Genomic DNA, 42,370 nt, shown 5'->3' with positions numbered 1-42,370 from the left:
GGCCCGTGGTGCGGGCGGAGGGGGCCTGGCAGGACAGCGGGGCGGAGCGGCCGACACCGCGCGGGGCGTAGCCGACGAGGTCGTAGGCGGCGGCGATGCGCTCCCACGCGGGCAGTTCGGCGACGAGCGGGAAGGACATCCCGGAGGCTCCGGGGCCGCCGGGGTTGTGGACGAGCGCGCCCTGGCGGACCGCCCCGCGGGCGCGGGTGGCGGTGACCCGGCTGACGGTGAGGGCGATCTGCGGGCCGTCGGGGCGGGCGTAGTCGAGCGGTACGCGCAGGGTGGCGCAGCGGACCGGGCCAGGGAGCTCCTCGACGTCGGGGCAGGCGCGGAAGTCGAGGCCGGTGGCCGCGGCGCGGCGGGCGGCGAGCGCGGCGCCGGCCGACTCGGCGTCGGTGCCGACGGCGGCCCCGGCGGCGTCCGGGGCCGGTGCGGCGTGAGCGGTGGGCGTGCACAGGGCGAGGGAGAGCGCCGCCACGGCGGCGCCCTGGCGCGCGAGTCTCGTCCGCATGACCGGGCCTGCCTCTCATCGTATGAACTGATGAGAGGCCGGACCGTGTTCGTTGTAAAGGATCACCGGCGGGTGTCGGCCGCCATGGCCCCTGTCGGCGTATCAGGAACTGCTGGAGCAGCTCGAACTCGAACTGCTGGAGCAGCTGGAGCCCGAACTGCTGGAACAGCTGGAACCCGAACTGCTCGAACAACTGGAACCGGAGGAACCGCCGCAGCCCGAACCGCTGCCGCCTCCGCAGCCGCCCGAGGCCCCGCAGCTCGACCCCCCGCCCCCGTCGCTCGCGGCGCACCAGACCACCGGCAGCAGCTCGGCCGGGGAATCGGACGACGACGCGTGGGTGCGGTGGGGGCGCGCGCCCGACTGCGCCGCGGCCAGCCGGGTGCCGCGGGCGGCGGGCACCAACTGCTGCCGCAGGTACGGGTCCCGCAGACCGCGCAGCCCGAACAGGGCGGTCTGCACGTGCGGGGTCCGGTCGTTCACATAGGCGGAACGCAGCGCCCGCAGTGCCCGCAGCCCCGCCCGGGTGACCCGGCTCCTGGCCCGGACCGTGCCGATCACGCCCACGATGATGCCGATCACCAGCACGGGCAGCACCTTCACGATGAACGGCACCTGGGCGCCGCTGTCGAGGGCGAGACCGACGAAGGTCAGCACCAGCGACACCGGGATCAGGAGCGCGCACACGACGGCCTGGACCAGCCCCCAGCGGCGCCGGGTCCGCCCGGATCCGGGCGGGGACACCATCCCACGGGCGGCCAGGGCGTCCCCGAGCTCCTGGACGGCCGGGTCGCACATGGCGGCGTAACGCACCTGGTAGAGCCACCCCGAGGGAGCCCCACCGTGGGCCTGGAGGACGGCGCGCTCGGCCGGGTCGGTGGCCCGCGCCCCGGGGCGCACCTGGACGATGCCCGGACCGCCGACCACCAGGCGGCCGTCGCCGAGCATCGCGACGAGCGCGGCGTCCACGACGGTGCCGGGCCCGCCCACCACGAAGGCGGCCTCGGACAGGTCGTGGAGACGGGCCGTGGGTCCCGCCGGAGCGGGGCGGCCGCTGCGCACCCCGCGCAGCAGCAGGACGCAGGAGACGGCGACGGCGATCCAGATCGCCACGGCGAGGAGGTTCATGCCGCCCTCCCCGCGAGCGCCCGGGCCCAGCGGACGACCCGTCGGGGCGGCCGCACCCCGGCCCGTTCCCGCCACCAGGCGGTGAGCCGGCGCCGCGCGGCCGGATCGGCCGGCAGGTCCCGGATCAGCAGGTGCTCGGCGAAGTCCAGCGCGTCCCGCCGGTACCCGGCGGTCATCGGGCGGCCCTTGGCGTACGCGAGGAAGGCCTCGCGGTACGGGTCGCGGCCGCCCAGGATCCCGGGCAGCTCCGGCGCCAGCCGGGCCACCACGTCGGCCCGCTTGGCGGCCAGCGCCCGGGCCTGCACCCGGATGCGCCCGCGGTCGAAGCCCTCGGGTACGGGGGTCCCGGCCACCAGCGCCGACAGCAGCGCGGCCTGCCCGAGCGCGACCCGGGTCCGGGCGGCCTCGACGGCGACGCGGACCCCGGGTCCGTCGGTGGGGTCCGGCGAGCGCTCCGGCCCGGCGGCTTCCCGTACGGCCTCCGGGAGGGCGGCGGCTTCCGGCTCGCCCTCCGCCCCGAGCTCCGTCGCGGGGCCGGCGCTCACCACCGACCGGATCGCGGCCAGTTCGCCCGCGAGCTCCCCCTCCGGCGGGAAGTCGTCGTCCCGCTCCAGCAGCACGCCCGGGGGGTCCACCCGCGAACGGAGTGCGGCGAGCAGGTCGAGCACCACCGGCGGCACCGGATGCGCGTGCGTGTCGTGCCAGACGCCGCCCCGCTCGACCCCGCCCGCCACGTGCACGTACGCCAGCGCCTCCAGCGGGATCGCGTCCAGCACGGCTGCGGGGTCCTCGCCCCGGTTGACCCGGTTGGTGTGCAGGTTGGCCACGTCGATGAGCAGCCGGACACCGGTCCGCTCGACCAGTTCCGTGAGGAACTGCCCCTCCGTCAGCTCCTCGCCCGGCCACGAGAACAGCGCCGCGATGTTCTCCAGCGCCAGCGGCACGGGCAGCGCGTCCTGCGCGATCCGTACGTTCTCGCACAGCACGTCCAGCGCGTCGCGCGTGCGGGGCACCGGCAGCAGGTGCCCGGCCTCCAGCACGGGCGAGGACGTCCGTACGAAGGCGATGTGCTCGGTGACGAGCGGCGCCCCCAGCGCCACCGCCCGCTCGCCGAGCGCCGCCAGCTTCGCCGGGTCCGGCCGGTCGGCGCCGCCCAGGCCGAGCGAGACGCCGTGCGGCACGACGCGCGTGCCGCGCTCGCGCAGCCGCAGCAGTGCCTCGGGCAGGTGGCCCGGGCAGATGTTCTCGGCCACCACCTCGACCCAGTCGAGGCCGGGCAGCCGCTCGACGGCGTCCGCGATCTCCGGCCGCCAGCCGATGCCCACCCCCAGGTGTGTCATGGGCTTCATGTCCCCTCGCCCCCTCTCAACGCATCGTGTGCCGATGTCATGGCCCCGACGGAGTCGAGCCAACCGCAGCAGGGGACGTTCAGAGCAACATTTGAGGTTCCCGCGCACGCGGGGGGTGCCGGAGCGGCGCCGTCAGAGCCGGGCGCGCAGCGCCGGGTGGTCGGCGACCACCGTCGCACTGCCCGGCGCGATCTCGGTGAAGCCGGCGTCGCGGACCACCGGCAGCCCGCTCCCGCTCAGCTCCGCCCACCGCTCGCGCGCGGCCGTCCGTACGGCCAGCCGGAAGCCGGAGTCCCGCCAGGCGGCGCGCTCCGTGCCGGTCAGCTCCCACCACGCCAGCTGCGCCGCGTGCCCGGCCTGGGCCATCGTCTTGCCGGCCGACATGTCGAGGCCGGGGTTGAGCCACAGCACGGGCAGCTCCGGGTCCTCGACCGCGGCCACCGGCTGGGGGTCGTCCAGATCGGTTCCCGACACCTGGAGCTTCGCGAGCTCCTTGGGCCAGCCGTCCAGGGGCACCGGCGGGAAGACCCGTACCTCCGAGGTGTCACCGTGCACCGTGACACCCGGCAGGGTCTGCGCCTTGCGCCACTCCGCCCCGCGGGCCCGGCGGACCACCTTGCGGATGCGCGCGTCCTGCCAGTCGCGGACCGCCTCGGCCCACTCGCCCCCGCCCTGCGCCCGCTCGTCGGTGAGCAGGACCAGCACCGCGCGGGCCGCCGTCTCCAGGGCGTCCGTCCGGGCCGGCGGCTCGGCCTTCTCGATCCGGACCACCAGCGGCAGGACGAACTGCGGGGCCTCGTCGCGCAGGGCGTGCTCCTGCCGGAAGGGGCTGTCCGCGCCGACCGCGGGCACGTCGGAGATGTCGTTCGTGTGCTGGCTGCTCATCCCGCCAAGGATGCCAGGCTCCACCTCAAGGAGGATGCCCCGGGTGCTCGCCGCGGGTGAGGATCGGCGGCATGAAGAGTGATCTTTTCGCGTCCGAGAACCTGGCCCAGGCCGCCGTCACCCCTGGCATGAGCCTGCAGAACGCCAAGTCCGTCAAGTACAACGTCAACGGTGAAATGCTGGCCCGTCAGGGCTCGATGGTCGCCTTCCGCGGCAACCTCCAGTTCGAGCGCAAGGGCCAGGGCATAGGCGGCATGCTCAAGCGTGCCGTGACGGGCGAGGGCCTGGCGCTCATGTCCGTACGGGGCCAGGGCGAGGCCTGGTTCGCCCACCAGGCGGCCAACTGCTTCATCATCGACTTCGAGCCGGGCGACGCCCTCACCGTCAACGGCCGCAACGTGCTCTGCTTCGACCCGACCCTGTCCTACGAGATCAAGATGGTGAAGGGCGCCGGCATGACCGGCGGCGGCCTCTTCAACAGCCTCTTCACCGGCACGGGCAAGCTCGCCGTGATCTGCGACGGCAACCCGATCATCATCCCGGTCACCGCCCAGGCCCCGGTCTACGTCGACACGGACGCCGTGGTCGGCTGGAGCGCCCAGCTGGAGACCGGCCTGCACCGCTCCCAGTCGGTCGGCTCGATGATCCGCGGCGGCTCCGGCGAGGCCGTCCAGCTGATGCTGCGCGGCGAGGGCTTCGTCATCGTCCGCCCGAGCGAGGTCACCGAGACGGCGGCGGCGCACTGAACCTCACCGGCGTGGGCCGGCGTTACGGCGCACGCCGGCCCTGGGTGCTGCGCGGGGTCTCGCTGGAGCTGCCGCCCGGCACGCTGGTACGGATCGAAGGCGGCAACGGCGGCGGCAAGTCCACCCTGCTGCGGCTCGTCGCCGGCATCGACACCCCGACCGAGGGACGCGTCGACGGCCGCCCGCGCCGCACGGCCTACGTTCCCGAGCGCTTCCCGGCGGCGCTGCCGCTCACGGCCGCGTCCTACCTGACCCATCTGGGCCGGATGCACGGGCTCGGACGGGCCGCGGCGGCCCGGCGGGCGGCGCACTGGCTGGAGCGGTTCGGGGCCGCCGGGCACGCCCGCACCCCGATGGCCGAACTGTCCAAGGGGACCAGCCAGAAGGTGGCCGTCGCCCAGGCCCTGCTCGCCGAACCGGAGCTGCTCGTCCTCGACGAGGCCTGGACCGGGCTGGACGCCGCGGCCCGCGCCGAGCTGGACCTCGCCGTCGCCGAACGCACCGCCGCCGGGGCCGCAGTGGTGTTCGTCGACCACGATCCCCGGCGGCTCGCGGGCACGCCCGGCGCGCACTACCGGGTCGAGGGGGCCGCACTGGTTCCCGGGTCCGGGTCCGGGGCGGCGGGGCCCCGCGTACGGATCCGGGCCGCCGGACCGCCCGGCGGCCCGCTGCCGCCCGGTCTCGACGGCCGTCCCGGCCCCGACGGCGCCGTGGTGCTGACCGTGGACGCCGCACGCTCCGACGACGTCCTGCGCATCCTGCTCACCGCCCGGCCGCCCTGGCACGTCCGCGCCCTGGAGGAACTGCCGTGACCGCCCTGCTCCGCTACCAGTGCGCCCTGCTGCTGCGCTCCCAGCGGTGGCTCGCACCCTTCGCCCTGTACTCCGCGTTCGTGGCCGTCGGGATCCGGCCGGGCGACCCGGTGCTGGACTCCCTCGGCTACGCGGCCGTCGGCCTGGTCCCGCTGACGGCCTGGCTCGTCCGGATCTGCGTCACCAACGAGCCCGCCGCGGCCCGTGACGTCGCGGCCGCCGCAGCCGGTCCGGTACGGGTGCACGCGGCGGCCCTGCTCACCGCCCTCGCCGGAGCGCTGCTCACCGGCGCGGCGGGCGCGGCCGTGGCGCTGTTGCTCTGTGACCGGGCCGGGCTCGCCCCCGCCCGGACCGCCCTCGCGGGCGGCCTGACCGTGGCGGTGTGCGCGCTGACCGGCGCCGCCGTGGGGGCGCTGTGCAGCAGGCCGCTGGTGCGGCGCCGCGGCTACGGGGTCCTGGCCGCGGCCCTCGGCTCCCTGCTGGCCCTGGTCCTCGCACCCTCCCCGGCTCGCGGGGCGCTGTCCGCCCTGGCCACGGGGGCGCGCTCGGGCTCCGTACCGCTGCCGTTCACGGCGCTCGCCGGGGCGTTGCTCCTGGCGGGCGCGGCGGGCGCGGCGGCCTGTCGCGTCAGTGCGCGGCGCGGCTGAGTACGCTCGGGGGCATGGACCAGCCGGACGAGACCGCGACGCCCCCGCCGACCGCGCGGACGCAGTCGTACTGCCCCGCCCCCGCCGCCCCGGCCGGGCGGGTGGACGGGCCGCCGTACGCGGACTGCCTGGAGTGCGGCAGGCCCACCGAGTACGGGGTCGCGACACCGGGCGTGGTGCTCTGCCCGGTGTGCGAGTGGCAGGACGCGCAGCGCACCGCTTGTTCCGGCTGAAGGGCCCGGCCGCAGCTCACTTCCCGATGAGCTCGGAGACCTTCACGAACCGGTAGCCGCGCCCCCGCAGCTCCGGGACGATCTTCCGGACGGCCTCCTCGGTGACCGGGGCGGCGCTGCGCGTGCAGTGCATGACCACCACCGAGCCGGGCTTCACCCCGGCGAGCACCTGTTCGGCCACCGCGTCCGCGTCCTTCGCGAAGGCGTCCCCGCTGACCACGTCCCACTGGACGGCCGTGACCTTGGCCGTGGACAGGGCCCGCAGCGCCTGGTCGTCGTAGCAGCCGCCGGGGAAGCGGAAGTACGGCACGGTGTTGACGGCCCCCGCCTGCCGGAAGGCGGCGAAGGCGCGGTCCACGTCGGCCCGGGCGGCGGCGCCGTCGAGCGCCGGCAGCCCGTAGCAGGGTGACTTGAAGGCGTGGTGGCTGTACGAGTGGTTCGCGATCTCGAAGTTGGGGTCGGTGCCGATGGACTTCGTCTGGTCCGGGTACTCCTCGGCCCAGCGGCCCGTCATGAAGACCGTCGAGGGCACCTTGAGGGTGCGCAGGGTCGAGATCAGCTGGGGGTTGTCGAAGTGTTCCCCGCCGGCGGCGCGCGGCCCCTGGTCGGAGGTCATGTCGGCGTCGAAGGTCAGCGCCACCGTCTTGTCCGTCTGCTGCTTCGCGCGTTCGAAGACCGGGGTCAGGCCGTTCGGGCCGGGGGCCAGGGTCGGGGCCTTGGCGGGCGCGCCGGCCTGCGGGGCGCCCGGCTGCGGGGAGGCGGGCGCACCGTTGTGCGGGGATGCGGTGGGGGCGCCGGAGGCCGAGGCGGCGGGCGTGCCCATGCGGGCTTCGCGGCCGGCGTCCGACGCGGCGCCGCCCCCGCAGCCCGCGAGGGCGGCACCCAGCACCGCCGTGGCAGCCGTGGCAGCTACTCTTCGTACGGAAATGGTCACGTACGTAAACTATATGACTATCCGACAAGGAGACTTCGCGACAGGCGGTCACGGGGTCATGCAGTCGTACGGTCATTCAGTCATACAATTCCGGGGTCAGTGCCAGGGGCCCGTCACCGCGAAGGTGGTGCCCGGGGCGTAGGCGTTGACGTACATGGTGCGCCCGTCAGGCGAGAAGGTGACGCCGGCGCACTCCCCCCACTCCGGGGCCCCCGGCCGGCCGATGTCCTCGGCGTTGCGGGCCACGGGATAGACCTCGCCGGCCACCGTCACGCCGAAGACGTACTGGGCCCCGCCGCCGTCCTCGCACACCATCAGGCCGCCGTCCGGGGCCAGGCAGATGTTGTCGGGGGAGTCCCCGGGCAGCGCGACGTCGGCGGCGGGGCCGAAGAGCACGTCCAGCCGGAGCCGGGCCCGGCGCGGATCGTAGAACCACACCTGCCCGTGGTGGTCGGCGGACGCGCCCTCGCCCGCGCGGGCGTAGCTGGAGACGAAGTGGACGCCCGAGCCGCCCCAGTAGCAGCCCTCCAGCTTCTGCGCGTGGGTGATCCCGCCCGACCCGAAGTCCTGGAGCCGGATCGGGGTCCGGGCCGCGGAGGGGTCCGGTACGGGCACCCACTCCACCGGGAACTCCGCCCCGGGCTCGTCCACCACGGCGAGGTCCGCGATCCCCCGCACGCGCAGGGCCTCCAGGGCGCCCCCCGCCCGCAGCGAGCCGAGCCCCCCGAGCGGGCGGGCCGGCAGGAAGCGGTAGAACAGTCCGAAGGGCTGGACGAAGGCGTCCTCCGTCTCGTAGACGACCCCGCGGTACGGGTCCACGGCGACGGCCTCGTGCGCGAAGCGGCCCATCGCGGTGAGCGGGACCGCCCCCGAGCGGTGCGGGTCGGCGGGGTCCACCTCGAAGACGTAGCCGTGGTCCTCGGCGTAGCCGGAGGTGCCCGCGCGGTCCTCGGTCTCCTCGCAGCTCAGCCAGGTGTTCCAGGGGGTCCGCCCGCCCGCGCAGTTGACGGCGGTGCCGGCCAGGGCGACCCGCTCGCCGGTGACCTGCCCGGCCGCGTCGAGTTCCAGGGCCGTGCAGCCGCCCAGGGCCCCGGGGTCGTACGTCAGTCCCGGCACGGCGGGGACGCGCAGGACGGCCGTGGTGCGGTTCTCGTGGTTGCGGACCAGCCGCACGCGGCCGCCGCCGGCGTCGAAGGCGGCCATGCCGTCGCAGTTCGCCGGGACGGCGCCCTCGCCCGAGCGCAGCGGACCGCCCGCGCGCGACAGCACCCGGTAGCCGAACCCCGCGGGCAGGTCGAGCAGCCCGCGGGGGTCGGGGAGCAGCGGCCCGTACCCCCGCCCGGCGCCGGCGGCCCGGGCCGGGGCGGGGGAGCCGCCGGCGAACAGTGCGCCGAGCGTCCCGCTGAAGGCGATCGCGCCGGCGGCGAGCAGGCTGCGTCGGGTGACGGACATCGGCGGCTCCGGGCGTTGTTCGACAGCGTTGTTCGACAGCGGTGTTCGGGAACGGCGTCGGGGACGCTGTCAGGGGCGGGTGGTGCCCGGGAGGCAGGTCACCGCCGGGTTGAAGGTCTCGAACAGGCCGCGGGGGTTCGCCTTCCAGAGCCACAGGTGGAGGGCGTAGTGGACCGGCTGGCCGGGGAAGTTGCCGGGCTTGGGGCCCTTGAAGGGCACGCCGAACAGCGTGGGGCGGTCGTCGTCCGTGGTCAGCTTCTGGTCGCGGTCGTAGACCAGCCACTGGACCCCGACGAGGCGCTTGCCGCCGTGCCCGTCGTCCTCGTAGTAGAGCGCGGCCGGCTTCGCGGGGTCGAGGGAGTTGTCGTACGCGTGGTTGAAGTGCGGGTAGCCGAGCGCGCCGGTTCCCCCCGCCCTGTCGAAGACGCAGTACTTGTCCGGCTTGTAGCCGGCCGCCACCGCCTTGGCGTGCACGTGGTACTTGGCGGTCGCCTTGTACACGAGGGCCCGCTCGGCCGCGGACCGGCCCACGCCCCGGTCGGCGTCGGGGCGGGGCACGGCGGCGGACGAGGCGGCGGGAGCGGCGAGCGCCGCCACGGTGAGCGAGGCGGCGGCGGTGAGGGCCAGGGCGAGACTGCGGGCCATGCGCGGGCTCCTTGCGACGGGCTGGCAAGAGACCCCCTACCCCTTCCCCGGGCCGCCGCGACCGCCACCCACCCGGCCCCGGACGGCCGACCGCCGATCGGCTGAGGGGCGGCCGGGGCCCGCACGCGGACGACCTCGTACCCGGCCGCGCCGCCTCACCCGAACGGGAACGGCGCCGTTTCGCGGCGCACCCGCACGGGGAACCCGTGTGTCCGCAGAAGGCGAGTGCGAGCGAGTGCGACGGAGGGTGCGGACCATGGCGCAGCAGGATGCGGCACCGAACGGCGGCGGAGAGCTGCAGGACATCGTCTCGGCCGTGTCCAGGGGCGCGCCGGAATACCGGCAGTGCCCGCACCCCATGTACGCCGCCCTGCGCGAGCAGGCCCCGGTGTGCCGGCTGACTCCGCCGCACGGGGTCGACACGTACCTCATCACCCGCCACGACGACGCCCGCGACGCGCTGTCCGACCCCCGCTTCAGCAAGAACATGCGCGGCGCCATCGACACCTACCACGCCGTGTACGGCAGCTTCTTCGACGCGCTCGACGACAACGTGCTCTTCTCGGACCCGCCCCGGCACACACGGCTGCGCCGCATCCTGCGCAGCGCCTTCACCCCCCGGCGGGTGGAGGAGATGCGCCCGAGGATCACCGAGATCGCCGAGGGCATCCTCGGCGAATGCCGCAAGGCCGGCACGGTCGACCTGATGGCCTCGTTCGCGTTCCCGCTGCCCATCGCGGTCCTGTGCGAACTGATGGGCATCCCGCAGGAGGACCGCCCGGAGATCCTGGAGCAGTTCGCCGTCGTGACGCGCTCCCGGTTCGATCCCAGCAGGAGGGCGGAGCTGAAGGCGGCCGAGGAGCGGCTGCAGCACCGGCTGGAGCGGCTGATCGCGGACACGCGCGCGCACCCGTCGGACTCCTTCCTCAGCGACCTCCTCCAGGCGGAGGAACAGCTGGAGGACCCCGAACTGGTCGCGTCGCTGTGGGTGCTGTTCTTCGCCGGCCACAAGACCACCGCCTACCAGATCGGGAACTCCGTCCTCAACCTCCTGCTCCGCCCCGACCAGGCGGCGAAGCTCCGCGAGGACCCCCGGCTGATTCCGCGGGCCGTCGAGGAGATGCTGCGCTTCGAGGGTTCGGTGGAGACGTCGACCTTCCGGTACGCCGCGCAGGACGCCCGGATCCGGGACACGCTGATCCCCGAGGGCGCCCTGGTGCAGATCGCGATCTCCTCGGCCAACCGGGACCCCGAGAAGTTCGACTCCCCGGACGACCTGGACGTGACGCGCGAGGGACTCCAGGGGACGCACCTGGGCTTCGGCCACGGGACCCACTACTGCCTGGGGGCGCCCCTGGCGCGGCTCGAACTCGAGATCGCGCTCGCCTGTCTCCTGCGGGAGTTCCCGGACATGGAGCTCGCTGACGCCAGGGAGACCCAGGGGGCCTGGCTCAAGGGGCCGGTGGCGGCGTTCCGGGGGCTCGAACACCTCCGGCTCGTCCTGGAGCCCTCGCGCCCGGACGGGGATCCCGGCGAGCCGACCCTGGCCTCCGTGGCCTCCGGAAAGTGAACCCAGACCCGATGGGCGGTGGACCGGCATGACGGATTCCGTGAGCAGCCCCGCGCTGCGCCTCCTGGGCACCCCGGCGGACGAACTGCGCATCGCCGCGGTGGGCACCAGCGAAGTCATCCGCGTCGCGCGGGGTCCCTCCGCACCGGGCCCGGACACGGCCCCCGCGGTTCATTCGAAGATCGACATGCATCATCACTACTGCGCGCCGCAATGGCGCGACTGGGCCGTGCACCACGGGCTGATCGCGCGGGAACAGCTGCCTCCGTGGACGCGGCTCGACATCGCGGACGCGATCCGCTTCATGGACGGGGCGGGCATCACGACCGCCGTCCTCAAGCCGATGCTGCCGGCGCGCTACCGCTCGTCGGCGCAGCTGCGCGAAGCCGTCAACATCACGCTGCAGTCGATGATCGAGGTGGCGACCTCGCACCCGGGCAGGTTCTCGTACTACGTGCCCCTGTTCCTGGACGACCCGGAGGCTTCGTCCTGGGCCGTGCGCCGCGGCCTCGGGCAGCTCGGCGCCGTCGGCGTGAACGTGACGGCCAACTACGGGGGCGTCTACCTCGGGGACCCCTCCTACGACCGGCTGTTCCACGAGCTGAACGAGTTCTCCGCCGTCGTGGACACCCACCCGCACAACCTGCCCGGCTGCCCGCCCGGCGCGTCGGCGGTTCCGGGCATTCCGAACTTCATGTGCGACTTCCTGCTGGACACCACGCGCGCCGCCGTGAACATGATCAGCAGGCGGACGCTGGACCGCTTCCCGGACATCTCCGTCGTCCTGCCGCACGCCGGCGGCTTCCTCCCGTACATCGCCACGCGCCTGGAGGCCCTCGGACGGTTCTGCGAACCGAGGGTCGACCCGGCCGCCGTCCGCGACCACCTGAGCCGCTTCTACTACGACACCGCCGGCCCCATGGCGCCCGCGGCCACCCTGCTGGAGCACGCGCCGGCCGACCACGTCCTCTTCGGCACCGACTGGCCCGCCGCCCCCGCCGACACGGTCACGGAGCTGGCGCTGCCCGCCCTCGACGCCGACCCGGCCTTCACCCCGGAGCAGCTGCAGGGGATCTACCACGGCAACGCGATGCGCCTGATCCCGCAGCTGGCGACCGCCTGACGGGAGTGCGGGCCGCGCGGCGCGGCCCGCGCCCCCGTCGGGGCGGGAGCGGAAAAGCTCAGACGAGCTTGGCGTCCAGGGTGATCGTCGTACCGGTCAGGGCCTGGCTGACCGGGCAGTTCTTCTTGGCTTCCTCGGCCGCGGCGGTGAAGGCGTCGGCGTCCAGGCCCGGCACCTCGCCCACGGTGGTGAGGTGGATGCCCGTGATGCCCTTGCCGGGAACGAAGGTGACGGCGGCCGAAGTGGTCAGCTTGGCGGGCGGGTTGCCCGCCTTCGCCAGGCCGTTCGAGAAGGCCATGTTGAAGCAGCTGGAGTGCGCGGCGGCGATGAGCTCCTCCGGGCTGGTCCGCCCGTTCGCCGCCTCGTCGGTGCGCGCGGGCCAGGAGACCGGGTAGCTGCCGAGGCCGGACGAGTCGAGGGTGACGACGCCCTTGCCCTCGAACAGGTCGCCCTCCCAGACGGCGTGGGCGTTGCGTGTGGCGGCCATGGTGGATCCCTTCGTAGATGTGGGGAACGGCCGGGCACCCGGAGGAGCCCGGCATCCCCAAACCTACTGGGACACCAGGGGTTTCGCGTCGCGCGCCAGCGCGGTGAGCCGCGATATGGCGCGGAAGTACTTCTTCCGATAGCCGCCGTTCAGCATGTCGTCGCTGAAGAGCCTGTCGAAGGGGACGCCCGAGGCCAGGACCGGGACCTCGCGGTCGTACAGGCGGTCGGCCAGCACCACGAGCCGCAGCGCCGTCGACTGGTCGGGCACCGGGCCCACATCGGTCAGGCACACGGCCGTGATCCCGTCGGTGAGCGCGCCGTAGCGGCTCGGGTGCACGCGGGCCAGGTGCTCCAGCAGCCCGGGGAAGTCGTCCAGGCTCGCGCCCGGGGTCGCGTACGCGGCCTTGGTGACCTGCTCGTCGGAGAAGGGGGCCGGCGCCTCGGGCAGGCCGCGGTGGCGGTAGTCCTGGCCGTCGATCCGCAGCGGCCGGAAGTGCGCCGACAGACCCTGGATCTCCCGCAGGAAGTCGGCGGCGGCGAACCGGCCCTCGCCGAGCTTGCCGGGCAGCGTGTTGGAGGTGGCGGCCAGCGCCACGCCCTGCTCGACGAGGCGGCTGAGCAGCGAGGACACCAGCACGGTGTCGCCCGGGTCGTCCAGCTCGAACTCGTCGATGCACAGCAGCCGGTGTCCGCCCAGGGTCTGCACGGTCTGCTGGAAGCCGAGCGCGCCGACCAGGTTGGTCAGCTCCACGAAGGTGCCGAAGGCCTTGAGCGCGGGCTCGGCCGGGGTGGCGTGCCACAGGGAGGCGAGCAGGTGGGTCTTGCCCACGCCGTACCCGCCGTCGAGGTAGACCCCGCGCGGGCCGGAGGGGGCCGCCGGCTTCCTGGAGAACCAGCGCTTCTTGCCGGCGCCGCTCGCGTGCGCCCCGCCCAGACCGGCGGCGAAGCCGCTCAGCACGGTGACGGCCTCGGACTGGCTCGGCTGGGCCGGGTCCGGGTTGTACGTGTCGAAGCGGACCGAATCGAACCGCGGTGGCGGCACCATCTCGGCCACCAGCCGTTCGGCGGGCACCCGCGGCTCGCGCGCGCACAGGGCCTGGGGCCCGGCGTCGGCTATCGGAGGCCGGCCGGAGGTGTAACCGGAGGTGGAGAGTGATGTCGACACAGCCCTTAACTCTACGGGGCGTGGCACACTGCCCGGATGCGACGCCTGTTCCCTGTGACCGATCAGACACCAGCCTCGCCCCGGGACCGGGCCGACCGGGAGTGGTCGCTCGACGAGCTCGCGGACGCCTACGCGTACCCCTCCCTGGGGCCGGACGGACACTGGCTGCGGGCGAACATGGTCTCCACCCTGGACGGGGCGGCCCAGCACGACGGCCGCTCCCAGCCGATCTCCGGCGAGACCGACATGAAGATCTTCGGCACCCTGCGGGCGCTGGCCGATGTGGTGGTCGTCGGGGCGGAAACGGTTCGCCGGGAGGGCTACCGCCCGGCCCGCGCCCGGGAGGCCTTCGCCGCCCGCCGCGAGGCGGCCGGACAGGGCCCGGCCCCCGCGATCGCCGTGGTCACCGCGCGCATGGACCTGGACTTCTCGCTGCCCCTGTTCACCTCCCCGCTGGTGCCGACCCTGGTGGTCACCGGCGCCACCGCGCCCGCCGACCGGGTGGCCGAGGCGGTCAAGGCCGGGGCCGAGGTAGTAGTGGCCGGGGACGGCGCTGCCGTGGACCCGGCCCGTGCGGTGCGGGAGCTGGCCGGGCGGGGGCTGCGCCGCCAGCTCACCGAGGGCGGGCCCCGGCTGCTGGGCCAGTTCGTGGCCGCCGACGCCCTGGACGAGCTGTGCCTGACGATCTCGCCGATGCTCGCCGCCGGTGACGCCCAGCGGATCGCCGGGGGACCCTCCGTCACGGTTCCGCACCGGCTCGCGCCCGCCTCCGTACTGGAAGAGGCCGGGTTCCTCTTCACGAGCTACCGTCGGATCTGACAAGGGTCGGAATTTGTCGTTCCGCTTTGCTTCCGCTGGGCACATAACTGGGCAGACATGTCTGCGCAAGGCCCCGTGCGACAGCGGGGCAGGATGGTTTCCGCAGGGGCCGGCCAGCCGGCCTCGGCCCATGAAGGAGAGGGCGTCCGTGTTCACGAGCGTATTGATGATCGAGCAGCCGCTGACCGCGGTGGACGTGGACTTCGTCACGACCCTGCACGGCGACGACCAGGTCTCCTTCGTCGTCCTCATGCAACCCCGGGGCGACCAGGACCGACTGCTGCGCGCCATCGACGACGTCGCACTCGGTGAGCTCCCCGAGGCCATCCGCGAGGGCGACGAACCCGAGGGCGAAGCCGCCCGCGGCCCCGCGGCGCACGCCCTCGCGCACTCCCTGAACGCCCTGCGGCAGAAGGGCGCCAACGCCACCGGGCAGCTCATCGGGGACCACCCGCTCGACAAACTGAAGGCCGTCGTGGACGAGACCGGCGCCGACGAGGTGATCGTCCTGACCGCCCCGCACTTCGTGGAGGAGTTCTTCCACCGGGACTGGGCCTCCCGGGCCCGCCACAAGGTCGGCGTTCCGGTGCTCAAGCTCTTCGCCCACAACGAATAGGCTTGGCCCGTCAGAGCTCGAAGCACCACCCCTCGATCCTGGAGCGACCTGAATGAAGCCCGGCCTGCCGACCGCCATGGAACGGCCCCACTTCATCGGCATCGGCGGCGCCGGGATGTCCGGTATCGCGAAGATCCTGGCCCAGCGCGGAGCGCAGGTCGCCGGCAGCGACTCCCGTGACTCCGAGACCGCCCAGGCACTGCGCGCCCACGGCGCCACGGTCCACATCGGTCACGCGGCCGGCCACCTCGCCGACGACTCCACCTCCGTGGTCGTCTCCAGCGCCATCCGCGCCGACAATCCCGAGCTGGCCCGCGCCGCCGAGCTCGGCATCCCCGTCGTGCACCGCTCCGACGCCCTCGCCGGCCTGATGGACGGGCTGCGCCCGATCGCCGTCGCCGGTACGCACGGCAAGACCACCACCACCTCGATGCTGGCGGTGTCCCTCTCGGCCCTGGGCCTGGACCCCTCGTACGCCATCGGCGGCGACCTGGACGCCCCCGGCTCCAACGCCCACCACGGCGAGGGCGACATCTTCGTGGCCGAGGCGGACGAGAGCGACCGCACCTTCCACAAGTACAGCCCGCAGGTCGCGATCATCCTCAACGCGGAGCTGGACCACCACGCGAACTACGCGTCGATCGAGGAGATCTACGAGTCCTTCGAGACCTTCGTCGGCAAGATCGTGCCCGGCGGCACCCTGGTCGTCGCCCACGGCCAGGAGGGCGCCGCCGAGATCGCCCGCCGCGTCGCGGGCCGGGAGGGCCTCACCGTCGTCACGTACGGCGAGGAGGAGGACGCCGACGTCCGGATCACCAAGATCACCCCGCGCGGCCTGACCAGCGAGGTCACCGTGGTCCTGGACGGCCGGATGCTCACCTTCACCGTCTCCGTCCCCGGCCGCCACTACGCGCACAACGCCGTCGCGGCCCTCGCCGCCGGCGTGGCCCTCGGCATCCCGGCGCACAACCTGGCCTCCGCCCTCGGCAAGTACACCGGCGTCAAGCGCCGCCTCCAGCTCAAGGGCGAGGCCGCGGGCGTCCAGGTCATCGACTCCTACGCCCACCACCCCACCGAGATGACCGCCGACCTGGAGGCCATCCGGGGCGCCGCCGGGGACTCCCGGATCCTGGTGGTCTTCCAGCCCCACCTCTTCTCCCGCACCCAGGAACTGGGCAAGGAGATGGGCGGGGCGCTGGCCCTGGCCGACGCCTCCGTGGTCCTGGACATCTACCCGGCCCGCGAGGACCCGATCCCCGGGATCACCAGCGAGCTGATCATCGCGGCCGCCCGGTCCGCGGGCGCCGACGTCACCGCCGAGCACGACAAGGCGGCCGTCGCCGACGTCATCGCGGGAATGGCCAAGCCCGGTGACCTCGTTCTCACCATGGGCGCCGGAGACGTCACGGACCTCGGTCCGGCCATCCTCGCCCGGCTGTCGGGCTGAAGGTACGAGGGAGCGGGAGAGACATGTCCTACGAGGTCGAGAAGACGGACGAGCAGTGGCAGGCGGAGCTGAGCCCGTCCGAGTACCAGGTGCTGCGCCTCGCGGGCACCGAGCCCGCCTTCCGCGGTGAGTACACCGACACCAAGACGGAGGGCGTCTACTCCTGCCGCGGCTGCGGGGCCGAGCTGTTCCGCTCCTCGGAGAAGTTCGACTCGCACTGCGGCTGGCCGTCCTTCTTCGACCCGAAGGACACCGACGCGGTCGAGCTGATCGCCGACACCTCGCACGGGATGATCCGTACCGAGGTCCGCTGCGCGAAGTGCGGCTCCCACCTGGGCCACGTCTTCGAGGGCGAGGGCTACCCCACCCCCACCGACCAGCGGTACTGCATCAACAGCATCTCCCTGCGCCTGACCCCCTCCTCCGACGAGGGCTGACACCGCGGGACCCCGGCGGGCCCCCATCGACCTCGTACGGGCCGGTGGGGGCCCGCACGCGTTCCGGTTGCCGGTCCGCCCGCGGCGCACAGGCGGTCGCGCCGCTGGCCGGAACGGGCCCGTCATGGTGTCGACGACATCGCAGTTCGATTCCGATCCGGTCTCTGGCCTGCAGTGATCCAGAGGCGATAGCACGCTTGGCCGGTGAAGACACCTATCCGTTTTCTCCATGTGTCTGGTTATGATCGGCACCCTCACATCCCGCCACAGCCGGACCGGTTGTGGCAGTCCCCTCCCCAGGACCGTGCCGTCCGGCTGCTCGGCAACCCCCGACATCCCCCTGCCGCCCCCGCTCCCGAGGACCGATGTCTCCCATAGAACCCGAAGGCGCACGAGGGCAGTCGACGACCCGTCGGTGGCGCACCGTGCGCCTGCGCACCCTGCTCATCTGGCTGGCAGTGCTCCCCACCCTGGCGATGGGCACTCAGGTCACGGTGACCGCACAGCGGTTGCTGGCTCAGTCGGAACAGTTGAGGGCCGACGTGGAGGCCGCCGAGCGGATCGGCGCCCCCCTGTACACGCTCATGGTCGACATGCAGGCGGAGCGGACGGCGACGGCCGCCCAGTGGGCGGGCAACGACGGGGCCGAGGGTGAACTGCGCGCCCGGCGCGGGGCCACGGACCTGGCGGCGGCCGAGTTCCGCCGGCTCGCGGACGATCCCTCGAGGTCCTTCGCGGAGGTCACCCGGCAGCTCGACAAACTGGCCGTGCACCGCCAGCGCGCGGACACCCGCAGCGGCGCCGCCGACAGCACGCTGGCCTACTACTCCGAGGTGATCGGCAAGGTCATCCAGGTGTACCAGCAGGAGTTCAGCCACGCGGAGGACGCCGAACTCGCCCAGGCGAGCCGGCCCGTGGTGGCCATGCTCCAGGCCACCGAGATGGTGGCGCGCGAGGACACCGTCCTGGCCCTGGCCGGCCCCTCCGGGGAGCTGAGCTTCGCCGGCTACGACCAGTTCGTCAGTTCCCTGGGGGCCCAGCGGTACCTGCACGAGGCGTCGATCGTGCCGCACCTCGCGGCGGGGGACGAGCGGTTCTACGAGCGGGTCGTCGGCTCCGCGGACTGGCAGACGAAGACGCGCATCGAGAACGCGGTCCTCTCCGGGCACAAGGACACCGTCTCGGGCATCAGGGTGCCCGCCGAGGTCGCCGACTGGTCGTCCGCGCACTCCAACTTCTCCGTGCAGATGACCACGCTCAACATCGACCTGGCGCGCTCGGTGCTCGCCCGCGGCGAGGCCAAGGCCGCGGAGCTGCAGGCCGAGGTCGCCTGGCTGATCGGGGGAAGCGGCGGCGGGCTGCTGGCCGTTGTGGTCGTGGTCGTGTTCACCACCCGGTCGGTGCTGCGCCGTCTGAACGACCTGCACGAACGCACGGTGACCGTGGCCGAGCAGACCCTCCCCGACGTCGTCGACCGGCTCCAGCGCGGACAGACCGTGGATCCCGAGGCCCTGCCAGCCGTGAGCGGGGACCGGGACGAGGTCGGACGCATCAGCGACGCGTTCGCCCGGGCCGTCGCCGTGTCGGTCGACGGACACCGCCTGCTCGCCGCCGAGCGCCACGGGTTCGGCCTGTTCGCCTCGGGCATCGCCTCGCGCACCGGGAACCTGGTCAGCCGCCAGCTGAGCCTCACCGAGGACCTCCAGGACACCTTCGGCCACGACGAGGCGCTGCTCGCCCAGCTGATGCGGTCCGACCAGCTGACGGTCGGCATGCGGAGGCAGATCGAGAACCTCCTCATCCTGTCGGGCGGCGAGGTCCCCGACCCGCACACCGAGCCCATGCGCGTCGCCGACCTGCTGCGCGAAGCCGCCGCCGAGGTCGAGGACTTCCGCCGCATCGAGCGGCAGGCCCTGGACGAGACCAGCGTGGAACCGAGCGCGATCAGCCAGATCAGCCATTTGCTCGCGGAACTGCTGGACAACGCCACCCGGTTCTCCCCGCCGCGGTCGACGGTCGTCATCCGCGCCGAACTGGTCGCGGACGGGCTGTCGGTCGAGATCGAGGACCGCGGGCCGCGGGTGAGCCCCGAGCGCTACGAGGAGATGAACGGGCGCCTGCACCAGGCCCCGCCGTACTCCGTCCTGGCGCAGAACGCGCACCGGCTCGGGCTGTTCGTGGTCGGTCACCTCGCCGACCAGCTCCGGGCCACCGTCACCCTGCGCCGCTCGGTGTACGGAGGGACCTGCGCCGTGGTGCTCCTCCCCGGGAACCTGCTGGTGGCGACCGCACCGGACGCCCCGGGCCAACCCGCGCCGTCCGTTCCGGCGCCTGCGCCGGCCGCCATCGCGCCGGCCGTCTCCCCTCCGGACCTCCGCGAGGAGCCGGAGCCCGCGGCCGGGCACGAGCCCGAGCGCGAGCACGAGCCCGAGCGCGAGCAGGAACGCGAGGCCGAGCCGGCCCTGCTCACGGGCGCCGGTCTGCCCAGCCGCCGTTCGAAGGCGCCCGCCCCCGCCCCCGTGCCCGCACGCGCGGCCCGGCCGGCTCCGGCTGACGCCCCCACGCGGCCGGCCCTCCCCGAGCGCGTCCCGCAGACCCACATCGCCGACCAGCTGCGCGCGCCCCGCGCGCCGGAAACGCCCGTCCGGCCGGACACCGCGACACCCGAAGAGGTGGCCGACGCCTGGGCGGACTACGAACAGGGGACCCAGACAGTGGAAGAAGAGCTCCGACGGGATCAGCCATGACCACCTCACCGAACACCACCGCCTCCAACGACGCCATCTACAGCGTCCTCGACAACAACCTGAGCCGGATCGCGGGCATCCAGGGAGCCGTGCTCCTGTCCAACGACGGCATCCGGCTCAGCGCCTACATGCTGGACCAGCCCCAGGCCGAGCGCATGGCGGCCGCCGCCTCCGGCATCGCCTCCACGATGAAGGCGATATCGCGGGAGATCGAGGGCGGCAGCGTCATCCGCCAGCTCGTCGAGATGGACGACAGGTACCTGTGCATCGTCGGGTGCGGCGAGGGCAGCACGCTCATCGTGGTGACCTCCCGCAAGGCCCGCCTCGGCGAACTGGGCGGCGAGGCGGTACGCACCGCCCAGGCGCTCGGCGAATGGCTGGGCACCCCCGAGCGCGGTCAGGCGCCGTCCTCGTAATGCCGCAGGACGAGTCGCAGCCCGCGAGCCGCCGCCGTACGCGGCTGTACGCCCTGACCGACGGACGTACAGCCGTGCCGCAGACCGTCCTCACCATGGACACCACGATCACGGCGGCGGCCACCGACGAAGCGCTCGGCGGGCTGCCCACCGAGTGGCAGGAGATCCTGGCCATGTGCGCGCCGCCGGGCGGGCGGGCGGTCGCCGAGATAGCGGCGCGGATGCACATCCGCCTCACCCCGATGACGCTGCTCCTCGGTGAACTCGCCGACCGCGGGCTGATCGACCACCGGCCGCCCCTGGCAGCCACCGAGACCACCGACGTCCACCTGCTCATGAGAATCAGGGACAACCTTGCCCGGATATGACACGCCCGCCTCCCGGGAACCGGCCCCGGTCAAGATCCTCATCGCCGGCGGATTCGGGGTCGGCAAGACGACCCTGGTGGAGACGATCTCCGAGATCGAGCCACTGCGCACGGAGGAGCGGCTGACGGCCGCGGGCATCGGCGTCGACGACCTCGAAGGCATCGAATCCAAGACGGTCACCACGGTGGCGATGGACTTCGGCCGGATCACCCTCACCGACGCCGGAGTCGTCCTGTACCTCTTCGGCACGCCGGGCCAGGAACGCTTCTGGTTCATGTGGGACGACCTGCTGAACGGGGCGCTCGGGGCGATCGTGCTGGTCGACACGCGGCGCCTGGACCGCAGCTTCCCCGCCGTCGACTTCTTCGAGAGCCGCGGACTGCCGTTCGTGGTCGGCGCGAACTGCTTCCACGGCGAACAGCCCTACACCGCACAGGAGATCGGAGCGGCGCTGCACCTGCGCGATCCGGACACACCCGTCCTCATGCTCGACGCCCGCTCCCGTGAGGACGTGCGCGCGTCCCTGCTCTCGCTGCTCGACCGGCTCATCCTCAGGGCGCAGGCACCGGCGGCGGTCAGCGGCTGACCCCCGGGCGGAGGAACCTCGTCCGTTCTCCAGGTGTACGGCGGGGCGTCACGAGGGTATCCCCGGCTGGTACCCCGGGGCCGCTGTCCTTGGGGCGCCCCTCGACCCGCCCCTCCACCCGCAGAGGTCCTCACGCCATGGCAGAACTCAACCGTCGCAGGTTCCTGCAGATAGCCGGCGGCACGGCCGCCCTCACGATGCTGAACGACAGCATCGCGCGGGCCGCCGCCATCCCGGCGCAGGGCACCACCGGAACGATCCAGGACATCGAGCACGTCGTCGTCCTGATGCAGGAGAACCGGTCCTTCGACCACTACTTCGGCGCGATGAAGGGAGTCCGGGGCTTCGGCGACCCGCGGCCCGTCCTCCAGGACAACGGCAAGTCCGTCTTCTTCCAGTCCAACGGGACCAAGGACGTCCTGCCCTTCAACCCGCAGGTCGCGGACCTCGGGATGCAGTTCCTGGAGGGGCTCGACCACGACTGGGCCGGCGGCCACCAGGCGTACAACAACGGCAAGTACGACAAGTGGATCCCGGCCAAGACGGCCACGACCATGTCGTACATGACCCGGAACGACATCCCGTTCCACTACGCCCTCGCCGACGCCTTCACGGTGTGCGACGCCTACCACTGCTCCTTCATCGGCGCCACGGACCCGAACCGCTACTACATGTGGACGGGTCACACGGGCAACGACGGGGTGGGCGGCGGCCCGGTCCTCGGCAACCAGGAGGCCGGGTACGGCTGGAAGACGTACCCCGAGCGCCTGGAGTCCGCCGGGGTCTCCTGGAAGGTCTACCAGGACATCGGCGACGGCCTGAACGCGGCCGGCTCCTGGGGCTGGATCAACGACGCCTTCCGCGGCAACTACGGCGACAACTCGCTGTTGTACTTCAACACCTACCGCAATGCCCAGCCCGGCAGCGCCCTGTACGAGAAGGCGCGCACCGGCACGAACGTCAAGGCGGGCGACGGCTACTTCGACCGCCTGCGCGCGGACGTGGTGAACGGCACCCTGCCCTCCGTCTCCTGGATCGCCGCGCCCGAGGCCTTCAGCGAGCACGCCAACTGGCCGACGAACTTCGGTGCCTGGTACATCTCGCAGGTCCTGGACGCGCTGACGGCGAACCCGGCCGTCTGGGCGAAGACCGCCCTCTTCATCACCTACGACGAGAACGACGGCTTCTTCGACCACGTGGTCCCGCCGTACCCGCCCGCCTCCTCGGCCTGGGGCCTGTCCACGGCCGACGTGTCCAAGGACCTGTACGCCGGCGGAGGCGGCTACGCGGCCGGACCGTACGGGCTCGGCCCCCGCGTCCCGATGATCGTGGTCTCCCCGTGGAGCAAGGGCGGCTACGTCTGCTCCGAGACCTTCGACCACACCTCGGTGATCCGCTTCATGGAGAAGCGCTTCGGGGTGCAGGAGCCCCACATCTCCCCGTGGCGCCGCGCCGTCTGCGGCGACCTGACCTCGGCCTTCGACTTCACCCGCGCCGACGCCGCGCCCGCCGCCCTGCCCTCCACGGCCGGGTACGTCCCGCCGGACAAGAACCGCCACCCGTCCTACCACCCGACCCCGCCGGCCACGGGCACCCTGCCCAAGCAGGAGGCCGGCTCCAAGCCGACCCGCGCCCTGGGCTACAGCCCGTACGTGGACGGCGCGCGCACCACCTCCACGGGCAAGTTCACGCTCACCTTCGCCTCCGGCCCCACCCTCGGCGCCCACTTCCACAGCACGTCGGGCAACCGTACGGACGGCCCCTGGCCCTACACGGTCGAGGCGGGCAAGACCCTCTCGGACACCTGGTCCACCAGCAGTTCCACGGGCAATCAGGTCAACCTGACGGTGTGGGGCCCCAACGGCTTCCTGCGCACCTGGAAGGGCCCGGCGAAGAAGGCCGGCCCCGAGGCCACGGCCCGCCACGTCGCCGCCAGCGGCAACCTGGCCCTGACCCTGACCAACTCCGGTACGGCGGCCGTCAACCTCACGGTGACCAACGCCTACGGAGGCGCGCCCCAGGTCATCAGGGTCCCGGCCGGCGGCACGGTCGCCCACACGGTGGACCTCGGGGCCACGGGCCGCTGGTACGACGTGAGCGTCGTCTCCGACGCCGACGTCACCTTCCTCCGCCGCTTCGCGGGCCACGTGGAGACGGGCGCCCCGGGCGTCTCCGACCCGGCGATCAAGACCGTCTGACGCGGTCCTCCGGCGTGCGCAGCAGCCGCCGTTCCAGGACCGGGAGGTCCTCGGGGCGGTGGCTGCGGGCGTACCGGAGCAGGAGGTCGCGCGCGGTGTCCGGGACCCGGCGCCGCTTCGGGTGGCGGGTGGTGAACTCCTCGCTCGCGAAGAACCGTACGGCGCCCCCCAGCCCGGTGCGGTCCGTCTCCCTCACCGCCCAGGCGAGTTCCTCCGTGGACCTCCCGGCCAGCAGCCGGCCGGGGGCGCGTTCCGCGAGGAGCCACGCCGCGTCGCGCGGCTCCTCCCGTACGGCGCCCAGCCAGCCGAACACCACGCGGGGCGGCACACCGTGCGGCGGGGGCGGCTCCTCCTCGCCCGCGGCCAGGGCCCGGGCGAACTCCCGCAGCCCCTCGGGCGCCGCGGCCGCCCACCGCTCCCGGTGACGGGCCGGGATCCCGTCGGGGGAGAGCGGGTCGAGCAGGCGGTTCGACTCGGGAGTGGGGTGCGCCGTTCCCTGAGCGTCGGAGCAGGCGCACTCGATCAGGTCCCATCCCGCCTCGGCGGCGCGTTCCCGGCCGAGCCGCCGGACGGCCCGGACCTCGTCGATCTCGGCGGGAGCGGTGATCTGGTAGCTGTGCGGATGGTGGGGGTGCCGGGCCCCGTCCGGACGGGAGAAGTCCCCCATGACCAGCGGCTCCGGGCGCGATATCGGCTTCACGGTGTGATCGTAGGCCCGATGGGCAGAACGTACGGGTCCGTTTTCGTCGTCCCCGTCACCGAGGGAGAACGCATGGCCATCGCCCACCGCAGGATCGGCACCGGACTCGTTCGCGTCATCGTGCTGCACGACTGGTTCGGCACGTCCGCCAACTGGGGCTCGGTGCTGGACCACCTGGACCCCGCAGGGTTCTCGTACGCCTTCCTCGACTACCGCGGCTACGGCGACCGCCGGGACGTGACGGGCCGCCACACCCTCCCCGAGATCGCCGACGACGTCCTCGAACTCGCCGACCAGCTCGGCTGGGACACCTTCTCCCTGCTCGGCCACTCCATGGGCGGCAAGGCCGCCCAGCAGGTCCTCGTGCGCGCCCCCGAGCGGATCGAGAAGCTCGTCGGGATCAATCCGGTTCCGGCCGCGCCGTACGAGATGGACGCCGCCACCCACGCCCTCTTCTTCGGCGCCGCCGAGAGCGCCGAGAACCGGCGCGCCATCCTCGACCTCGTCACCGGCAACCGGGCGAGCCGGCGCTGGATCGACCGGATGGTCGCCCACTCCCTGGAGGTCTCCCGCCCGGAGGCCTTCGCCGACTACCTCGAGAGCTGGCAGTCCCTGGACCTGTCCGACGCCGTCAAGGGCAACACGGTGCCCGTGTTCGTCCTGATCGGTGAGTACGACCTCGCGCTCACCGCCGACGTGATGCGCGCCACCTGGCAGGTCTGGTACCCGAACTGCCGCATCCGCACCCTCCCTGGGGCCGGGCACTACCCGCCGCACGAGGCCCCCGTGGCCTTCGCCACCGAGGTCGAGGCCTTCCTGCGCGAATAGCCGCAGCCGCGGAGCGGGGCACCGACGCAAAAAAGCCCCGGGGTACGAGGAGACCTCGTACCCCGGGGATCAGGGTGAGTGACGGGACTTGAACCCGCGGCCACCTGGACCACAACCAGGTGCTCTACCAACTGAGCTACACCCACCACGAAGGGCGGCGGACCACCCGTTCGACGTGCATGCACAGCATAGCCGATCTGCGGGGTGGTCCCGCGACGCGTTATCCCGCCGAGCGGCCGGCGGCCGGGGTGGCGGCGAGCCGGGCCGTCACCCCGGCCGGGAGGCCGCCGACGTGCGCGACGGCCGCCGCGGCGAGGGCCCGGACGATCGGGTGCGGCCGCGACCCGTCCCCGTGCAGCTCCGGCTGGAACAGCGTGGCCAGGAAGAACGGGTGCCCGGGCAGCTCCGCGATGCGCGCCCTGCCCTCTTCGTCGTGCCCCGACAGCCGCAGCCCGTGGGCGGTGAGCGTCGGCAGGTGCCGGGGCGCGGGTCCGTAGTTGCAGTGGTAGCGCTCCATCGACCGCTCCGCGCCGAGCGCGGCCTCGGCGAGCGAACCGGGCTCGGCCCGTACGAGGCCCTCGTGCCCGACGAGCGAACAGGCGAGCGGCGCGATCAGCGGGTCCGCCGCCCCCGGGTCGTTCTCGGCGTGCGCGGCGGCCGTCAGCCCGCAGACCGTCCGGGCGTACTCCAGCAGGGTGTGCTGGAAGCCGCCGCAGGTCCCGAGGAAGGGGATGCCCTCCTCGCGGGCGACCCGGATCGCGGCCAGCGCCCCGGCCTCACTCGCGTACGGGCTCCCCGGCAGCACCCACACGGCGTCGAAGCGGGCCAGGGTCCCGGCGGCGGCCTCGGCCTCGGCGTCGCCGGTGGGGATCCAGTACGCGTCGAGGACGAGCCCGTCGCGGGAGGCCAGGGCGTCGAGGAGGAGCGGGATGCGGGTGTGGGACTTCACGTGCGGGGAGCGGTCGCCGACGAGCGCGATCCGCGCCGCCGGTGTGGTCCGCGTGTTCTGCGGGGTCTGCGGGGTCTGTGCGGTCTGTGCGGTGGTCATGTGGATCATCCTGCGGCCGGGTGGTCGTTCAGCGCCAACGATTGTTCCTGCACCGTCCATCAGTGATCCTGATGACCATGGACCCGCACCTGCTCCGCACCTTCGTCGCCGTGGCCCGGCTCTCCTCCTTCTCCGCCGCCGCCCGCGAGCTGGGCTACACCCAGTCCGCCGTCTCCCAGCACATCGCCGCCCTCGAAGGGGACCTGCGCGCCGAGCTGCTCACCCGCCGGCCCGTCGCGCCGACCGCGGCCGGGGCGCGGCTGCTGGAGCACGCCGGGCCGCTGCTGCTGCGGCTCGACGCCGCACGGGCCGACGTACTGCGGCTGACCGCCGCGCCCCCCGGCCGGGTCACCCTCGCCGCGTCCCCGCTCGCCGTCGGGCCCCGGCTGCTCGCGGCCCTGCCCGCCACCGGAGTCACCCTGAAGGTGCTGCCCCCGGCCGAGGTGCCCGCGGCCGTCGCCACCGGGGGCTGCGACCTCGGCCTCGTCGACGGCCCGGCCGCGCCCAGCGACCCGCTGCGGCTGCCCGACGTGGCACCCCTCACCGTGACCGGGGTGGCGGAGGAGGAGCTGGCCGTGCTGCTGCCCGCCGGGCACCCCTTCGCCGGACGGACGGCGCTCCGGCTGGACGACCTCGCCGACGCGCGCTGGCTCGACGCCCCCGGCGTGGGCCTGCCGCTCACCACCGCCCGCGCCTCCGTCCGCTACGACGGCACCGACCTGCACGCCCTCTGCGCCCTCGCCGCGGCCGGGCACGGCCTCGCACTGCTGCCCCGCCGGGTCGCCGAGGCCGCCCGCGCTGGGGTCGCCGTACCGCTGTCCGCCCCGCGCCTGGTGCACCGTACGGAACTGCTCACGCCCGGCACCCCGACCGGCGCGGCCGTCGCCCTCGCCGCCCGGCTCACGGCAGGATCACCCGTATGACACGTGACGCCGCACCCCAAGACCCGGCACCCTTCACGGCCGACGACTACGCCGCCCGGATGGCCGCGGCCGCGCAGACCGCCGCCGACGCCGGACTGGCCGGACTGCTGATCGCCCCCGGGCCCGACCTCACGCACCTCACCGGATACCGGCCCACCGCCGAGACCGAGCGGCTCACCCTGCTCGTGCTGGCCGCCGGGCAGGACCCCGTGCTCGTCGCCCCCGCACTGGAGGCCCCCGACGCGGCCAAGGCCCCGGGCGCCGCCGCGCTGACCCTGCGGGACTGGGCCGACGGGAAGAACCCGTACGCCGTGACCGCACCGCTGCTGGGGCCCACCGGGCGGTTCGGGGTCAGCGACAACACCTGGGCGCTCCATCTCCTCGGCCTCCAGCGGGAGTTGCCGCAGACCTCCTACGCGCCGCTCACCGACTGCCTGCCCATGCTGCGCGCAGTGAAGGACGAACGGGAACTGGAGCGCCTCGCCGCGGCGGGAGCCGCCGCCGACGCCGCCTACGCGCAGATCCTCCACCTCCCCTTCGCCGACCGCCGGGAGACGGACGTCGCCGCCGACCTGGCCGCCCTGCTGCGCGCCCACGGCCACTCCCAGGTCGACTTCACCGTCGTCGGCTCCGGCCCCAACGGGGCCAACCCGCACCACGAGGCCGGCGACCGGGTCATCCGCCGCGGCGACATGGTGGTCCTCGACTTCGGCGGCCTGCGGTTCGGCTACGGCTCCGACATCTCCCGCACCGTCCACGTGGGCGAGCCCACCGCCGAGGAGCAGCGGGTCCACGACATCGTCCGCGAGGCCCAGCAGGCCGGCGTGGCGGCGGTCCGCCCCGGGGTCTCCTGCCAGGAGGTGGACCGGGCGGCCCGCGCGGTGATCACCGAGTTCGGGTACGGGGACCGCTTCATCCACCGCACCGGCCACGGCATCGGCGTCACCACCCACGAGCCCCCGTACATGGTCGAGGGCGAGGAGCAGCCCCTGGTCCCCGGCATGTGCTTCTCCGTGGAGCCGGGCGTCTACCTGCCGGGCCGGTTCGGCGTCCGCATCGAGGACATCGTGACCGTCACCGAGGAGGGCGGGCGCCGCCTCAACAACGCCCCGCGCGAGCTGGCGGTCGTCGACTAGGCATGCCCGGCGGGCCACGGCGGCCGCGGCCTCACGGCCCCAGCACGACCGCCGATTCGCCGGGTACGTGGATCCGGCCGTCGGGGCCCGGGTGTTCGAGGGGCTCCCAGGCGGCCAGCACCCGCACCCCGTTGCGGCCCAGCGCGATCGTGACCGGTTCCGGGGAGAGGTTCGCGGCCACCCGTACGTCCCCCCGCCGGAAGGTGATCCAGCGGCGCTCCTCGTCGTGGGCGACCCTGACCGCCGCCAGGTCCGGGTCGCGCAGGTCCGGGTGGCTGCGGCGGAGCTGGACCAGGGTGCGGTACCACTCCAGCAGGCGGGCGTGGACGGCCTGTTCGGGCTCCGACCAGTCCAGGCAGGAGCGGTCGCGGGTCGCCGGGTCCTGTGGGTCGGGGACCTCTTCGGCCTTCCAGCCGTGCGCCGCGAACTCCCGGCGCCTGCCGGTCCGTACGGCCTCGGCCAGCTCCGGGTCGGGGTGGTCGGTGAAGTACTGCCACGGTGTGCGCGCCCCCCACTCCTCGCCCATGAACAGCATCGGCACGAACGGGCCGGTCAGCGCCACCGTCGCGGCGCACGCCAGCAGACCGGGGGAGAGGGAGGCCGAGAGCCGGTCGCCGAGGGCGCGGTTGCCGATCTGGTCGTGGGTCTGGGTGTAGCCGAGGAAGCGGTGGGCGGGGGTCCGGCGGCGGTCCACCGGCCGGCCGTGGGTGCGGCCGCGGAAGCCGGACCAGGTACCGTCGTGGAAGAAGGCCCGGGTCAGGGTCTTGGCGAGGGCGGCCAGCGGTCCCTCGGCGAAGTCCGCGTAGTACGCCTGGGATTCACCGGTCAGCGCACAGTGCAGGGCGTGGTGGAAGTCGTCGTTCCACTGGGCGTGCAGGCCGAGGCCGCCGGCGGAGCGCGGGGTGGTGGTGCGCGGGTCGCACCGGTCGGACTCGGCGATGAGGAACAGCGGCCGGCCGGTGTCCGCGGCCAGCCCGTCGACGGCCTCGGACAGTTCCTCCAGGAAGGTCAGCGCCCGCCCGTCCGCGAGCGCGTGCACGGCGTCGAGCCGCAGCCCGTCGATCCCGTAGTCGCGCAGCCAGGCCAGCGCGCTGCCCACGAGGTACGCGCGCACCTCGTCGGAGCCGGGCGCGTCCAGGTTCACCGCCGCGCCCCAGGGCGTGTGGTGGGTGTCGGTGAAGTACGGGCCGAAGGCGGGCAGGTGGTTGCCGGAGGGGCCGAGATGGTTGTGGACCACGTCCAGCACCACGCCCAGCCCGGCGGCGTGGGCCGCCTCCACGAACCGGACCAGCCCGGCCGGGCCGCCGTACGGCTCGTGCACGGCCCAGGGCGCCACCCCGTCGTACCCCCAGCCGTGCCGGCCGGGGAAGGGGCAGACCGGCATCAGCTCCACGTGCGTCACGCCGAGGGCGGTGAGGTGCCCGAGGCGGGCGGCGGCGGCGTCGAAGGTGCCCTCGGGCGTGAAGGTGCCGATGTGCAGCTCGTACAGGACCGCGTCCTGGAGCCGGGTGTGCGGCGGCGGGACCGGCGGCGCCACGGCCTGGACCAGGGCCTCGAAGTCGACCACGGCCGACAGCCCGTCGGGGCCCTCCGGCAGCCGCCGCCCGCGCGGATCGGGCCGGGGGAGCGTGTCGCCGTCCAACAGGAACCCGTAGCGGCTCCCTTCGCCGGCCGGGGCCTGCGCGGTCCACCAGCCGGCCCGGTCCGGATCGCGCTCCATCGCGTACGTCGCCCCGTCGAGTCGCATGGCGACATGACCTGTCTGCGGTGCCCACACCTCGAACTGCAACGGACGGTCCCCTCGTCAGCGGCGGTGGCCGGCATGCGTATCCTGCCCATCATTCCGGGCGTGGCGGGGGAGTTCTGGACACTCCGGCCCCGACGGGCGGACAATCACCCTGTGACGTCGAGTTTCGAGATCCCCGCCTTCCCCGCGCCGCGGCTGTCCGACGCCGAGCGCGACCGGGCGCTGGGCCAGCTCAGAGAGGGCGCTGCCCTCGGCAAGCTGTCCCACGACACCTTTCTGCGCCGGATGGAACTCGCCCTGGTAGCCCGCCGCTCGGAGGACCTCGCCGTCCTCACGGCCGACCTCCAGACCCGGGACGCCGCCGAAAGCCCGTGGACCCGTCGGCTGTTCGGCTGGGTCGGCCGGGTCTCGGCCGTGTCCGTCGGCATCCGGCACGCCTGGGCCGCCGAGAGACTGCCCAAGCTGCTGCTCCCGCATCCGAGCGCGGCCGTCCTGCGGATCGGCCGCGATCCCGGGAACGGACTGCGGCTCAGCCACGAGACCGTCTCCCGGGCGCACGCGGAGCTGAGCCTGCGCGACGGGACGTGGGTGCTCAAGGACCTCGGCTCCACCAACGGGACCTCGGTCAACGGGCGGCGGGTGACCGGCTCCGCGGTGGTCCGCGCCGGGGACCAGGTCAGCTTCGGGAAGATGACCTTCCGGCTCTCCGCGAGCTGATCCCGCGAGCCAGTCCCGCGGAGGGGCCCGCGGGACCGGGACCCGCCGGACCGCCGGCGGGAGCCACCGCGCAGGATGGCGGCATGGAACACACGCCCGTCATCCGCCGCGCACGCGTCGGGGACCTCCCCCGCCTGGTCGAGCTCGTCCACGAGCACGTCGCGTACGAGAGGTCGGCGCCGCGCCCGCCGGACCTCGCCGGGCGGCTCGGCCCGCAGCTGTTCGCCGAGGACGCCCGGCTGTGGGTGCTGCTCGCCGAGACCCCGGACGGCACGGTCGCCGGATACGCCGCCTGCTCCGCCGAGTTCGCGTTCTGGGACGCCCGGCACTACCTCCACATGGACTGCCTCTACCTGGCGCAGGAGGCGCGCGGCAACGGCCTCGGCGCCGCCCTCGTGGACGGGGTGCGGGAACTGGCCCGCGAGCTCGGCCTCGAACAGGTCCAGTGGCAGACCCCCGACTGGAACGAGGGCGCGATCCGCTTCTACGACCGGCTCGGTGCCACCGGCTTCCCGAAGCGCCGGTACGCCCTGCCCGTGGAGCCCACCGCCTGACGGCCCGACCTCCCTAGGGGGACCGGTAGGCGGCCAGGAGGCGCTCGTAGGTGGCCAGGACGGTCCGGGACTGGTGTTCCACCTGGGTGGCCACCGGGACCCAGCGGGCCCCGAAGCGGGCCGCGAAGTCCTCGCACCACCCGGTGACCAGCCGGTCCAGCCCGGGGGCCGCCGGATGCCCCTGCGCGCGCAGCACCCGCAGCAGCATCGCGGCGGCGCGCAGCGACAGCCGCCGCCCGAAGGCGTCGATGCTGGCGATGTACGCGGCCGTGGCCTCCGTGGGGGCCCCGGCGCCGGTCCACTCGACGGCGATGCGGGGGATCAGCACGAGCGTCCAGTCCACGGCGCGCAGCAGTGCAGCCGCGGCCCGGTCCTCGTACGGCGGCGGACCCGGCCGGATCAGGTCCCGCACTCCGGAGACGAGCGCGGCGTCCGTCGTGAGGCGCCCGGCCAGCATCCGCAGGGCACGGCGCGGGTCGGGGTGCGGAGCCGGATCGTCGACCAGGTCGGAGGCCCACATGGGGACTTCGACGATCGCGGTGGTGCCGGCGTACCGGTGGGCGTGGTACCAGGTGCTGAGCCGGGTGTCCTCCGGGTGGAAGGCTCCGGCGGCCTCGCTCCCCGGCTGCGGGATCACGAAGATCCCGGGGCCGGGGGAGGGCCAGCCGGCGGCGTCCGAGGCCCCGTTCTCCACCGGGATGTGCAGCTCGGCGGCCGATTTGGCGAACGGCTCGGCGAGACCCGGTATGTCCCGGGTGAGCTGGACCCAGGAGCCGCCGAGATCGGTGGCGTGCAGCGAGACCTGGAGCACGGGGCGCAGCTCGTCGATGAGCGCGGTCAGTGCCAGGGTCTCGGGCGGCAGCCGGTCCGGGGGCAGTAAAGACGGCGCCCACTCGGGCTGTTCGGGGCCGGGCGGCCGGAAGAAGCTCCGGTGGTAGTCCAGGAGCGAGTACGGGCGGGGCGTGCGGTGCAGGTCCGCACCGTCCGGGTCCGCGCAGAGCAGGAAGTGCCAGCCGCAGCCGGCCCGCGGCGCGGGCTCGTGCAGGAGGCGCCGGGCGAGCGAGAGGGCGGTGGCGCCGCCGACCGGCTCGTTGGCGTGCGCCCCGGCGACGACGAGGACGTTGCGGGTGGCGGTGCTGGTGCTGGTGCCGGTGCGGGTGACCGGGCCGACGGCTGCGACGGACAGGACCCAGAGCGGCTGCCCGGCCCGGGAGGTGCCGGCCTGGCGGAGCCGGACCTCGCCGGGGTGTTCGTCCGCCAGAGCGCGGGCGGCCAGCCCGAGTTCGCGCGGCGTGGGGTAACACATGTCACGGAGGAGAGTCACAAGTGATGCCATGCCCGCCGGGCCCGCCGCCTACTGCTCCGCAGGCCCCGCAGTTCCCGGCCCCCCGGCCTGGATTTTCCGGCCCCGCCGGTGTTTGAGCCGCGGGGTCCGGGGCGGCGCCCCAGGGACCCGGGCGGAGCTTGGGCCTACTGCTGGTGCAGACCGCGGCCCGCCAGGCTGAGGAAGGCTTCGCCCACGGCCTCCGAGAGGGTCGGGTGGGCGTGGATGTGGCGGGCCACGTCGGACGGCTCGGCGTCCCAGCCCACGATCAGCTGGCTCTCCGCGATCATCTCCGACACGTGCGGCCCCACCAGGTGCACGCCGAGCACCCGCCCGCCCCGCTCCGCGACGACCTTCACCGTGCCGCCCTGCCCGTGCACCATGCCCTTCGCCACGGCGGTCAGCGGCATCGTGTTCACCACCACGTCGTACGCCGCCTCGCGCGCCTGCGCCTCCGTCAGCCCGACGGCTGCGGTCTGCGGCGCCGAGTACGTCACCCGCGGCACCGCCGCGTAGTCCACCGGTGCGCTCGCCACTGCGGCCAGGGTCTCGGCGACCAGCAGCCCCTCCGCGAAGGAGGCGTGCGCCAGCCCGGGGGAGGGCGGTGGCAGCAGGTCGCCCACCACGTGGATGCCCGGGACGGCGGTCTCCAGCCGGGACCAGTCGGCCGGCGCCACGAACCCCCGCTCGTCGGTGGCCAGTCCGGCCGCCGCGAGGTCCAGCCCGTCGGTGACCGGGACCCGCCCGACCGCCACCAGCAGCCGCTCGGCCGTCAGCCCGCGCAGCTCCCCGCGCGCGGTGCGCACCGTGGCCTTCACGATGCCGCCCGCCACGGTGGCCCCCTCCAGCCGGGCCCCGGTCTGCACGTCGATGCCGCGCTTCTTCAGGCCCCGCGCCAGATGCCGGGAGACGTCCGCGTCCTCCAGCGGGACCAGCCGCTCCGCCGCCTCGACCAGGGTCACCTCGGCCCCCATGGAACGGTGGAAGGACGCGTACTCCACTCCGATCGCCCCGCCGCCCAGCACCAGGACCGAAGCCGGCAGCCCGGGGGCGAACAGCGCGTCGTCGCTGGTGACCACCGTGGCCCCGTCGGGCACCAGCCCCGGCAGCACCCGCGGCCGGGACCCGGTGGCCAGGACGATCCCCCGGGTCGCGGTGAACTCCCGCCCGTCCTCGGTACGGACGGAGCGCGGACCGGTCAACCGCGCCCCGCTGCGCACCACCCGCACCCCGGCATGCTCCAAATGCCCCTCCACGCCCTTGTGGTTGCGGGAGACGATGTCGTCCCGGGTGGCGGTCAGGGCCGACCAGTCGACCGACTCCACGCTCGCCCGGACCCCCCAGCGCTCGCGCGCCTCGGCTATGCCGTCGACGAGCTCGGCGGCGTGCAGCATGGCCTTGCTGGGGATGCAGCCGCGGTGCAGGCAGGTCCCGCCCACCTTGTCGCGTTCGGCGAGCAGGACGGTCAGGCCGAGGGCCGAGGCACGCAGGGCGGTGCTGTATCCGCCGGTGCCGCCACCGATCACGATCACGTCCACGGTGCTGGTGCTGTCGTTGGTCACGTCGTTGGTCATGTGGCCAGCCTGGACGGGCCGTTGCGCCACGTCCAAGGAAATGATCTTCTGAGTGCCATGCACGCTCTTTATGCTTCCGGCTCATGAGCCTGCGCCAGATGGAGTACTTCCTCGCCGTCGTGGAGGAGTCCTCCTTCACCCGCGCCGCGGATTCCCTGCACGTCACCCAGCCCGCCCTGTCCCACCAGGTCAAGGCCCTCGAGCGGTCCGTCGGCGGCGCCCTGCTGGAGCGCATGCCGCGCGGCGTCCGGCTCACCCCCATGGGCCGCGCCTTCCTTCCGCACGCGCAGCTCGCCGTCCGCAGCGCCCGCCAGGCCGAGCGGGCGGCCCGCGCCGCCGCCGGTGTGGCGGGCGGCGAACTGCACATCGCCACCGTGCACGCCGTGGCCGTCGGACTGCTGCCGGGCATCGCCGCCCGCTGGCGGGCGCTGCACCCGGGGGTGTCGCTGGTTGTGCGGGAGTACGGTTCCACCGATGCGCTCGAGGAGCAGCTGGAGCGGGGCGTCGCCGACCTCGCGGTGGGACCGGAGCCCGCGGAGTGGATGGGACCGCTGCTGCGGATCGGCCGCGAGGAGCTGGTCATCGTCGTCCCCTTCGACGATCCGCTGGCCGGGCGTGGAGCCGTCCGCCTCGCCGAGCTCGCCGACCGCGACTGGATCCGCTGCGCGATGGAACCGCTGGTCGACGGCGTCCTCGTACTGGACCGGGCGTGCGGCGCGCTCGGCTTCACCCCGCGCACGGTGCTCCGTACGGAGCACACCTCGACGGCCGTACGGATGGCGGCCGCCGGGGTGGGTGTCGTCATGGCCCCGGCCCACATGGTCCGGGGCGCCCTCGGCGAGGACTGCGTCCTGCTCTCCCTCGACCCGCCGTGGCACCGGTCCCTGGCGGTCTTCTCCAGGGTCCCGCTGACCGGCGCGGCGGAGGCCTTCGCGGAACTGTTCGGGGCCCGGGCCACGGCAGCTCCGGCCGCGAGCGCCCGGCCGGCCTGAGCGGCGGGACCGGTCCGGCCGGTACCGCTCCCGGAGCACCCGCCGGTCTTCACCGGGGGATCACCGGCGGAGCCAGACGCCCACCGGGCGGCCGTCCAGCAGGTCGCTCACTTCGGCCGAACCGCTGTGCGCGACGGGGAGGTCCGGGCCGGGGTGCGGCGGGAGGACGGGGATCCACGTGCCGGGCGGCAGGGGGAGCCGAGTGCCGCGCCAGCCGCCGGACGCGGCCAGCCGGTGGGACAGCCGGGTGGCCGCCACCAGCAGCCCCGGGGCCCGGGTGAACGCGACCAGGTGGCCGGCCGCCGGGCCCAGGGCCGGGACGGGGGCGTAGCCCCGGAAGAGCTCCGGCCGGTCCCGGCGCAGCCGCAGCACGGCGGCCGTCAGGGCCAGCTTCTCCTCGGCGGGCCCGTCCGGGGCGGCCCCCGCGTCCAGCCGGGCCAGCTCCCGGCGGGGGAAGTGGGCCGGACGCCGGTTGTCGGGGTCGACGAGGGCCCGGTACTCCGTCTCGGCGCCCTGGTAGACCTCCGGGACCCCCGGCATCGCCAGGTGCAGCAGTGCCATGCCGAGGAGGTTGGCGCGGGCGGCCTCCGCCAGCTCCGCCGGGAGGTCGTGGGGGTCCCGGACGTACCCGGCCACGCCCGCCTCGTAGTCCTCGTCCGGCTCGGTCCAGCTGGTGCGCAGGGCGGCCTCGCGGACCGCCTTGAGCAGGGCCTCGGACAGCCGGGGAGCGGCGTCGGGGACCGGGCCGAGTCCGAGTGCGGTCTGCCGGGCCACCCATGCCAGCTGGGGGTCGGCTCCGGCGGGACGGCCCATCAGTTCCGGTGCCTGCGACAGGGTCGCGATCCGGGCCCGGACGTCCGCGCTGCGCTTGGTGTCGTGCGTGGACAGCACGGTCCCGGCCGCGGGCCACTCCAGGTCCTGGGCGGTGCAGTACGCGTGGAACTCCTCGGCCGACACCGCCGGTTGGCCGGGCTCCCCGCCGACCTCGGTGGCCGACAGTAGCGGCGCGTACCGGTAGAAGGCCCTGTCCTCGAGGGACTTGGCGCGCAGCGCCGCCGAGGTCTGCGCGAAGCGGGCGGCGAACGCCGGCTCGCGCAGCAGCAGTTCCCGTACGGCGGCCACCGGGCCGGCACCGGCCACCGCGGCCGCCTGCTCCAGTGCCTGCGGCGGCAGCTCCGGCTCGCCGGGATAGGGCCGGTAGACGGGAAAGGCGATCAGCAACTCCCGTACGGCTTGCGCCAGTTCGGGGCCGGACTGGCGCTCCAGCGCCCGTAGTTCGGCGGCCAGGTCGCCGGTGAGGACCTCCCGTGCGCACGCCTGGGACGCCTGCGGCCACTGCGGCAGCCCGGTGGACCGCCCGTACCGGGCCGCCAGCTCCGCGGCCCCCGCCGGGTCGGTGAACACCCCGTCCACCCGGTGCAGCGCGTCGTACCCGGTGGTCCCCGCCACCGGCCACGCGGGCGGCAGCCGCTCGTGGCGGGCGAGGATCTTCTCGACGACCACCCAGCAGTCGTCCCCGGCCGCCGCCCGCAGCCGCCTCAGGTACTCCTCCGGGTCCGCCAGGCCGTCCACGTGGTCGATCCGCAGTCCCTGCGCGACCCCGTCCCGGAGCAGCTCCAGCACCTTCGCGTGGGTGGCGGTGAACACCTCCGGTTCCTCCACGCGGACCCCGATCAGGTCCGAAATGGTGAAGAAGCGGCGGTAGTTCAGCGAGGTCCGGGCCTCCCGCCACCAGGCGGGCCGGTACCACTGGGCGGCGAGCAGCTCGGGCAGCGGCAGCCCGGCGGTCCCCTCCCGCAGCGGGAACTCCTGCTCGCCGTAGCGCAGTACGTCGCCGTCGGCCGTCAGCTCGCAGGACTCCACCGGCCCGGCGAGCACCGGCAGCAGCACCTGCCCGCCGCCGGCCTCCCAGTCGATGTCGAACCAGCGGGCGTACGGCGAGCCGGGTCCGTCCCGCAGCACCTCCCACAGGGGCCGGTTCAGCCGCAGCGGCGTCGGCACCGCCATGTGGTTGGGCACGATGTCGAGGACCAGGCCGAGCCCGTGCTCCCGGGCGGCCCGGGCCAGGGTGCGCAGGCCCGGCTCGCCGCCGAGCTCGGCCCGTACGCGGGAGTGGTCGGTGACGTCGTACCCGTGCGCGGAGCCGGGTACCGCCTCCAGGACGGGGGAGAGGTGCAGGTGTGACACGCCGAGCGAGGCGATGTACGGTACGGCTGCCTCGGCCGCCGCGAAGGGGAACTCCGGACGCAGCTGGAGACGGTAGGTCGACGCCGGAGCGACGGGCGTCGGAACGTCAGATTCCGATTCGGTGACCGGTAGCGGCTGGCTCATGAGAACGTACGTACCCAACCTGCCGGATTCCGTGCCATTACCCAATGCATCCGAGTGACTGCACCGGGTTAATGTCGATCAAGTGGTTGGAACCGTCAACACCTATCGAAACGTCATCGCCCTGACCGGGCCCCTACTTCCGCTCGTCTCTTTCCTCGCCCGACTGCCCGTCGCGATGTCCCAGTTCGGAAGCTTCCTGCTGGTCGCCCAGACCAGCGGCTCGCTCGCGACCGCCGGCGTGGTCGGCGGCGCCCTCTCCCTCGGCCAGGTCCTCTTCGGACCCGTCCTCGGCTGGCTCGCCGACCGGCACGGGCAGCGCTCCGTCGTCCTGACCGCCGCCGCCGTCAACGCGGTGGCGACCGCCGCCCTGGTCACGGGTGCCCTCACCCATCTGGCCACCGTGCCGCTCGCCGCGATCGGCGCCCTCACCGGCGCCTCCGTACCGATGATCGGGCCGCTCGCCCGGACCCGCTCCGTGGCCCTGGCCCGCCGGGCCGAGTCCGACGAGAGCGTCGTGGGCGCCGTCCACGCCCTCGAAGGCACCCTGGACGAGGTCTCCTTCGTCTTCGGTCCCGCCCTGGTCGGGCTCGCCGCGCTCCTCGCGCACCCGGCGGTCGCCCTCGGCGGCGCGGCCGGCCTCGTCGCCGTCTTCGGCACCGTCTACGCCCTGCACCCGACCGCCGCCGTCACGGCCGGGTCCCCGGCGCGCAACCGCGGTACGGACAGCCGGGTCCGGCCGCCCGGCGTGGTCTACGCCGTACGCGGCTCCCTCGCCCTCCAGGGCGCGATGTTCGGCGCCTGTCAGGCCGGCATCACCGCACTGACGATCCGGCTGGGCGTCCCCGACCAAGCCGCCGTCGTCTACTCCGCGATGGGCGTCGTCAGCGCCGCCGTCGGCCTCTCGCTCGGCGCGCTGCCCGCCCGCTTCGGACTGCGGCTGCGCTGGCGGGTGGCGACCGCAGCGGCCCTGGTGCTCTCGGTGCCGCTGCTGTTCACCGACGGCCTGTGGCCGCTGTACGCCGTCGTCACCGTGCTCGGGGCGGCCTACGCGCCCCACCTGATCACCGCGTTCGCCCTCACCGAGCGGGCCGTGGAACCGGCCCGGCTCTCCACGTCGATGGCCTTCGCCGCCAGCTGCCTGGTGGCCGGGCAGGCCACCGCGCTCGTCGTCTGCGGGCGCCTCGCCGAGTGGTACGGCCCCGCCGGGGCCTTCGCCGTGGCCGTCGGGGCCGCCGCCCTCTGCCTGACGCTCGCCCTCGTCACCCGGGTGCCCGCCGCCCGTCCGCACACCGCCGCCTTCGCTCCCGGCCCGCGGGCCGCCTCGCCGGTGCCCGGCGAGAACGGCGCCGCCTACGCCGGACGCTGAAGCACCACCAGGCTCCGCCCCGTCAGCGCCACCCGGTCGCCGGCCGCGTACTGCGGCCCGGTGCCGGGTGGCAGCACGTCCGCCCGCGCCGTGTCCACCACCAGGTGCCACTGCGCGCCGTGCCCCGCGGGGATGGTGAAGTCCTGCGGGTCCGCACCCGCGTTGAACATCAGCAGGAACGAGTCGTCGGTGATCCGCTCCCCGCGGGTGCCCGGCTCGGAGATCGCCTCCCCGTTGAGGAAGACGGTCAGCGCCCGCGCGTGCTGCGCCTGCCAGTCGCGCGCCCGCATCACCTCTCCGTGCGGGGTGAACCAGGCGATGTCGGAGAGCTCGTCGTGCGTTCCCTCCACCGGACGGCCGTGGAAGAACCGGCGCCGCCGGAAGACCGGGTGGTCGCGGCGCAGCCACACCATCCGCCGGGTGAACTCCAGCAGCGACGGCGACGGTTTGCCCGGCTCCGGCCAGCGCACCCACGACAACTCGTTGTCCTGGCAGTACGCGTTGTTGTTGCCGCTCTGGGTGCGGCCGAACTCGTCGCCGTGGCTGAGCATCGGCACCCCCTGCGACAGCATCAGGGTGGCCGTGAAGTTGCGCATCTGCCGCTCGCGCAGCTCCACGACCTCCGGATCCTCGCTCGGCCCCTCCACCCCGCAGTTCCAGGACCGGTTGTGGGTCTCGCCGTCCCGGTTGCCCTCCCTGTTGGCCTCGTTGTGCTTCTCGTTGTACGAGACCAGGTCGTTCAGGGTGAAACCGTCGTGGCAGGTCGTGAAGTTGATCGACGCCAGCGGCCGCCGCCCGTCGTCCTGGTACAGGTCCGAGGAGCCGGTCAGCCGCCCGGCGAACTCCGCGAGCGTGCGCGGCTGCCCGCGCCAGAGGTCCCGTACGGTGTCCCGGTACTTGCCGTTCCACTCGGTCCACAGCGGCGGGAAGTTGCCCACCTGGTAGCCGCCCTCGCCCAGGTCCCAGGGCTCCGCGATCAGCTTCACCTGGCTGACCACCGGATCCTGCTGGACCAGGTCGAAGAACGAGGACAGCCGGTCCACCTCGTGGAACTGGCGGGCCAGCGTCGCCGCCAGGTCGAAGCGGAAGCCGTCCACGTGCATCTCGGTCACCCAGTAGCGCAGCGAGTCCATGATCAGCTGGAGCACGTGCGGGGAGCGCATCAGCAGCGAGTTCCCCGTGCCGGTGGTGTCCATGTAGTGCCGCGGATCGTCCGCCAGCCGGTAGTACGAGGCGTTGTCGAGCCCGCGGAAGGACAGCGTCGGGCCCAGGTGGTTGCCCTCCGCGGTGTGGTTGTAGACCACGTCGAGGATCACCTCGATCCCCGCCTCGTGCAGGGCCCGGACGGCCGACTTGAACTCCAGCACCTGCTGGCCGCGGTCGCCCGAGGCGTAGCCGTTGTGCGGGGCGAAGAAGCCGATCGTGTTGTAGCCCCAGTAGTTGCTCAGCCCGTCGTTGACCAGCCGGTGGTCGTTGACGAACTGGTGCACCGGCATCAGCTCCAGCGCCGTCACGCCGAGCTTGGCGAGGTGGCCGATGACAGCCGGGTGCGCGAGCGCCCCGTACGTGCCGCGCAGCTCCTCCGGCAGGTCGGGGTGACGCATCGTCAAACCCTTGACGTGGGCCTCGTACAGCACGGTGTGGTGGTACTCGTGGCGCGGCGGCCGGTCGTTGGCCCAGTCGAAGTACGGGTTCACCACGACCGAGCTCATGGTGTGCGGGGCGGAGTCCAGGTCGTTGCGCGAGTCGGGCCGGCCGAAGTGGTAGCCGTACACCGCCTCGCCCCACGTCACGCGGCCGCTGATGGCCCGCGCGTACGGGTCCAGCAGCAGTTTCGCCGCGTTGCAGCGCCGGCCGCGCTCGGGCTCGTACGGGCCGTGCACGCGGAAACCGTAGCGCTGGCCCGGCATGACGCCGGGCAGGTACGCGTGGCGGACGAAGGCGTCCGTCTCGCGCAGTTCCACGGCGGACTCCGAACCGTCGTCGTGGAGGAGGCACAGCTCGATGCGTCGGGCGGCCTCGGAGTAGACCGCGAAGTTGGTGCCGGCGCCGTCGTAAGTGGCGCCGAGCGGATACGCCTGTCCAGGCCAGACCTGCATAGATAACGACTCTTCCCGCGTTGTCGGATGTCCCGGCTGATCCGGCGTGGACCACGTCACTGTTCCGATCTTCCCCGAAAGAGGGCCCCCACGCGCGGACTTGGGAGGGGTCCTACCGGGTGACCCGCAGAGCTGATATGCGGGTCAGCGGACTGTCTGCGCATCCGATAATGGGTCAACGGACGACCGTTGCGGGGACCATCGGGCTGCACCGGGCCGCGCGCGCGGAGTACCCTTCCGTGATCACTGGAGACGGGCGTCCAGACGCAGAAGGCGGTGCACGGGTGAGCTCGGGAGGTCTGGAGCTGCCCCCTGGTGACAGCAGTCACGAGGGTGGCCCGGCGGACGCCCCAGGTGGTGTCCCCGGCGGGGCACCGGCGGGGATCGCGGCCGGAGCGGTCTCCCTGGCGGGCGGACCGGCGGAGGCCGGGAGCGCGGGTGGGCCGGGATCCGCCGGCGCCGAACTGGACTGGGGCGCGGATGCCTGGAGCGAGGTCCGCACCCGGGCCCAGCGGGCCGGCCGGGCCTACATCTGGCTCAACCTGATCGAACAGCGGCTGCGCTCGGTCGTCGGGGCGGTGCTCCGGCCGATCTACGAGCCGGTGCACGGCGGGGACGACTGGGTCGTCGCGGCCGCCGGGCCCGCCGGGCAGGAGTGGGTGCAGCGGGCCGTGGCCGTGCGCGAGGTCAGCCGGCGCAAGGGCTACCTGCTCGACTCGGCCGACGACAACGTGCTGAGCTTCCTGACCCTGCCCCAGCTGCGGGAGCTGATGGTCCAGCACTGGCCGTGCTTCGAACCGTACTTCGACGACCGGCGCGAGATCGAGCTGGCCCTGGACGAGCTGGAGGTCACCCGCAACGTCGTCTCCCGCAACCGGGCGCTGTCACGGCCCGTGCTGGAACAGGCGGAACGGGCCTCGGCGCGCCTCCTGGAGGTCCTGGGCGGCGGCGCCGGCAGCCCGTCGGCGGACCGGCTGCCGATCGACGCCGTCGAGGACCTGGTGGGCGACCGGTACGCCGACGTCATCTCGGTCCACCCGGACCGGGTGCGCCTGCAGCGCCAGCTCCCCGCGGAGGACCTCTTCGGGGGAGCGCGGCGGCTCGACGCCATCGGCATAGGGCTCAACCTGCTGGTGCAGAACTTCTCGGGCCGAAGACTCGTCCGGCTCACGGAGGCCGGCTGCCGGGTGCGGCTGCTGTTCCTGAACCCGGCGAGCAGCGCCGTCAAGCGGCGCGAGCGGGAGCTGGGGCTGCGCAAGGGCGAGCTGAGCCGCTCGGTGGAGATGAACATCCTCCACGTCCGTCGGGTCCGGGCGGGCCTGCGGGATCCCTCGCGCTTCGAGATCCACGTCTTCGACGAGACCCCGCGCTTCACCGCCTACCTGGTGGAGGGTAACTCGTCGGGCATTGCGGTGGTCCAGTCGTACCTGCGGCGGGCGCGCGGGATGGAATCCCCCGTCCTGGTCCTGCGGGGCGGCGGGCGGGGAGTGCCGAAGGACGCGGACCACGGGCTGTTCGCGACCTACCGGGAGGAGTTCGAGTCGATGTGGGAGGACTCCCGTCCCGTGTCGTGAGGACCGGACGCCCCCGGACAGCCCCTGAGGGGGGCGTCGTCGGGCTTGTCAGTGCCCCGTGGCAGGCTGAAAGCCGTTGATCGAAGGCGTACGGGGGAGGGGCACGGCATGGGGGATCTGGAGAGGACCGGCGC

Annotated in this window: 38 protein-coding genes, 1 tRNA gene and 1 pseudogene; 23 read left to right on the top strand and 17 right to left on the bottom strand. The window is 73.8% G+C overall.

The window, feature by feature from the left end; genetic code table 11:
* From PV721_RS11245 to PV721_RS11230, 4 genes and pseudogenes are all read right to left on the bottom strand, one after another.
* Positions 1 to 511: pseudogene (locus PV721_RS11245) on the bottom strand (alpha/beta hydrolase); the annotation flags it as partial.
* A 102-nt stretch (positions 512 to 613) separates the two neighbouring features.
* Positions 614 to 1,639 (bottom strand): TIGR04222 domain-containing membrane protein, encoded by a 1,026-nt coding sequence (locus PV721_RS11240; protein ID WP_319722897.1) that lies wholly within the window; start codon positions 1,637 to 1,639, stop codon positions 614 to 616.
* Positions 1,636 to 2,988, bottom strand: a complete 1,353-nt coding sequence (locus tag PV721_RS11235; RefSeq protein WP_319722895.1) for a DUF692 domain-containing protein — start codon at positions 2,986 to 2,988, stop codon at positions 1,636 to 1,638. The genes PV721_RS11240 and PV721_RS11235 overlap by 4 nt, the downstream gene beginning before the upstream one ends.
* A 132-nt stretch (positions 2,989 to 3,120) precedes the next feature.
* Complete coding sequence (locus tag PV721_RS11230; protein WP_319722893.1) at positions 3,121 to 3,873, bottom strand: aminoacyl-tRNA hydrolase; 753 nt, start codon at positions 3,871 to 3,873, stop codon at positions 3,121 to 3,123.
* A 71-nt stretch (positions 3,874 to 3,944) separates the two neighbouring features.
* Here PV721_RS11230 and PV721_RS11225 point away from each other — a divergent pair, with 71 nt between their 5' ends.
* The 4 genes from PV721_RS11225 to PV721_RS11210 are packed head-to-tail and all read left to right on the top strand — an operon-like array spanning position 3,945 to position 6,311.
* Entirely contained in the window at positions 3,945 to 4,619 is a 675-nt protein-coding gene (locus tag PV721_RS11225; RefSeq protein WP_319722891.1) for an AIM24 family protein, read from the top strand.
* Positions 4,616 to 5,431, top strand: a complete 816-nt coding sequence (locus tag PV721_RS11220; protein WP_319722901.1) for an ABC transporter ATP-binding protein — start codon at positions 4,616 to 4,618, stop codon at positions 5,429 to 5,431. Before PV721_RS11225 ends, PV721_RS11220 begins: the two co-directional genes overlap by 4 nt.
* On the top strand, positions 5,428 to 6,078 hold the full coding sequence (locus PV721_RS11215) for an ABC transporter (protein ID WP_319722890.1): 651 nt from the start codon (positions 5,428 to 5,430) through the stop codon (positions 6,076 to 6,078). Before PV721_RS11220 ends, PV721_RS11215 begins: the two co-directional genes overlap by 4 nt.
* Positions 6,079 to 6,092: 14 nt before the next feature.
* A complete protein-coding gene (locus tag PV721_RS11210; protein WP_319722889.1) occupies positions 6,093 to 6,311 on the top strand; it encodes a hypothetical protein in 219 nt (72 codons plus the stop codon).
* Positions 6,312 to 6,327: 16 nt separating this feature from the next.
* Here the strand turns inward: PV721_RS11210 and PV721_RS11205 are convergent, their stop codons facing one another.
* The 3 genes from PV721_RS11205 to PV721_RS11195 all read right to left on the bottom strand — a co-directional run bounded on the left by PV721_RS11205 (position 6,328) and on the right by PV721_RS11195 (position 9,342).
* A complete protein-coding gene (locus tag PV721_RS11205; RefSeq protein WP_319722886.1) occupies positions 6,328 to 7,245 on the bottom strand; it encodes a polysaccharide deacetylase family protein in 918 nt (305 codons plus the stop codon).
* A gap of 96 nt (positions 7,246 to 7,341) precedes the next feature.
* A complete protein-coding gene (locus PV721_RS11200) occupies positions 7,342 to 8,697 on the bottom strand; it encodes an alkaline phosphatase PhoX (RefSeq protein ID WP_319722884.1) in 1,356 nt (451 codons plus the stop codon).
* 69 nt (positions 8,698 to 8,766) lie between these two features.
* A complete protein-coding gene (locus tag PV721_RS11195) occupies positions 8,767 to 9,342 on the bottom strand; it encodes a hypothetical protein (RefSeq protein ID WP_319722883.1) in 576 nt (191 codons plus the stop codon).
* A gap of 256 nt (positions 9,343 to 9,598) precedes the next feature.
* Between PV721_RS11195 and PV721_RS11190 the strand changes: the two genes are divergently transcribed.
* Together PV721_RS11190 and PV721_RS11185 are read left to right on the top strand one after the other, a co-directional pair.
* Positions 9,599 to 10,912 carry a cytochrome P450 gene (locus PV721_RS11190; RefSeq protein ID WP_319722881.1) on the top strand — a complete coding sequence of 438 codons (1,314 nt, stop codon included), beginning with the start codon at positions 9,599 to 9,601 and terminating at the stop codon, positions 10,910 to 10,912.
* A gap of 28 nt (positions 10,913 to 10,940) precedes the next feature.
* Entirely contained in the window at positions 10,941 to 12,035 is a 1,095-nt protein-coding gene (locus PV721_RS11185) for an amidohydrolase family protein (RefSeq protein WP_319722879.1), read from the top strand.
* Between the two features lie 58 nt (positions 12,036 to 12,093).
* Here the strand turns inward: PV721_RS11185 and PV721_RS11180 are convergent, their stop codons facing one another.
* Both PV721_RS11180 and zapE read right to left on the bottom strand, forming a co-directional pair.
* Entirely contained in the window at positions 12,094 to 12,522 is a 429-nt protein-coding gene (locus PV721_RS11180) for an OsmC family protein (RefSeq protein ID WP_319722877.1), read from the bottom strand.
* 63 nt (positions 12,523 to 12,585) lie between these two features.
* Positions 12,586 to 13,641: a cell division protein ZapE gene (gene zapE, locus PV721_RS11175; RefSeq protein ID WP_416371074.1), complete on the bottom strand. Its 1,056-nt coding sequence runs from the start codon at positions 13,639 to 13,641 to the stop codon at positions 12,586 to 12,588.
* An 84-nt stretch (positions 13,642 to 13,725) separates the two neighbouring features.
* On the opposite strand from zapE, the gene PV721_RS11170 reads away from it, so the two are divergent.
* From PV721_RS11170 to PV721_RS11130, 9 genes are all read left to right on the top strand, one after another.
* On the top strand, positions 13,726 to 14,508 hold the full coding sequence (locus tag PV721_RS11170; RefSeq protein ID WP_319722873.1) for a pyrimidine reductase family protein: 783 nt from the start codon (positions 13,726 to 13,728) through the stop codon (positions 14,506 to 14,508).
* 148 nt (positions 14,509 to 14,656) lie between these two features.
* Positions 14,657 to 15,124: an indole-3-glycerol phosphate synthase gene (locus PV721_RS11165; protein ID WP_319722871.1), complete on the top strand. Its 468-nt coding sequence runs from the start codon at positions 14,657 to 14,659 to the stop codon at positions 15,122 to 15,124.
* 52 nt (positions 15,125 to 15,176) lie between these two features.
* Positions 15,177 to 16,571 carry a UDP-N-acetylmuramate--L-alanine ligase gene (murC, locus tag PV721_RS11160; RefSeq protein ID WP_319722869.1) on the top strand — a complete coding sequence of 465 codons (1,395 nt, stop codon included), beginning with the start codon at positions 15,177 to 15,179 and terminating at the stop codon, positions 16,569 to 16,571.
* A gap of 23 nt (positions 16,572 to 16,594) precedes the next feature.
* On the top strand, positions 16,595 to 17,008 hold the full coding sequence (gene msrB, locus PV721_RS11155; protein WP_319722867.1) for a peptide-methionine (R)-S-oxide reductase MsrB: 414 nt from the start codon (positions 16,595 to 16,597) through the stop codon (positions 17,006 to 17,008).
* 365 nt (positions 17,009 to 17,373) lie between these two features.
* On the top strand, positions 17,374 to 19,755 hold the full coding sequence (locus PV721_RS11150) for a sensor histidine kinase (RefSeq protein ID WP_319722865.1): 2,382 nt from the start codon (positions 17,374 to 17,376) through the stop codon (positions 19,753 to 19,755).
* Positions 19,752 to 20,171: a roadblock/LC7 domain-containing protein gene (locus tag PV721_RS11145; protein ID WP_319722864.1), complete on the top strand. Its 420-nt coding sequence runs from the start codon at positions 19,752 to 19,754 to the stop codon at positions 20,169 to 20,171. The genes PV721_RS11150 and PV721_RS11145 overlap by 4 nt, the downstream gene beginning before the upstream one ends.
* Complete coding sequence (locus PV721_RS11140) at positions 20,171 to 20,539, top strand: DUF742 domain-containing protein (RefSeq protein WP_319722863.1); 369 nt, start codon at positions 20,171 to 20,173, stop codon at positions 20,537 to 20,539. The genes PV721_RS11145 and PV721_RS11140 overlap by 1 nt, the downstream gene beginning before the upstream one ends.
* Positions 20,526 to 21,125, top strand: coding sequence for a GTP-binding protein (locus PV721_RS11135; RefSeq protein WP_319722861.1), 600 nt, complete (start codon positions 20,526 to 20,528; stop codon positions 21,123 to 21,125). Before PV721_RS11140 ends, PV721_RS11135 begins: the two co-directional genes overlap by 14 nt.
* Positions 21,126 to 21,262: 137 nt before the next feature.
* A complete protein-coding gene (locus tag PV721_RS11130) occupies positions 21,263 to 23,323 on the top strand; it encodes a phosphocholine-specific phospholipase C (RefSeq protein ID WP_319722859.1) in 2,061 nt (686 codons plus the stop codon).
* Here PV721_RS11130 and PV721_RS11125 read toward each other — a convergent pair.
* Positions 23,310 to 24,023 (bottom strand): hypothetical protein, encoded by a 714-nt coding sequence (locus PV721_RS11125; RefSeq protein ID WP_319722857.1) that lies wholly within the window; start codon positions 24,021 to 24,023, stop codon positions 23,310 to 23,312. The genes PV721_RS11130 and PV721_RS11125 overlap by 14 nt on opposite strands.
* 72 nt (positions 24,024 to 24,095) lie before the next feature.
* Between PV721_RS11125 and PV721_RS11120 the strand changes: the two genes are divergently transcribed.
* Entirely contained in the window at positions 24,096 to 24,851 is a 756-nt protein-coding gene (locus tag PV721_RS11120) for an alpha/beta hydrolase (protein ID WP_319722855.1), read from the top strand.
* A gap of 73 nt (positions 24,852 to 24,924) precedes the next feature.
* Here the strand turns inward: PV721_RS11120 and PV721_RS11115 are convergent.
* Both PV721_RS11115 and PV721_RS11110 read right to left on the bottom strand, forming a co-directional pair.
* A tRNA-His gene (locus PV721_RS11115) sits at positions 24,925 to 24,997 on the bottom strand.
* 74 nt (positions 24,998 to 25,071) lie between these two features.
* Complete coding sequence (locus tag PV721_RS11110) at positions 25,072 to 25,899, bottom strand: glutamine amidotransferase-related protein (protein WP_319722853.1); 828 nt, start codon at positions 25,897 to 25,899, stop codon at positions 25,072 to 25,074.
* 77 nt (positions 25,900 to 25,976) lie between these two features.
* Here PV721_RS11110 and PV721_RS11105 point away from each other — a divergent pair, with 77 nt between their 5' ends.
* A complete protein-coding gene (locus PV721_RS11105; RefSeq protein ID WP_319722899.1) occupies positions 25,977 to 26,822 on the top strand; it encodes a LysR family transcriptional regulator in 846 nt (281 codons plus the stop codon).
* The gene (locus tag PV721_RS11100) at positions 26,819 to 27,958 is read left to right on the top strand and encodes an aminopeptidase P family protein (protein ID WP_319722851.1); all 1,140 of its coding nucleotides are present in this window, start codon (positions 26,819 to 26,821) and stop codon (positions 27,956 to 27,958) included. Before PV721_RS11105 ends, PV721_RS11100 begins: the two co-directional genes overlap by 4 nt.
* Before the next feature lie 31 nt (positions 27,959 to 27,989).
* Here the strand turns inward: PV721_RS11100 and treZ are convergent, their stop codons facing one another.
* On the bottom strand, positions 27,990 to 29,747 hold the full coding sequence (gene treZ / locus PV721_RS11095) for a malto-oligosyltrehalose trehalohydrolase (RefSeq protein WP_319722850.1): 1,758 nt from the start codon (positions 29,745 to 29,747) through the stop codon (positions 27,990 to 27,992).
* 111 nt (positions 29,748 to 29,858) lie between these two features.
* Here treZ and PV721_RS11090 point away from each other — a divergent pair, with 111 nt between their 5' ends.
* The gene (locus tag PV721_RS11090; protein ID WP_319722849.1) at positions 29,859 to 30,422 is read left to right on the top strand and encodes a DUF1707 and FHA domain-containing protein; all 564 of its coding nucleotides are present in this window, start codon (positions 29,859 to 29,861) and stop codon (positions 30,420 to 30,422) included.
* Positions 30,423 to 30,505: 83 nt separating this feature from the next.
* Positions 30,506 to 30,976 carry a GNAT family N-acetyltransferase gene (locus tag PV721_RS11085; protein WP_319722847.1) on the top strand — a complete coding sequence of 157 codons (471 nt, stop codon included), beginning with the start codon at positions 30,506 to 30,508 and terminating at the stop codon, positions 30,974 to 30,976.
* Positions 30,977 to 30,989: 13 nt separating this feature from the next.
* On the opposite strand, the gene PV721_RS11080 is transcribed toward PV721_RS11085, so the two are convergent.
* Entirely contained in the window at positions 30,990 to 32,300 is a 1,311-nt protein-coding gene (locus PV721_RS11080; protein WP_319722845.1) for a M14 family zinc carboxypeptidase, read from the bottom strand.
* Between the two features lie 146 nt (positions 32,301 to 32,446).
* Entirely contained in the window at positions 32,447 to 33,874 is a 1,428-nt protein-coding gene (gene lpdA, locus PV721_RS11075; RefSeq protein ID WP_319722843.1) for a dihydrolipoyl dehydrogenase, read from the bottom strand.
* Between the two features lie 83 nt (positions 33,875 to 33,957).
* Here lpdA and PV721_RS11070 point away from each other — a divergent pair, with 83 nt between their 5' ends.
* The gene (locus tag PV721_RS11070) at positions 33,958 to 34,866 is read left to right on the top strand and encodes a LysR family transcriptional regulator (RefSeq protein ID WP_319722841.1); all 909 of its coding nucleotides are present in this window, start codon (positions 33,958 to 33,960) and stop codon (positions 34,864 to 34,866) included.
* Between the two features lie 60 nt (positions 34,867 to 34,926).
* Here the strand turns inward: PV721_RS11070 and treY are convergent, their stop codons facing one another.
* Positions 34,927 to 37,197 (bottom strand): malto-oligosyltrehalose synthase, encoded by a 2,271-nt coding sequence (gene treY / locus PV721_RS11065; RefSeq protein ID WP_319722840.1) that lies wholly within the window; start codon positions 37,195 to 37,197, stop codon positions 34,927 to 34,929.
* 82 nt (positions 37,198 to 37,279) lie between these two features.
* On the opposite strand from treY, the gene PV721_RS11060 reads away from it, so the two are divergent.
* Entirely contained in the window at positions 37,280 to 38,563 is a 1,284-nt protein-coding gene (locus tag PV721_RS11060; RefSeq protein WP_319722838.1) for an MFS transporter, read from the top strand.
* Here PV721_RS11060 and glgX read toward each other — a convergent pair.
* A complete protein-coding gene (gene glgX / locus PV721_RS11055; protein ID WP_319722836.1) occupies positions 38,548 to 40,662 on the bottom strand; it encodes a glycogen debranching protein GlgX in 2,115 nt (704 codons plus the stop codon). The two genes, PV721_RS11060 and glgX, sit on opposite strands and share 16 nt — an antisense overlap.
* A gap of 284 nt (positions 40,663 to 40,946) precedes the next feature.
* On the opposite strand from glgX, the gene PV721_RS11050 reads away from it, so the two are divergent.
* Positions 40,947 to 42,236 (top strand): SAV2148 family HEPN domain-containing protein, encoded by a 1,290-nt coding sequence (locus PV721_RS11050; RefSeq protein ID WP_319722834.1) that lies wholly within the window; start codon positions 40,947 to 40,949, stop codon positions 42,234 to 42,236.
* Positions 42,237 to 42,370 lie beyond the last annotated feature (134 nt).

The sequence above is a fragment of the Streptomyces sp. MB09-01 genome (assembly GCF_033794505.1).
In the GTDB taxonomy this organism is placed as follows: Bacteria; Actinomycetota; Actinomycetes; order Streptomycetales; family Streptomycetaceae; genus Streptomyces.
This window is presented reverse-complemented; position numbering and strand designations above follow the sequence as displayed.

Coding starts and splice junctions, on each gene's coding strand:
- PV721_RS11240 (WP_319722897.1), bottom strand. CDS start 1,639: ATGAACCTCCTCGCCGTGGCGATCTGGATCGCCGTCGCCGTCTCCTGC.
- PV721_RS11235 (WP_319722895.1), bottom strand. CDS start 2,988: ATGAAGCCCATGACACACCTGGGGGTGGGCATCGGCTGGCGGCCGGAG.
- PV721_RS11230 (WP_319722893.1), bottom strand. CDS start 3,873: ATGAGCAGCCAGCACACGAACGACATCTCCGACGTGCCCGCGGTCGGC.
- PV721_RS11225 (WP_319722891.1), top strand. CDS start 3,945: ATGAAGAGTGATCTTTTCGCGTCCGAGAACCTGGCCCAGGCCGCCGTC.
- PV721_RS11210 (WP_319722889.1), top strand. CDS start 6,093: ATGGACCAGCCGGACGAGACCGCGACGCCCCCGCCGACCGCGCGGACG.
- PV721_RS11200 (WP_319722884.1), bottom strand. CDS start 8,697: ATGTCCGTCACCCGACGCAGCCTGCTCGCCGCCGGCGCGATCGCCTTC.
- PV721_RS11195 (WP_319722883.1), bottom strand. CDS start 9,342: ATGGCCCGCAGTCTCGCCCTGGCCCTCACCGCCGCCGCCTCGCTCACC.
- PV721_RS11190 (WP_319722881.1), top strand. CDS start 9,599: ATGGCGCAGCAGGATGCGGCACCGAACGGCGGCGGAGAGCTGCAGGAC.
- PV721_RS11185 (WP_319722879.1), top strand. CDS start 10,941: ATGACGGATTCCGTGAGCAGCCCCGCGCTGCGCCTCCTGGGCACCCCG.
- PV721_RS11180 (WP_319722877.1), bottom strand. CDS start 12,522: ATGGCCGCCACACGCAACGCCCACGCCGTCTGGGAGGGCGACCTGTTC.
- PV721_RS11170 (WP_319722873.1), top strand. CDS start 13,726: ATGCGACGCCTGTTCCCTGTGACCGATCAGACACCAGCCTCGCCCCGG.
- murC (WP_319722869.1), top strand. CDS start 15,177: ATGAAGCCCGGCCTGCCGACCGCCATGGAACGGCCCCACTTCATCGGC.
- msrB (WP_319722867.1), top strand. CDS start 16,595: ATGTCCTACGAGGTCGAGAAGACGGACGAGCAGTGGCAGGCGGAGCTG.
- PV721_RS11150 (WP_319722865.1), top strand. CDS start 17,374: ATGTCTCCCATAGAACCCGAAGGCGCACGAGGGCAGTCGACGACCCGT.
- PV721_RS11145 (WP_319722864.1), top strand. CDS start 19,752: ATGACCACCTCACCGAACACCACCGCCTCCAACGACGCCATCTACAGC.
- PV721_RS11140 (WP_319722863.1), top strand. CDS start 20,171: ATGCCGCAGGACGAGTCGCAGCCCGCGAGCCGCCGCCGTACGCGGCTG.
- PV721_RS11130 (WP_319722859.1), top strand. CDS start 21,263: ATGGCAGAACTCAACCGTCGCAGGTTCCTGCAGATAGCCGGCGGCACG.
- PV721_RS11120 (WP_319722855.1), top strand. CDS start 24,096: ATGGCCATCGCCCACCGCAGGATCGGCACCGGACTCGTTCGCGTCATC.
- PV721_RS11110 (WP_319722853.1), bottom strand. CDS start 25,899: ATGACCACCGCACAGACCGCACAGACCCCGCAGACCCCGCAGAACACG.
- PV721_RS11105 (WP_319722899.1), top strand. CDS start 25,977: ATGGACCCGCACCTGCTCCGCACCTTCGTCGCCGTGGCCCGGCTCTCC.
- PV721_RS11100 (WP_319722851.1), top strand. CDS start 26,819: ATGACACGTGACGCCGCACCCCAAGACCCGGCACCCTTCACGGCCGAC.
- PV721_RS11085 (WP_319722847.1), top strand. CDS start 30,506: ATGGAACACACGCCCGTCATCCGCCGCGCACGCGTCGGGGACCTCCCC.
- lpdA (WP_319722843.1), bottom strand. CDS start 33,874: ATGACCAACGACGTGACCAACGACAGCACCAGCACCGTGGACGTGATC.
- PV721_RS11070 (WP_319722841.1), top strand. CDS start 33,958: ATGAGCCTGCGCCAGATGGAGTACTTCCTCGCCGTCGTGGAGGAGTCC.
- treY (WP_319722840.1), bottom strand. CDS start 37,197: ATGAGCCAGCCGCTACCGGTCACCGAATCGGAATCTGACGTTCCGACG.
- glgX (WP_319722836.1), bottom strand. CDS start 40,662: ATGCAGGTCTGGCCTGGACAGGCGTATCCGCTCGGCGCCACTTACGAC.